Origin of the sequence: Microbacterium jejuense, from assembly GCF_039544225.1 — a bacterium.
Lineage (GTDB): Bacteria > Actinomycetota > Actinomycetes > Actinomycetales > Microbacteriaceae > Microbacterium > Microbacterium jejuense.
Genome location: NZ_BAABLG010000005.1, coordinates 457,489 through 513,042 on the forward strand (window position 1 = coordinate 457,489; position 55,554 = coordinate 513,042).

Sequence of the window (55,554 nt, forward strand, 5' to 3'; positions counted from 1 at the left end):
CGACGGCGGCGGGATCATCGACTACTGCCGCCTGCACGACATCGCTGTGCAGGCCTGGTCGCCGTTCCAGGCCGGGTTCTTCACCGGCGTCTTCCTCGGCTCACCGGACTACCCCGAGCTCAACGCCGTGATCGACCGGCTCGCCGCCGCGTACGACGTGCCGCCGATCGCGATCGCGGTCGCGTGGATCACCCGCCATCCCGCGCACATGCAGGTGGTGCTCGGCACGACCACGCCCGAGCGCGTGGCCGACGCAGCCCTGGGCTCCGACATCCCGCTCACGCGTGCCGAGTGGTACGAGCTGTTCCGGGCTGCCGGGTACCGGGTGCCCTGAGCGCGCGATCGGACGAGTGGATGCCGCGACCGGTCGGTCGCGGCATCCACTCGATGTCAGCGCCAGATCGAGGCAGGCAGCAGGTCGAGCTTCTGAAGCTCCTCGGCGACGATGCCGGCGTAGACGCCGGCGCCGTACTCGGACGTGTGGGTCCGGTCGCCGTTGATGCGGATCAGGTAGATCGGCTCTGACTCGACGGGGCCGAGCGACTCGACGAGTTCGCGGCTGCGCTGGGTGAGGTCGATGAGCGGCACGTCGAGCTGCGCGGCGACGTCGCGCATCTCGGCGGGGAGGTCTGCCAGGTCGGTGACGATGAGCCCGACCGGGTTGATGACGCCGTTCGTGAAGCGCAGGCGCACGATCGGCGTGACCAGCACGGGGGTGGCGCCGCGGGCGCGGATGCGATCGACCATCTCGGTGAGGTTCGCGCGGTACTGTTCGGCGGTCGTCGTCTTGTCGTTGTGGGCGAGCTGGATGAGCGCGACGTCGCCGGTCCCCAGCTGCGGTTCGAGCGCGTCGAACATGGAAGCCTTCGCCAGCACCGACACGGTGCTCTCGCCGGAGCCGGAGTGGTTGACGACCGTGGCGCCCAGCCCGACATGCGCGGGGAGGCGCTGGCCCCACCCGGTGTACGGCCAGGCCTCCTGGTCGGTCACGGTCGAGTCGCCGATCAGCGCGATCTTCTTGGTGCGCGGCAGCGCCGGCGCGATGCCGATTCCGGCGATCGCCGGTGCGTCGCCCGAGAACGTGAGGGAGAGACCGGGCGTTCCGGTGCCGATCGGCTGGTTCTGCTGGCCCTCGGGGTCGCGGACATCGACAGTGAACGCGCGCCGGACGTGTTCCCCCGCCGCGGTGTCGGTTGCGGTGAGCATCTGACGACGGCTCTCGGCGAACACCGCCGTGCTGGCGGCGGCGTCGTCAGAGCCCAGCACGACAGTGACGTCGTAGTCGCCCGGTGCGAGGTCGTCGAACGTGCAGACGACGGGGTCCTCACCGGTGCACGAGTCGAGCAGCGCCGGATCGACCTTCGGCCCGGCGAGATCGAGTCCCGGCGGTGAGGCCTCGGCGGTGGCGGGGATGGTGAGCCCCGCGGCGATGAGCACTGCCGACAGCGCCAGCGTCGTCCTGCGGCGGGAGGGGGTCGTGACCTTCATGACTTCGTCGTCCCTTCGGATCTGCTTCGCACCCATCAGTGGGTGCGAAATACAGTCTGGTCAGGGAATTTAAGCTGTCATGAGAACTGGACAAAACCGATCTCACGCGATGCGGGCGAGGTCGGGCGAGGTCACTTCGTCGGCCAGCTCTCCGGTGGTGACGAAGCGTTCGACCTCGTCGACGACGTGTCTGCCGAGTCGCTGCAGCTCATTGCCGATCGAGCCTGCGATATGGGGTGTGAGGGTCGCGCCCGTGAGGGAGAACAGCGGGTGCCCCGGCGGGAGAGGTTCGGGATCGGTGACGTCGAGCACCGCACGCAGCCGATCCGTGCGCAGCTCGTCGACGAGCGCGTCGGTGTCGACGAGAGCGCCGCGGGCCGTGTTGATGAGGGTCGCCCCATCGGCCATCAGGGCGAGCTCGGCGCGGCCGATCATGCGATAGGTCTCGGGGAGCGCGGGAGCGTGGATGGTGACGACCCGCGACCGGGTCAGCAGGGCGGGCAGTGTGACGAGCTCCGCGCCCAGCCCGGCGGCGTCGACGGCCGACAGCGAGGGGTCGTACACGAGGCACCGGATGTCGAAGGGGCGCAGCAGGTCGAGCACCCGTCGCCCGATGCGCGAGGCGCCGATCACGCCCACCGTGATCCCGAACGCCCCGACGTCGCCGGTCGGACGCGCCGCGATCATGTCCTGGTCGCGGTCGAACACGTGGGCCGAACGGAGCGCGTCGCGGGCGCTGAGCAGGATCGTCGCGAGGGTGTACTCGGCGACGGGCACCGCGTTCGCGGCGGCGGCGCTGGAGATGCGGATGCCGCGTTCCCAGACGTCCGGGGTGACCTGTCGCTTGACCGACCCGGCGGCGTGCACCACGACTCTCAGGTTCGGCCAGTGGTCGAGCATCGGCCCGTCGAGCCGAGGAGCGCCCCACCCCGTGATCAGGATCTCGGTGTCGGCGGTCGACGCGGGCACGGCGTGCGCGTCCGGAGTGAGTACCGTGTCGTGCAGCGCGACGAGACTGTCGAGCCGGGCGCGGGAATCGGCGGCGAAGAGGTCGCCGACCAGCCGGACGGACTCCATGGCGAGCAGCGCCGGTACCCGCGTCACGCGGTCACCTCGCCCGACGTCGGGACGGAGTCGACGGTGCCGTCGGGCCAGCGCACGACGACGGCATCCGCCCCCACTTCGAGGAGCGGGACGATGGCGGGATCCAGGCCGGCGTCGGCGCTGCCGAGGGCGACCACGGCAGCGACGACCTGACCCGCGGGCACGGCGACCGATGAGGCCGCCCACGGGGTGACGGTGCCGGGGGCGAACGGGTCGCCACCGGATCGTTCGGCCAGCCCCGCATCGTCGAGCCCGCGCACGCCGATGACGGCGGTGGTGAGACCGTCGGCACGGACGGCCGAGAGCGGTGTGGAGGTCCACTCGCCGGTATGCACCGGCAGCGCCCAGCCCCCGATCCGGATGCGCCACGGGCCCTCCGCCTGCGGCCACACGGCGTCCGCATCGGCGGCCGCCGACGGCCTCGCCCCGGCCTCCGGCGCGGGGGTCCACCATGCGAGGCGCAGCTCGTGCACCCCGTTCACGACGGAGGCGACGGTGACCTGCGGGCCGCGGCGCAGCCCCGCCCAACCGGCCACGTCGAGGGGCGCCGGTCCGGCCGGGGTGTCGAGCCAGTGCACGCGGGAGCGCGACACCGCGACGCGCTCGCCCACGTGCACCGGCTCGATCGCGTCGCGATGCGACGGCGCCCCGTCCGCGTCGAGCAGCGCGACGTGGGATTCCAGGGGCTGCGCCACCCCCGCACGGGTGAGCGACGGCGAGGTCGAGGTCGAGTATCCGAGCCGGTGGTAGAAGGGATTGTCGGCGCGCGGGGCGCCGGCGGGGCCGCGGAAGCCGTCCGATCCGTGGTTCAGGACGCGCACGACGCCGTCGCGCTCCGAGCGCACCACGAGCCAGGCCGGGGCGGAGAGCGTCCGCACCGACACGGCGGGTCGCGCCGGCGTCGTCGCCGTGGCCGTCCACTCGGGGTGGCCCGCCGGAAGCAGCAGGCCCAGCATCCCCTTGCTCGCCCAGTACGGCGAGGACGAACCGGTGTACGCCTGCCGGATCGCGGGGAACGCGCCGTGCCAGCCGATCGACAGCAGGCCCCCGTCGTCGACCGCCCCCGCGGCCAGGAACCGGTCGAGCACCGTGCCGGCGATTTCGCGCGCCTCACCCGAGGGGGATACGCCGGCAATGGCTCCGGCCCACAACGGCGCCAGCATCGCGAATCGGTATGCGAGCGAGCGGCCCTGGAACAGCGGGTCGCCGTGCGAGCCGACGAGGTCGCGCGCCTGATCGACGAACAGGCGCAGTCGCTCGCGGTGCTCGGACTCCAGTTCGGCGCCGCGGATGCGCGCGTGCAGCAGCGGGTACACGTGCCACGCCCAGCCGGCGTAGTAGTCGAAGCTGCGGCGCGCGCCGGCGGGTCCGCGCCCGTCGGAGTACCAGCCGTCGCGGACGTAGAGGCTCTCCTGAAGATCGTGGTTGCGATCCAGATCGTCCTGACGCCAAGGTCCGCCGACCGACGCGAGGAACGCCTCGATCACGTTCTGGAACCAGATCCAGTTGTTCGAGTAGCCGCTGGTGCCCACGACTCCCGCCAGCCACGCGACGACCCGCTCGCGCACGGTGTCGTCGAGCCGGTCCCAGAGCCAGGGTCGCGTCTCGGACAGGGCGATGGAGATGGATGCGGCCTCCACGACGGCCTGGCGGCGCTCGGCGATCGTCGGCCAGCGCTCGGGGTTCGCGGGATCCGTCCCCGCCGCCAGCCCGCGACCGTACCGCTCGAGCAGCCCGGCAGGGTCGGCGCCGTCTGCGCCGTGCACGCGGAACGCGGCCAGCAGGAAGGTGCGGGCGAACCCTTCGAGTCCGTCGCTCCAGCGGCCGGACGCGCTCGCCGGCCCGGGGAGGGTGATCAGCGCGCCGCTCGGCGACGCGTGCTCCGACACCGCCGCGAGCAGTCGGTCGGCGACGTGCTGCCACGTGTCGCGCATGGTGGTCTGCGCCGTCTCGGCGGGGCGGTACGTCGTCGTCACCCGTCGATCGTGCAGTACGCTCCTGTACCCATCCGCCCTTTCGGACAAAATCGATCACCGAACGGTCAGGCGGACACGCGCGACGAATGGACTTCGCACATGACCGGTCAGCACTCCCTGCCGAGGACCCGACACGAACACCTGCTGCGGCAGCTCGAGCTGCACGGCAGCGTGAGCGCCGCCGACATCGCCGTGCAGCTGGGCGTGTCGCAGGTCACCGTCCGGCGCGACATCGTCGAGCTCGAGAACGCCGGCCGGCTGGCGCGCGTCCACGGCGGCGCGATCGCCCTCGGCGCCCCGAGCGTGGCCCAGCCGGCACGAGCGAACATCGGCGTCGTCGTGCCGTCGTCGGTGAGCCATTTCCCACAGATCGTGAGGGGAATGGATGCCGCCTCCCGCGGAGGCCGCACGCGCGTCGTGCTCGCCACATCGCAGTATCGCGAGGAGCTCGAGCAGCGCCAGGTGGAGCGTCTGGTCGACGTCGGCGTCGCCGGCATCATCCTCGCCCCCACGATGCGCAGCCGCACCGAGGCCGAGCTGGCCGAATGGGTGAGCTCGGTGCCGGTGCCCGTCGTGTTCCTGGAGCGCCGGCTCGAATCAACGGCGCTCGCCGTGTACGACAGCGCCCGCACCGACCACTCCCGCGGCGCACAGCTCGCGGTCGAGCATCTGGCCTCGCTCGGGCACCGTGCGGTCGGGCTCGCGCTGTTCGACCGCACCCCGACGGCACCGCTGGTGCGCGACGGCCACGGCGCGGCGGTCGCCCGGCTCGGGCTCGCCGACGCGCCGTACGCCGGGCTGCCCAAGGGCGAGGAGGGCGAGAGCGATTCCCTCGACGACGCGCTCGTCGCGTTCCTCGAGGCGTGCCTGGGCGGGGGTGTGACCGCCGCCGTCGTGCACACCGACGTGCACGCGGCCCGACTGGTCGAACTGGCCACGGACCGCGGCATCCACGTCCCCGACGATCTCGCGATCGTCGCCTACGACGACGACACCGCGAGCCTGGCGATGGTGCCGCTCACGAGCGTGACCGCGCCAGGACGAGACCTCGGGCAGGAGGTGCTGCGGATCATGACCGAGCGGATCGCCTCGCCCGACCGCACCGCGACGGCCGCACGGCACATCACGATGCTGCCGCGCCTCACGGTGCGCGAGTCCTGCGGAGCGATCGTCTGATCGTTTTTGTCCGCTTGTCCGAACCGTGTGACCTCCCTGCATAGATTGACTGCCGCCGACGGTGTGACGCCCGCACCCGGGTCGGCGCGATCGATGATCAGAGAGGATCACAGCAATGAAGCACACTGCACGGATCGTCGGCGCGGCCCTTGCCGCGACGCTGACGATCGGCACCCTGGCCGCCTGCTCGAGCGGTGACACCGGCAACGCCGGCGACGAGGCATCCGATGAGCCGGTCACGCTCGACCTGGTGTGGTGGGGCAACGACAGCCGCGCCGAGATGTACCAGAAGGCGATCGACGTCTTCGAGGACAAGCACCCGAACATCACCGTCAACGGCAACTTCGCCGACTTCCCGTCGTACTGGAACGCCCGCTCGACCGAGGTCGCCGCGAAGTCGCTCCCCGACGTGATGCAGTTCGACCAGGCCAACCTGATCCAGTACGGCTCGAAGGGCGCGCTGCTCGACCTCGGTCCGTACCTCGACGACCAGCTCGACCTGTCGACGATGGACGACATCATCGTCGACGCCGGCAAGATCGGCGGCACCCAGGTCGGCACGCCCGTCGGCACCGGAACGCTCGCGCTGTTCGTCAACCCCGCGCTCGCCGAGGCGGCCGGCGTCGACCCGCTCGACGCGGACTACACGTGGGACGACCTCAACGAGTGGATCCAGAAGCTGACGGATGCCGGCACGGCCAACGCCGCCGGCAGCCCCGTCTACGGCGGCTACGACCAGGGCATCACGTCGTGGTTCTTCCTGCAGTGGCTGCTGCAGAAGGGCGTCGAGCCGTTCGATGAGGACGGCAAGCCCAACTTCACCCAGGACGACATCGTCGACTGGATGGACCTGATGACGCCGTTCCGCGAGGCCGGTGCGTACTTCCCGCCGGACCGCGCGACGCAGATCGCGCCGGCGGACGGGTTCGCGCAGCAGGAGACGGCGAGTTCGCTGACGTGGGACAGCTTCTTCGCCCGGTACACAGACATCGCCGACCTGCAGACGCTGCCCGTGCCCACCGGCCCGAAGGGCGACAAGGACGTGTTCTACACGGTCCTGCACCTCGCCGGCGCGGCCAACACGAAGCACCCGGCCGAGGTCGCCGAACTGCTCGACTTCTTCGCCAACGACCCCGAGGTCTCGAAGATCTTCGGCACCTCGCGCGGCGTGCCCGCGTCGTCGACGCAGCTGGACGCCCTCGACTTCGCCGAGGGCTCGCTCGAGGCGAAGTCGCTGGAGTACCGCGACTCGCTGGCCGACTACGAGAGCGTGGCGGCGCCGACGCTGCCCGAGTCGTTCGCGACGCTCGAGGCCTCGTGGGTGCGTCTGAACGGCGATCTCATGTACGGCAAGATCACGGTCGACCAGTTCGCCGAGCAGTGGTGGGCAGAGGCCGAGCAGGCCGGGCTCTGACCCGACGGTCGCGGAGATGACGATGACCATCGATACCTCCGTGGCCGGCGCGACAGACGTCGCGCCGGCCACGGCCGGCCCGCCCGCCCCGAAGCCGCCACACCGTCGGCGCGGTGGCGTCGCGGGGCACGAGAACCGTGCCGGCTACACGTTCCTGCTGCCGTGGCTGCTCGGCTTCTTCCTGCTCACCGCCGGACCCATGGTCGCGTCGCTGTACCTCTCGTTCACGACGTACAACCTGTTCGAGCCGCCCGAGTGGGTGGGCCTGCAGAACTACCAGCAGCTGTTCACCGATCCGCGGTTCCTGCAGTCCGCGCAGGTCACGCTGGTCTACGTGATCGTCGGCACGCCGATCAAACTGGCCGCCGCACTGGGGGTCGCGCTGCTGCTCAACAACAGCCGTCGCGGGCAGGGCTTCTACCGCTCCGCGTTCTACGCGCCCTCGCTCATCGGCGCCTCGGTGTCGATCGCGATCGTGTGGCGCGCGATGTTCATCGACGACGGCATCGTCGACCGGATCGGGCAGGCGCTCGGCCTGGACTGGGGCGGCTGGGTCGGCAACCCCGACTACACGATGCCCATGTTCATCCTGCTCGCGACCTGGCAGTTCGGGGCGCCGATGGTGATCTTCCTCGCCGGACTCAAAGACATCCCGCAGGAGCTCTACGAAGCAGCCGACGTCGACGGCGCCGGCCGCTGGCGGCGCTTCTGGAACATCACGCTGCCGATGCTGTCGCCCGTGCTGTTCTTCAACCTGCTGCTGGAGACCATCAACGCGTTCCAGGTGTTTGCGTCGGCGTACATCATCTCGGACGGCACGGGCGGCCCGGCCGGCTCGTCGCTGTTCTACACGCTGTACATGTACACGAAGGGGTTCGTCGACCTGCGCATGGGGTACGCCAGCGCGATGGCGTGGATCCTGCTGATCGTGGTGGGCATCATCACGCTGATCTTCTTCCGGAGCTCGAAGCTCTGGGTGCACTACGGAGGGGATGCGCGATGACCGTCGCCGAGGATCTCACCACGACCCGTGCCCTCACGACCGGATCGGCTAAGCGGATGCCTCGCCGCCGGCGCACCCGGCACGACATCATCCGCTCCGCCGTGTTCCACGTGCTCTCGCTCGCCCTCGTGGTGGTCGTGCTGTACCCCGCCGCGTGGATGCTGTTGTCGTCGTTCAAGCCGAGCGACCAGATCGTGGGCGATGTCGGGCTGCTGCCCAAGGAGTTCACGCTCGACAACTTCCTGACCGCGCTGGACGGCATCGCCGGCATCTCGTTCTGGACCTTCTTCGGCAACTCGATGGCGCTCGCCGTGCTGTCGGTGATCGGGATCGTGGCGTCGTCGTCGGTCACGGCGTACGCATTCGCACGGATCTCGTTCGCGGGTCGCGGCATGTGGTTCGCGCTCATGATCGGGACGCTGCTGCTCCCGTTCCACGTCGTGATCATCCCGCAGTACATCGTGTTCAGTCAGGCCGGACTCGTGAACACCTATCTGCCGCTGCTGCTGGGCAAGTACCTCGCGACCGAGGCGTTCTTCGTCTTCCTCATCGTCCAGTTCATGCGTGGGGTGCCTCGCGACCTCGATGAGGCGGCGCGCCTGGACGGCGCGGGGCACGGACGCATCTTCTTCTCGATCATGCTGCCGCTCATGCGCCCGGCGCTGGTGACCAGTGCGATCTTCGCGTTCATCTGGACCTGGAACGACTTCTTCGGCCCGCTGCTGTACCTCAAGAAGCCCGACCTCTACACGATGCCGATCGCGCTGCGGCTCTACGTCGACGCGACGTCGACGTCGGACTTCGGCGCGCAGATGGCCATGGCGGTGCTCGCCCTGGTGCCCGTCCTGGTCTTCTTCCTGGTGTTCCAGCGGTACATCATCGGCGGCATGGCCTCGTCGGGGCTGAAGGGGTGACGGGCTGAGATGGCGCGCGCACTCTCCGACAAGCCGCGGCTGCTGCACTCGGCCGGGTTCGGGCTGCTCGGCGAGATGCTCCTCGTGGGCATCCTCGTCGCGGTCTGCCTGCTGCCGGCGGTCACGGCCCTGGCGGGACTCGCCGCGGGCACCCGTCATCTCAGACGTCACATCGCGGGCGAGGGCGACGGCATCCGGCTCCTGCTCGACGATCTGCGCATCGCGATGAAGGGGCTGCTGCTCCCGGGCGTCGTGCTCGTCGCCGCCCTGCTGGCCGTCGCGTTCGACGTCTGGCTGCTGTCGTTCGTCGAGGCGCCCGGCGAGGCGGCGGTGCGACTCGTGCTGCTGGCGGCCGGGCTCGCCGCCGTCCTGATCGCGGTGCGTCTGGCGGCACGCTGGGCACCGGGAATGCCGCTGCGCCCGCAGCTGCGTGCGGCGGCCGCCGTCACGTGGCGCGACCCGGTGGGCACGCTGCTGCTGGCCGCCGCCGTAGGCGCCCCCGCGCTGTTCGTCTGGATGTACCCGCCGCTGCTCGTCGTGTCGGGCGGGCTCGTCGCGCTGGCCGGTGTCGGTGTCGAGATGCGTCGCGCCTCGCGCGCGGAGCCGCCTGCCGGAGGGTGAGGGATGCCGCACCACGAGTCCTGCGCGTGGCCCGCACCCGCCCGGACGACGGCGGGATCGGGCCGTGGCTGAGGCGCGACTGAGCGACGTCGCCCGCGCGGCGGGGGTGTCGCAGTCGACAGCGTCGCGCGTGCTGAACGGCTCGACCCGGAGCGTGCGTGCCGAGAACGCCGCGCGGGTGCGGGCTGCTGCGGCGAACCTCGGTTATTCGGTGGACCTGCGTGCGCAGGCGACGGCGCGCGGGCTGTCGAGCACCGTCGCCATCGTCGTCGACGCCCTCACCGATCCCGACGCGATGCGCGTGGCGGCGTGCGTGCAGCGCGCCGTCGACGACATCGGCCTGCTGGCCCAGGTGACGGTCTGTCCGCCGGCGTCCGACCGCGCCGCCGAGATCGTGCGCATCCTGCGCGGGCAGCGCCCGCGGGCGATCGTCCTCGTGCCGTCGTCCGGGCGTCCCCGCGGGCCGGTCGCCGACGAGCTGGCCCAGTTCGCGGCACACGGCGGACTGCCCGTCGTGCTCGATCGCGGATCCGCAGCGGACAGCCGTGATGCCGTTCTGAGCGATTTTGTCCGATTGATCAGCGCGGCCGAGACCGCGGCCTAGTTTCGGTGGCGGTCGGAGCCAGCGACGGCTCCACAGGATTCATCGAGGAGTCATCGCCATGCACATCAGTCGTCGAACCCTGCTGCAGTCGTCGGTCGCCGCCGGCGTCGCTGCGGCGTTCGCCTCGGCCTCGCCGACGGCGGCGAATGCGGTTCCGGGCACGCTCGGCGCGTTCGGCCAGGTGGTGCCGCAGGCGCTCACCGGGCACGGTCCGGTCCCGCTCCGCTGGCTCGAAGGCGGCACTCCTACGCAGCTCGTGGCGGGCACGACGTGGGGAGTGCCGTGGCCGCGCGGGGCGCTGAGCCCCGATCAGAGCTTCGCGCTGGTCGCCGAGTCGGGCGAGTCCGTTCCGGTGCAGAGCTGGCCGACCGGCTGGTGGCCCGACGGGTCGGTGAAGTGGACGGCTCACGCCGTCAGCTCCGCGTCGAACCGCTCGGCGGGTTACACGTTGCAGCCGGGCACACCGGCGGTGGCGGCATCCACCATCACGGTCTCCGACAATCCCGGCCGGGTCGCGGTCGACACCGGCGTCATCAGCGTCGAGTTCCCCAAGAACGGCGCGAACCTCGTCTCGGCGATCCGCCGCGGCGGCACGGTGATCGCCGAAGCGGGGCGGCTGGTGGCGTCGCGGCAGGACAGCCCCGACACGGACGGCGCCGCGAAGGTCGCGCGCGAGCAGTTCCAGAGCCAGGTCTCGGGCGTCACGGTCGAGCAGAACGGGCCGGTGCGCGCCGTCGTCCGCGTGACCGGCAACCACAAGAAGGGCAACCGCACCTGGCTGCCGTTCGACGTCAGGTTCTACCTCTACGCAGGGTCCGACGGAGTGCGGGTCGTGCACAGCTTCGTGTTCGACGGCGACGAGGACAAGGACTTCATCAACGGCCTCGGATTCACCTTCTCGGTGCCGCTGTCCGCACAGCTGCACGACCGCCACATCCGGTTCGCGGGCGAGGGCGCCGGCGTGCTCGGCGAAGCCGTCCGCGGCATCACCGGCCTGCGGCGCGACCCGGGCGCGGCGGTGCGGGCCGCGCAGATCGCCGGCGTCGCCACACCCGACCCCGCGACGTGGGACCAGCGCGTCACGTCGCGGCTGCAGTGGATCCCGGCGTGGGGCGACTACAGCCTGAGCCAGCTCACCGCCCACGGTTTCGAGATCCGCAAGCGCACATCGTCGGGGCACTCGTGGATCCGGGTGGATGCCGGCACACGCGCACGCGGCCTCGCCTACGTCGGCAGCCCCACGGGCGGTCTCGCGTTCGGCATGCGCAACTTCTGGCAGCTGCATCCCACCGAGCTGGAGATCTCGGGCGCCGCCACCGACAAGGCGACGGCCACGGCGTGGATGTGGTCGCCGAAGGCGGGCGCGATGGACCTGCGCTTCTACCACGACGGCATGGGACAGGACACCTACCCGGAGCAGCTCGACGCGCTCGAGATCACGTACGAGGACTTCGAGCCCGGCTTCGGATCGCCCTACGGCACGGCACGCACCACCGAGCTCAGCTTCTGGGCACTGGGCGCGACCCCGACCGCGCAGGACTTCAGCGCGCTCGCCGATGCGAACACGCTGCCGCCGCTGCTGATCAGCGCGCCCGATCACAACCACTCCGCCGGCGTGTTCGGGTCGTGGGCGCCGGTGGACCGCTCCAACCTCGCGAAGATCGCGGTCGAGGACAAGCTCGCGTTCATGCACCAGCACTACGTCGCGCAGGTCGACCAGCGCTCGTGGTACGGGTTCTGGGACTACGGCGACGTGATGCACGAGTTCGATCGCGACCGGCACGTGTGGCGGTACGACATCGGCGGCTACGCGTGGGACAACTCAGAACTGTCGACCGACATGTGGCTCTGGTACCACTACCTTCGGACCGGGGATGCCGCGGCCTTCCGCTTCGCGGAGGCCATGACCCGGCACACCGGCGAGGTGGACGTCTACCACCTCGGCAAGTACCGCGACCTCGGCACCCGCCACGGCATCATGCACTGGGGCGACAGCGCGAAGCAGCAGCGCATCAGCAACGCCGGCTACCGGCGCTTCTACTACTTCCTCACCGCCGACGAACGGGTCGGCGACCTCATGCATGACCTCGTCGACGCCGACAAGACGTTCCTCGAGCTCGACCCTTACCGCAAGCTCCGAACGGACGAGTACGACCCGCAGCCCGCGGCCCTGGCGGTGTCGAACACGACCGACTGGGGTGCGCTGGCGCTGGCGTGGCTCGCGGAGTGGGAGCGCAACGGCGACCCGATCGCGCAGACCAAGCTCGTCAACGGCGCCAAGACGATCGCGGCGATGCCCAACGGCTGGTCGCAGGGCGGCACGCTGCGCTACGACATGGCCGACGGCTCATTCGGCGAAGAGACCGAGCGCTCGGTCGAGGTCGGATCGCTCGACTCGGTGTTCGGGCTCATCGAGCTGATGACCGAGCTCATCGACCTCATCGACGATCCGAAGGTGACCGAGCAGTGGGTCAACTACTGCAAGCTCTACAACGGCACATCGGCCGAGCAGGTCGCGATCACGGGCACGTCGTGGGGGAGCCAGAACCTGCGCCAGGCCTACTCCCGGGCCACCGCGTACGCCGCGCACCAGCTCGGCGACACCACCCTCGCGAAGCGGGCGTGGAAGGAGTTCCGCACCGGGCACGCCGGCTACCCCGAAGGGCTTGCCTTCACCGCGACCCACATCGACGGTCCGGCCGTGCTCAACCCGATCGATGAGGCGCCGTTCAGCACCAACGCCAGCGCCCAGTACGGTCTCGCCGCGATCCAGTGCCTCGCCCTGGTGGGCGACCAGATCTGAGCAGCCGGCATGCTCGCGAATCTCAGCGGCTGGCACCTGATCCTGCTGCTCGCCGTCGTGATCCTCCTGTTCGGCGCCGCCCGGCTCCCCGCCCTCGCCAAGGGCGTCGGCCAATCGGTGCGCATCCTCAAGCGCGAGACGAAGGACGCATCCCCGGCCGACGAGGCCGCGTCCGAATGACCTGGATGAGTGGATGCCGGGCGCGCGGCATCCACTCATCCGGCCCGGTGAGCGAGCCTGCGTCGCCGGGCGCGCGTCAGATCGGGAACGCCTTGATCCGCTGCAGCAGGCCAGGGCCGGAATGGTCGAGGATGCGGCCGCCGACGATCACCCCGGCCACGATGGCGCCGGCGCCGACGACGATCCCGACGGCGAGGGCGACCGCGCCGAGGGCAGCCGACGCCGTCGTCATCGAGACGATCGCGAGGATGACGGCCGGTGCGCCGAGCAGCAGGCAGGCACCCATCACCAGGAACACCAGCATCCCGCTCGCGAAGGTCTGCCCGGGCACCGTCTTGAACGGGCTGTCGCCGGCGCGGGGGACCGGGACGACGAGGAGCGCCGACGAGACCGCCGACACGCCGTAGCCGACGAGGAGCAGCCCGAGCGATCCGCCGAGGACGGCGGCGAGCCGGTCCCAGGTCCCGGTGATCGCGGCGACGACCACGGCGATGGCGATGACGGCGGGGACGCCAACGGTGCCTGCGCCGAGGGTGCGTCCCCAGCGATCCGCGCGACCGGCGACTCCGGACGACAGCACCGAGGCGAACGCGGTGCCGTCATAGGAGATGTCGGCGTAGGTCGAGATCGCCAGGATGAGGGCGACCACGACAGCGGAGGCGCCGAACATCGCGCCGTCGACGCCGCCCGTGAAGGCGAACAGCGCGGGGAACAACGGGATGAAGATCAGCTGACGCAGGTAGCGCGGATCGCGCAGCCAGCTGTTGAGCGAGCGTGCCCACGTGGCACCCACGCCGCCCGTGGGCATCACTCCGAAGAGCCCGAGCGCGCCGGACTTGACGGTCCGGGTCGTCGGGCGGGGGCGCGTGCCGGCTGCGGAATGCAGCGCTCGCGCCCACACGAACCACAGGGCCGCCAGCGTGCCGACGGCGATCGCGAGCTTGCACAGCGCGGCGAACCCGTCGCCCGCGGCGACGTCGCCCGGGACCGCCCACGCGGCGCCGATCGGCGTCCAGCCGAGGATCGTGCCGGCCACGCCGAGCCGTGCCGTGAGGTCGCCGGCCGCGTCGACCAGGCCCAGCACGCCCGTCAGGATCGGCCCGGTCATGATGAGCAGGCCGATCACGATCGTGCCGATGACCTCCTGCCCGCGGCGGCGGCCCGAGAAGCCCGTGGTCACTGTCGTGACGAGCCGGCTGAAGAGCACGCAGGTGAGCACGGCGACGATCGCCATGGGCAGGGCGACGACCGCCGCCAGCGGCCAGCGCACCCAGAGGACGACGGACGCGAGCGCGGCGAGAGCGGTGGCGATGCCGGGGATGCCCGTCAGTCCGGTGCCCGTCAGCGCGAGCATGAGCTGGCGCTGCGAGAACGGGAACGGAGCCAGGCGGTCGGCATCCACGGTCCCGTCAGCCCCCGACACGATCAGCGGTCCGAGCGTCCAGCCGAGGAGCAGGGCGGAGCCCGCGACCACGGCGATCGCGCGGGTGGCGTCGAGATCCTGGAAGATGCTGACGGCCACGAGCCCCGCCACGACGAGGCCGACGAGCCACACCGCGGCCAGCATCCCGAAGACGAACCCGACCAGCTGCCAGGGGCTGCGGGAGAGGCTGTTACCGAGAAGGCGGTACCGCAGCCTCAGGACTGTCGCAACCACTCCGGCCCCTCCGAGGTGTGGCGGCCGCCGACGAGTGTCAGGAACCGGGACTGCAGGGTCTCGCCCGCGCGGACGTCTTCGACGGTTCCGGCAGCGCGCACCCCGCCGTCGACGATGATCGCCACGTGGTCGCACATGCGCTGAACGAGGTCCATCGAGTGGCTCGACACGATGACGGTGCCGCCGGTCGACGTATAGCTGCGCAGGACGTCCTCGATGTTCGCGGCCGATACCGGGTCGACGGACTCGAAGGGCTCGTCGAGCACCAGCAGGCGCGGCGCGTTCACCAGCGCGCACGCGAGCGCGACCTTCTTCGTCATGCCCGCCGAGTAGTCGGCGACCATCGTGCCTGCGGCCTGACGCAGGTCCATCAGGTCGAGCAGGTCGGCGACGCGAGGGGCGATCTCGGGGCGCGGGATGCCGAACATCATCGCCGTGTAGGTGATGAGCTGCTCACCGGTGAGCCGGTCGAACAGGCGCACGCCGTCGGCGAGGTTGCCGATCATCCGCTTCGCCTCGACGGGATGCTGCCACACGTCCACGCCGTGGATCTCGGCCGTGCCCGCATCGGGGCGCAGGAGCCCGGTCGCCATCGAGAGCGTCGTCGTCTTGCCGGCGCCGTTCGGGCCCACGAGTCCGAAGAACGAGCCCGTCGGCACCTGCAGGTCGAGCCCGGCGACGGCGAGCTTGTCGCCGAACCGCTTCACGAGCCCCGACAGTCTCAGGGCGGGGGCAGTCGGTGTCTCATCCACCCTCATGACCCTAACGAGTCCGGGCGCGGCCCTCCCGTCGGTCCTCACCCCGCCCCGTTGAGCTTCACCGCCTCCGTCACGAGGGCCTCGATACCCGGCGCGTCGACGCGGCCGTCGGCGGAGAAGTCGATCGCCCGGACGACCTTGCTGTCGAGTCGCGTGTTGAACAGGTCGCTGCCTGCCATGCGCGCCCCCTTCGAGAAGGTGATCCGCACCGTGTTCTTGAGCACATCGATGAAGCAGACATCGCCGTCGTGGGCCCAGAACGCGACGCCTTCCGGCTTGGAGGGCTTCTTGTACTTGACGACCTCGACAGCGTCAGGGTCGGCTGCCCGGATCGCCGCTCGCAACGCTGCGAAGGTGTCGTGCTTCCACCCGGTCAGTCCCTCGAGGATGTCGTCGATCTGCTCGGAGTCGGTCTTGTCGCTCATGCGCGAATCCTCGCGAACCCGCTCGCCGAAATCAACGGCAGCGCGGCGGGTCACCGGCCGGCGGGAGCCACTGTCAGGCGCACCACCGTCTTGTTCTTGCCGATGCGCCGCTCGAACGTGAAGCCGGCCTTCTCGAACATGGCCCGCGTGCCGTTGTGCAGGAACGACGACGACGTCTTCGTGCCGGGTTCTACCACGTTCGGGAACGACACCACTTCGCCGCCCCCGGCCTGCGCGATCAGGTCGAGCGCGCCGTCCAGGGCCTCTCGGGCGACGCCGGAGCGCCGGTGGTCGCGGTCGACGAAGAAGCACGTGATCCGCCACGGCGCCGGGTTCTGCTCGCCGGCGTCGTACTCCTTGCGGTGGTAGATGCCCGGCAGCTCGTCGGGGCTGCCGTACTCGCACCACGCGATCGCGGCGTCGCCCTCGAACACGAGCGCGGCATGCGCGACCCCCTCCTCGACCAGCCGCTGCTTGAAGGTCGCCCGGTCGTAGTCGTCCTTGACGGTGTGCTCCGTGTCGCCGTGGAAGTACGAGCAGTAGCATCCACCCCACACGCCGTTGTGCTTCTGCGCGAGCGCAAGCCAGGCGGGGAAAGTCTCGGGGGTGAGGGGTCTGACCACGTGCGCCGTCGTCGGCGCCACCTCTTCCGTCATCGCCGGCTCCTCGCGTCGGTCGTGCAGGGGCGGATCCTCGAGGTGATTGTTCATCCGACGCCGCGCGTGTGCAAGGCCTCCCGCGTCAGGCTCAGTGCGGCCAGCCGAGGAACTCGCCGGGCTGACCGGCCTCGACCTCGGTATGGTCGATGCTGCGGTGGCGGCATCCCTCTTCCGGAAGGAATCTGACGTGGCCTCGACGTTCATCTATGACGCGGTGCGCACCCCGTTCGGCCGGGCTGGCGGAGCGCTGGCCGGTGTACGGCCCGACGACCTCGCTGCCGTGGTGATGCGGGCGGCCGTCGAACGCGCGGGCGTGGACCCGGCGCGCATCGACGACGTGATCTTTGGCGACGCGAACCAGGCCGGCGAAGACAACCGCAACGTCGCGCGCATGGGGGCGCTGCTCGCAGGGTTCCCGACGAGCGTTCCCGGTGTGACGGTCAACCGGCTGTGCGGGTCGTCGGTCGAAGCCGTGATCCAGGGATCGCGGGCCATCGAGGCGGGCGACGCATCCCTGGTGCTGACGGGCGGGGTCGAGTCGATGAGCCGCGCCCCGTACGTCGTCGAGAAGTCGGCCAGGCCCTTCCCGGCGGTCGGCGACCAGACCATGTGGAACACCGCGATCGGCTGGCGCATGACCAACCGCGCACTGCCGGCGGAGTGGACGATCTCGAACGGACAGTCCGCCGAGAAGCTCGCCGGCATCTACGGCATCTCGCGCGAGGAACAGGACGCGTTCGCCCTGCGCAGCCATCGCCTCGCCGCCGCAGCGTGGGCGGCCGGCGTCTACGACGAAGAGACCGCCCAGGTGCCCGGAGCGCTGCTGGCCCGTGACGAGGGCATCCGCGACGACACGACCCCCGAAGCGCTCGCCGGCCTGCGGGCCCTGTTCGCGGCGGAGGGCACCGTGACCGCCGGCAACTCGTCGCCGATCAACGACGGCGCGTCGGCCGTGCTGCTGGGCGGGGAGGGCGCGGTGGATGCCGAACCCCTGGCCCGCATCGCCGGCCGGGGGGTGTTCGGCAACGACCCCGACGTGTTCGGCGTCGCGCCGGTCGAGGCGGCGAACCGCGCGCTCGCCCGCGCCGGGCGGACGTGGGCCGACGTCGACGTGGTCGAGCTGAACGAGGCGTTCGCGTCGCAGTCGCTCGCGTGCCTGCAGGGCTGGGCCGATCTCGATCCCGAGCGGGTCAACATCCACGGCGGGGCGATCGCGATCGGGCATCCGCTCGGCGCCTCGGGCGGCCGCATCATCGGCCACGCCGCGCACGAGCTGAAGCGCCGCGGCGGCGGAGTGGCGGTCGCCGCACTGTGCATCGGCGTGGGGCAGGGGCTCGCGGTGGTGCTGGAGCGCTGAGCCCCGGCATCCACCATCCGAGGATCAGCCGCAGCTGGGGCGGCAGCCGCGCTGCGTGACGGCGTCGATGAGGACCGTGCCGATGTCGGTCGGCTGCAGTGCCTGATAGGCGGCGCCGTCGGTGGCCGCGGCGATCTGCTCCAGAGCGGACTGGTCCGTGTCGGGTCCGTAGCCGATCGCGATGACGGCGACGGGGTTCGCCGGGTCGCGCAGCTTCTCCAGCTCTGCGAGCAGTCCGGGCAGGTCGAGGCCGTCGTCATCCTCGTTGACGCCGTCGGTGTTGAGCAGCACGAGGTTGATCTGACCGGGGACGTACGTCTCGCGCATGTACTTCACGGCCGCGAGCACGCTGTCGTAGAGGCCGGTGCCGCCGCCGACGAGGCTGTCGAGACCGTTGGCCGTGTCGATCGTGAGCTGCTTGTGGGCGGGATCGCCGAGCGAGCCGAACGGGACGATCTCTTGCCAGTCCTGCCCGCCGATCCGCCGGCTGGAGAAGACCCACGTGGCCAGCGACGAGTCCGCCGACAGGGAGTTGACCGCGCGGACGGCTGCCTGCTCGAACAGGTCGATGCGCCGCATGTCGGGGGTCGCCTGCTGCAGCATGGAGCCCGAGACGTCGTTGAGCGACAGCATCCGCGACGGCGCCGTGAGCACCTGCCACGTGCGCAGCGCCTCGGCCTGATTGGTGCTGTCGGCCGGCGCGGGTGCGGCGATGGTGGTCTCGCCGTCGCCGGTCGCCGTCGCCGGAGGGCTGCCCTCGGCGTTGCGCAGGCCGTGCTCGGCGAGCACGTCGTCGGCGTCGGCCATGGCCGTGCGCAGCGTCGCGACAGCCTGCGCGGTGTCGCCGGAGGCCCCGGCGAGCGTCACGAGCGGGATGCTCACGGCGGGCTTCACGTCGGCGGGGTAGACCGGCACGAGCTTCGTCGTCGCGCCCTCGTCGTACTGGTGGACCGCCTGTTCGGTGGCTACGGCGACCGTCGGGGTCGTCGCCGAGGCGGCCGCGGTGAGCGCATCGGCCGCGGTGGGGACGACGCCCGGGTCGAGGCTGAGCGCCAGCGCGGTGAACGTCCGCGCGTCGCCGGCGACCGCGGTCTGCAGAGCGAGCAGGGCGGCCGAGCTCGCGGCGACAGCCGACGGGTCGGGCAGCACGACGGCGACCGTACGCTGCGTCAGGCTCGAGAATCCGGCGTTCGCGCTGCTGATCGCCGTGGCGGTGGGCTCGGTGGCAGCGAACACGACCGGCGTGCTGGCGACGGCGTCGCCGACGACCAGCTCGGCCGCGTCCACGCCGGTGCGCTCGGCCTGGCCCGTCGCCCGCGCGGGCCACATCGCGGAGTCGGGCACCCACACGTCGAAGTCCGGCTCCCCACCGGCGGCGAGCGCGTCGGCGGTGACAGCGCTCTGTTCGGTCGTGACCGCCACGGCGGGGCAGTCGGCCCCGATGCCTGCGATGACCGCCTGGACCGCATCGGCGACCGCGGGATCTGCGGTGATGCGAAGGTCCTCGGGCAGGCAGGCGCCGGCTGCGGCCGGCTTCTGGTCGGGTTCGTCCGCGGCGCCGCGGGCGAAGACCACACCGATCACCACGACGAGCGCGACGACGAGGAGGATGACGAGGCCCAGCAGGATCAGCGAGCGCCGCCGCCGCTGCGCGGCACGCGCGGCCGCCCGGGTCGGCGTCTCGCCGGTGGCTGGGTTCGGCTGCAGTCGGGACACTGGCACTCCGATGGACGGCGGGTGGGGCCCGCTGTGTGGTGCACGTCGTCGTATCTGGGGGCATACGGCGTCGTACGTGGGGGATACTCCGGTGGAGTCTAGGCGACAGGGGCGCAGAGCCGAAACAGGCGTCTTGCGCTGCGACCTCGGAAAACGTGGATGCCTGCGGCCGCGGCATCCACTCGTCCGAGGTCGGTGGGGGATGCCGTCGCTACGCTGTGAGCAACGCCGAACGAAGGAGCCGAGGTGTCACGTTCCGACGAGCACGCCGTCCACGATCACGTCCCGGCCGAGGGAGAGCCGAGCATCCCCGAGCTGGAGGAGGACGAGAACATCGCGCCCCGCCCAGAGGAGGAGATCGCCGACGTCCTGCGCGCGAAGCCCGACGTCGCGGATCACACGCACCACGACTGACAACGCGTCGGCCCGCGAGTACCGTGGGGTCCGCCATCCATCGGAAGGGTGCATGTGGGCGAGTCGGAAGAACCAGCGCAGTGGCTCTCGGCAGCCGGATTCCATCGGGCGCCGGGAGTGACCGACTGGCGTGTGACCGGGGCGGGCCCGCACGCGGTCTTCACGGCGGACTCCCTGGCGCAGGCGGCGGGCCTGGTCACGCCGGTCGTCGTGGCCGCTGAGCGCTTCGGTGTGCTGCCTGACATCGACGTGCGTCCGGAGGCCGTGGTCGTCCGCATCCCGAACCGCGGTTCCGAGGGCATCCCCGCCGCCGCGGCGGAGTTCGCAGCGGCCGTGTCGCTGGCGGCGGCGGAACAGGGACTCGTCGCGGAGCCCGCGCTCGTCCAGTCGATCGGCGTCTACGTCGCGCAGCACTCGCAGGTCGACGCGCGGCCGTTCTTCCGCGCGGCCCTCGGCTACGACGATCTCGGCGACACCGACGCCGTCGACCCGCTGCGCTGCGGGCCGCAGCTCGCCTTCAACCCGATCTCGGGCGACGTCCCCGCGCGGGGCCGGACGCACTTCGACGTCTTCGTCCCGGCCGAGCGGGCGCAGGAGCGAGTGGATGCCGCACTCGCCGCCGGCGGAAGACTGGCCGATGATTCGCATGCTCCCGCGTGGTGGTCGCTCGCATCGCCCGACAACCACGGCGTCGACATCGCCTCCTGGACAGACACCTACGACTGAGCGTCGATCCTGGCCGGTGTCAGCCGTGCAGGAGGCTCACGACCACTCCGCCGGGCTGCCTGCGCGGGTGTCGAGCGGGTCGGAGAGGAACAGCTCCTGGGCCGCGGCGAGTGCTCCGAGGACCGCGGTGTCGTCGTCGAAGCGGCCCCGTGCCGTCGGCACGGGGAGCATGCCGCCGACCGCCTCCGGCAGCAGCCAGGGGGCCAGGGGCGCGCCCGGTCCGCTCAGGACGACGATCTCGGGGTTGAGCAGCGAGACGACGATCGCTCCGAGATGGGCGAGCGTGGCCTGCGCCTCGGCCAGCACGTCCAGCACACGCGGCTCACCGTCGCCGGCGCGCTCGGCGAGCCGGCGGGCGTACTCGGCGGGCTGGGAACCGTCGAGATCGTCGGTCTCTTCGAGCTTCGCGGCGAACTGCGTGAGCGACACGGTCAGCTCGGCGCATCCGCGTTGACCGCAGGCGCAGAGGGCGCCGTCCGGGTCCAGCGAAGTGTGGCCGAAGCCAGGGGCGGTGGCCGCTCCCCGCAGCAGTGCGTCGTCGATGACGGCACTGCCGCCGAGTCCCCGGCCGAGGAAGAGCACGACGGCGTTGGAGAAATCGGCCGCGGCGCCCTCGCGGCCCTCGACGAAGGTGGCGAGGCTGCCGTCGTTGCCGACGAGGGGCTCGGGAAGGCCGCGATCGATGAGTGCACGCGAGAGCGGAGAGAAGTCGACGTGCTGCCAGTCCAGCTCGATGCCGCCGAAACCGGTCGAGGCCCACGCTCCCGGTACCGCGACGACGATGCGCGGCCCGCGGGACCCCCGGCCGGCATCTCCCACCGCCGCCGCGATCAGGCGGGCGGCGGCATCCATCGCCTCGTCGGGCGTCGGGGGAGCTGAGAAGGACTGCGACGCCGCGCCGATCGGCGCACCCGACAGGGCTGATGCCCGCGCGGTGATCAGCGTGCGGGTGATGCTCACGCCGACGACGTCGGCCCAGCGGCCCGACAGCCGCACCGCGCGCTTCGGGCGTCCCCGGCCTTGCGGGGCGCTGCTCTCGGCCTCTTCGAGCACCTCCGCATCGAGCAGTTCGTTCACCAGCGAGCTGACGGCGGCCACTCCGAGGCCGGTGCGCGCGGAGATGTCGTTCTGGCTGCTCCCGGGCTCGGTGCGCACGACTTCGAGGACGCGGTGGAGGTTCTCGCGCCGCACGTCGGCGAGGTCGGTGCCGCGGGTTCTGTCGAAGGTCGTGCGCATCGGTGCTTGACTTTATTTCTGGCTCTGAAAATAATACATCTGGACTCGGTGCCCGACCGAGCCGCGACAAGGAGGTCGTCGATGTCCGACACTACCCAGCCCGCAGGCGTCCGTACGGACGCCGCCCCCGACAGCACCGGCTCGCCGTCGGCGGGGTCGCCGAAGATCATCGGCGGCGCCCGATTCGTCGTCGGGTTCCTGCTCGCCAACGCGGGCATGTACGCGATCTTCCAGGGCATGCAGCAGATCGTGCTGCCCTCGCAGATCGCGATGCTGGACCCCGACGGAAAGGTCGCCACCTACGGCGTGCTCGCCTCGATCGGGGCCGCGGCCGCGGCCATCGGCAACCCGGTCTTCGGATCGCTGTCGGACCGCACACGGAGCAGGTTCGGCCGTCGCGCGCCGTGGCTGATCGTCTCGTCGGTGGCGGCACTCCTGCTCCTCGCGCTGCTGGGCGGGATGACGAGCCTGTTCTGGCTCGGAGCGGCGTACCTGCTCGTCATGGTCACGATGAGCGCGTTCCAGGCGGTCATCACCGCGGTCATGCCCGACCGCGTGCCCGAGCACCGCCGCGGATTCGTATCGGGCATCGCAAGCTTCGCGATCGCGATCGGCGTGATCTACGGGCTCAACATCGCGCCCTACTTCGTCGAGACCCCGGTCGTCGCCTACCTGCTGATCGGCGCGCTGCTCATCGTCGGCACGCTGTTCCTCGTGATCTTCTGTCCCGACCCGACGGCGAACCAGCAGGTGACCGCCGGGACCGGCGAGCGGCAGTCGATCCGGCACTTCTTCTCGGGGCTGCGCGACCACGACTTCTCGTGGGCGTTCTGGTCGCGCGCCACGATCATGGTCGGCTACTGGACGATCGCGACCTACCAGCTCTACACGCTCACCGACTACATCGGCGTCGAGAACCTGCCTGGCGGCAACGCGGCCACGGCGGTCGCCCTGCTCGGCACGATCAACCTCGGTGTCTCGGTCATCGCCGCGCTCATCTCCGGCCCGCTCTCCGACAAGCTGAACCGTCGCAAGGTCTTCGTGATCGTCGCCTCGATCGGCATCGGCGCCGGCGCGGCGATCCCGGCGATCTGGCCCACCTGGACCGGCATGCTCGTCTACTCCGTCGTCGTGGGGCTGTTCTTCGGCGTGTACTCCGCGGTCGACCAGGCGATCATGACACTCGTGCTGCCCGACCCCGAGAACACCGCTCGCGATCTCGGCCTGCTCAACGTCGCGACCACCGGTCCGCAGATCGCCGGCCCGTTCCTGGCAGCGATGATCATCACCCTCACCGGTGGGTACGCCCCGCTGTTCATCTTCACCGCGGTGGTCGCCCTGCTCTCGGCGTTCTTCATCGCCCCGATCCGAAAGGTCCGCTGAGATGGCGTACACGATCATCGAGACGGATGCCGGCCTGCTGCGCGGCATCGACAGCGCCGGAGTGCGCAGCTACCTCGGGGTGCCCTATGGCGCCGACACCGGCGGCGCGAACCGGTTCCGGCCGCCACAGCCAGTGGAGCGATGGGAGGGCGTGCGCGACGCGCTCGCGTTCGGCCCCTCCGCCCCGCAGGCGGACACCCGGCTCGCGTCGAACCGACGCGGCGCGCACCTGCTGACCCTGCTGTACCCGCGCACCGGATACCCGGTCGAAGGCGCGACGATGAGCGAGGACTGCCTTCGGCTGAACGTCTGGACCCCGTCGGATGCCGGCGACGAACCCCTTCCCGTGCTCGTGTGGCTGCACGGCGGCGGGTTCACCCACGGCTCGGGGAACGAGATGGCGTTCAACGGCGACGTGCTCGCCCAAGCCGAGGGGCTCGTGGTCGTGACGGTCACGCATCGGCTCGGCATCCTCGGGTTCCTCGATCTGCGCGGACTCGGCGAGCCGGGCTCGGCGAACGCCGGCATGCTCGACATCGTCGCCGCGCTGGAGTGGGTGCAGCGCAACATCGCCGCGTTCGGCGGCGATCCCGGCAACGTCACGATCTGCGGGCAGTCCGGCGGCAGCGCGAAGGTCGCGACGCTGGGCGCGATGCCCGCTGCGCGGGACCTGTTCGCCCGCTCCATCATGATGAGCGGGCCCATCGCGCGCGCCAACACCGCCGAGGCGGCGGAGTGCCTGCGTGCGGACGTGACCGCCATCGTGGATGCCGCGACCCCGGAGGAGCTGCGAGCCCTGCCGTTGTCCGCGCTCATCGAGGCCCAGGCCGAGGTGCTGCGGCGGCAGCCGCTGGAGCCCGCCGGTCGCGGCGAGACCAGGATCGCCCTCGATGCGATCCCCGGCTTCGCGCCGTCCCTGGACGCGAAGGATCTGCCGCGGCATCCGTTCTTCGAGGATGCGCCCGAAGCGCTCGCCGACAAGGCTCTGCTCATCGGCTGGACGACCCACGAGGCCGGCATGTTCCTCGCCGAGGACGACTCGTACGGCGGTGGGCTCACGGCTGCCGACGTCGCGAGGCGCATCGACGCGCTCGCGGCCGTCGACGGCGTGGACTACGACGCGCTGGCGGAGCGGTTCCCGCATGAGCCCCCGCATCTGCTGCTCGCACGGCGGTTGAGCGCGCTCATGTTCCAGGAACCCGCGCGGCAGATCGCCGCACTGGCGGCCCAGCGCACCGACCGGGTGTGGGCCTACGAGTTCCAGCAGCCGACCGAGGTGCTCGGCGGGGTGCTGGGTGCGTGCCACAGTCTCGAGCTGGCCTACGTGTTCGGCACCGTCGATCGGGTGCCGCTCACCGGGCGGAGCCTGGACCGGCTCGACGTGTCACGCCGGATGATGCGGGCCTGGGGGGCCTTCGCCCGTGAAGGCGACCCCGGCTGGGCGACGTGGAGCGACGGCGACGTTCACGCGTTCGGCACCGAGTACGGCCCCGATCTGGAGCTGCCGGCCGACATCGACCTCACGCAGCGACAGCCTGCCGCGCAGCCGGCGGGGCTCGCCCGCTAGGGGGAACAGCGCACCCCTGGGTCGCGGCTCCGTGCCACGCCCCAGGGGTGCGTCTGATCCGTCAGGAGTTGATCTGCTCCACGACGTCGTCGGCCGACTCGGCGAGCGCCTTCTGCAGCTTCTCGTAGTCGTCGGCTTCGATGGCCTTGTTGATGCGCTTGTTGGCGCGGGTCAGGGCCTTTTCGACCTTGTCCGCCCACTTGTCGTCGACGACGGCGACGACCGCCGAGGTTCCGGGCGCGAGGTACTCGTCGACGTCGACGCCGAACTTCTTCTCGTCGTGGCCCTTCTTGATCTTGCCGAGCACCGCGCCGATGCCCGCGCCGATCGCCGTCGCGGCCAGCAGCGGCGGAGCGAACAGCCCGACGACCACGCCCGCACCGGCGCCCCATGCGGCACCGTGGCCGACGGACTTGTCGCCGTGCTCGTGCACCTGCACCTTGCCGTCCTTGCCGCGCACCAGCACCACCGCGCCGATCACTTCGTAGCCGCCCGCGTCCTGACCGCTGCGCAGCGCGTCGTAGTCCTCGGAGGCGGCGGCGGTGTCGTCGTACGACCCGACCACCAGTGCGAGGTTCTTCGTGCTCATCGATGACTCCTTCAGCTCACGTCCGAAGCGCTCGGCCCAACGCCCCCACTACCGCTTCCAGACGGTGCTGTGATCGTAGCGCCGAAGGCGCGACGGGTGAGAGGGAATTCACCGGACATTTCCGCGTGTGTTCGCGCGGAGCCCCCGCGGGCGCTGCGGAACTGCTCCGACCGGCGTCAGCGCCCGTCGAACAGGGCGAGCACAGCGCGCTTGTCGACCTTCCCGGTGGCGTTGATCGGAATCGCATCGACGAGGACGACGAGCTCCGGCGTCTTCTGCTTCGCGACCCCTCTGGCCGTCATGAACGCGGCGAGCGCTGCCGGGCTCACACCGGAGTCGCCCACGATGACTGCGCCGATGCGCTCGCCGAGGCGCCCACCCGGGACGGCGAGGACGGCCACGGCCTCGATGCCGGGATGGGCGCGCAGGTGGTCCTCGATCTCGCGCACGCTGAACTTCTCGCCTCCGCGATTGATGATGTCCTTGGTGCGACCGCTGATCCGCACATAGCCGTCGACACCGAGGCAGCCGACGTCGCCGGTGGCGAACCAGCCGTCCTCAGTGATGGCGGGCGGTGCGGCATCCGCGCGCACGTAGCCGAGCATCATCTCCGGTCCGCGAAGGAGGAGATTTCCCTCGCGGCCTGCGTCCAGGTCGCGACCGTCGTCGTCGACGACGCGCAGCTCCACACCGGGGGCCAGGCGTCCGTCCGTCTCGGCTCGCGCCCACAGCGGGTCCAGTTCGTTGGCGAGAGTCGAGGTGGGAAGCTCCGTCATCCCCCACGCCCGGTAGGCGGCGATGCCCAGCCGGTCCGCCGCGCGGATGAGTTCGGGCGGCACCGCCGCGCCGCCGCAGCAGTACTGGCGAAGGCTTGACGTCGTGCGGCCCGCGGCGGCGTAGGCGGCGAGGAGCTCCCGCAGGAACGGGGTCGCGCCCGCCATATAGGTTCCGCCATGGCGCTCGATGAGATCCATCGCCTCCGCGGCGTTCCAGCGATCCATCAGGATCGCCGCGCCGCCGACCCGCGTCGGGATGAGGAACCCCTGCAGCAGACCCGTGATGTGGGTCATCGGCGATGCCATGAACATACGGTCGCGGTAGGTGATGCCCCACTCGGTCACGCAGGAGCGGAGCTCGTGCATGAGGCCGGCGGTCGAGTGCACCGCCCCCTTCGGCGCCGCCTCCGTCCCCGACGTGTACAGGATGAGGGAGGGCGCCTCGGCCGGCGCGGGGAGCACTGACTCAGGCAACGCCCCGGGTCCTTCGTCCTCGGCATCGAGCCATCCCGCGTGCTCCCCGTCCGCGAGCAGCCGCACGCGCGGCTCGTGCCCGACCGACCGCAGCACCTCGTCGAACTCCTCGGGCAGGCGCCGGCCGCGCACCACCGCGTTCGTGATGACCGCCACAGGCCGGGACTGCTCGACCACGGCCGTGATCTCCCTGGCCCCATAGATCGGCACGATCGGGCTGCTGATCGCGCCGATCCGCCAGATCGCCGATGCCACGCACACCGCTTCTGCATCGGTCGGCAGCATCCAGCAGACCGTGTCTCCACTGCGGACGCCGCGGGCGACCAGGGTGCGTGCGATCGCCGAGGCGCGCACCTGCAGCTCGCGATAGGTGAACCGCGCCGAGGGCGTGATCACCGCGGTCCGGTCGGGCATCGTGCGGGCGCGGTCCTCGAGCATCCAGCCGAGCTGCTCGTCGGTGTGGAATCCGTGCGCGCGCCAGCTCTCTTCGATCGCTCGCCGCGACCCTGCGGCAGGCCGCTCGACGTGGGGGGTATCGGTCGTCATTGTCCGTCCTCAACGGTGGAAAGGGGTGAGGTTGCAAATCCTCTAATCTTTATATAGTTTAAAACCGCTTCCCGTCATCGTCGACTCCGAGGTGGAACCCGAACACATGGACCAATTCATCCAGTCGATTCTGCTGCCCGGGCTGTCGCAGGGGGCGATATACGGTCTGATCGCCGTCGCGTTCGCCGTGCTGCATCTCACGACCGGCGTCATCAACTTCGGCCACGGCCAGCTGGTCGTCCTCGCCCCCATCGTCATCCTGCTGAGCGCAGCCGCGGGTGTGCCGGTGTGGCTCGCGTTCCTCTTCGGATTCGCGGCCCTGCTCATCGCCGCGCTGGTCACAGAGGTCGTCGCCATCCGGCCGTTCGTGCAGTCCGGGTCGGCGGTCTCGTGGATCCTCTCCACCTTCGGCGTCAGCATCGTGCTGACCGAGATCCTCGCCATCCCCGCGGGCGGAGAGGCGACGTACTTCCCGTTCGGCATCCCCTCCACGCCCTTCACGTTCCTCGGGTTCCGGGTGTCGTGGGCCGAACTCGCGACTCTTCCCGTGCTGCTGCTGGTGGCGGCGGCCCTGTTGATCTTCTACCGCCGCACGCGTGTCGGTCGTGAGCTCCGGGCGGTCGGGCAGGACGTGCGCGGGGCGGAAGCGCTGGGGATCTCTCGGGCGCGGGCCTCGCAGATCACCGTGCTTCTCTCGGCCGTCATCGCGGCGATCACCGGATACCTCGTCGCGTCCTCGCAGATCCTCATGCCCAACCTCGGCATCTTCTTCCTGTTCTACGGATTCGTCGCGGTCTCGATGGGCGGGATGAGCAGCGTTCCGGGCGCGGTCATCGGTGGCGTGGTCGTCGGGCTGGTGAGCCAGGCCGCCGCCGTCTACATCGGGCCGCTCTTCGGCAACCTCGCAGTCTTCGTGCTGCTCGTCCTCGTCTATGTCGTCAGGCCGCACGGGATCTTCGGCTCGCGGCCCGTTCGGGAGGTCTGAAAATGGCACGTCTCCAGGAGAACCTCCGGACAGGCAGCTATGCGGTGCAGGATGCCGTGAACCGGGGCCTCGACCGCGTACTGGATCGGCTGCCGGCGCCGCTTCGCCGCGTCGCGGTGATGCCGTCCATCCAGGGGCTGGTGATGGTCGTGGTCGCACTCGCGATCCTGCTCATCACCGGGCCGATGTCGTACCCCGCCTACGTCGTCCTCCTCATCTGCGTCTACCTCGTCTCGGTGTACGGCGTGAACGTGACGATCGGCTTCTCGGGCGTGCTCTCGCTCGGCCAGGGCGCCGCTTTCGCGGTCGGCGCATATGTCGCCGGCATCCTCGCGGGCACCTACATGTGGCCCATCTGGCTGACCCTGCCCCTCTCGCTCCTGAGCGGCGTCGCCGTCGGAGCGCTGGTCGGTCTGCCCGCGGGGCGGCTCGCGGCCCTCGGGCTCGCGATGCTCTCGCTCGGCACGGTGCTGGTCGTCTCCGACATGCTGGTCGCGCTGGACGACCTCACGCGGGGCCACGGCGGCATCTCGGGCATCACCCCGTTCCTGTCGTTCGACCCCGACAGCTATGTGCTGTGGGAGTGGTTCGTGCCCCTCGTGATCATCGGCATCGCCTTCCTCGCATTCTGGTTCCACGCCCGCTACCGCACGAGCCGTGTCGGTCGCGCGACCGCGGCAGTCCGCGACGAGTCGATCGGGGCATCCGCCCTGGGTATCGGCGGCTACTTCACGAAGGTCGCGGCGTTCGCCGTGGGATCGGGCATGGGCGGGCTGGCGGGCGCGCTGTTCGCCTACCTGTCGGTCTACATCTCACCCGACGCGTTCCTGCCGTCGCTGTCGATCCTCTTCCTGGTGATGGCGGTGCTGGGCGGTCTGGGGTCCCAGCTCGGTCCCCTCGTCGGCGTGGTCATCCTGGTGATCGTGCCGCTCATGCTGGCGCCGTACCCGCACGTGAACATCATCGTCTACGGCGTCCTGCTCGTCCTGCTCATGCGGCTGCGCCCCCGCGGGCTCTTCAGCCGCACCGCCGCAGCCGCTGATCCGGTCAGGACCTCCCTGCGTCTGGATGCCGCCACGGAGCCTGGGGCGGCGGCATCCCTCTCCGACGAGTCTGAGACGGCGCCTGCGGCCGCACCCGGGGCGGAGAGGGGCGTCGTGCTCAAGGTCGACGAGGTCAAGCGCAGCTTCGGTGGTCTGAAGGCGGTCGACGGCGTCACGCTCGAACTGCGCGAAGGCGAGATCCTCGGGCTGATCGGACCGAACGGCTCGGGCAAGACCACGATGCTCAACATCATCGGCGGCTACTACCGCCCTTCGTCGGGCAGCGTCGCCCTCGACGGCGCGGACATCAGCCGCTCCCGTCCGCAGGAGAGCGCACGCCGGGGCATCGCCCGCACGTTCCAGACGCCGAAGACCTTCGCCGGCATGAGCATCGACGAACACATCGAGATCGCCGTGCAGCGGCAGCTCGAGGCGTCGCCCGAGCGGGTCGCCGCGTGCCGGACCGCTGCGCTCGCCCTTCTGGAAGCCGGTGGTCTGAAGCCGGAGGACCTGAAGATGGGACGCCGCGAGAGCCGGTTCCTCGGCCATGGGCAGCTGCGGTTCCTCGAAGCGGCGATGGCCGTTGCGCGGTGCCCCAAGGTGCTGCTGCTCGATGAGCCCGCTGCCGGTCTGTCCGCGTCCGAGATCGACGCGCTCGAAGCCATCGTCAAGGACGTCGCGCGCGCCGGGGTCGCGGTGATCATCGTCGAGCACCATCTGGAGATGGTCAGCCGTCTGGTCGACCGGATCGTCGTGCTCGACCTCGGCCGGGTGCTGTGGGAAGGGCACCCCGACGACCTGCACGATGCCGAGGCGGTCCGCGCCGCATACATGGGAACGGTGTGATGGGAAGCGAACTGGTCGTCCAGAACCTGACGGTGCGATATGGCGCCGTCATCGCAGCGGAGAGCGTGAGCTTCACCGTGAGGCCCGGCGAATGCGTGGTGCTGCTCGGCGCGAACGGCGCGGGCAAGACGTCGACGCTGCACGGCATCGGAGGGCTGACCCCGGCAATCGGCACCGTGCGCCTCGGTGACGTCGAGCTGGGTCACCTTCCTGCGAGCAGACGGGCACGGGCGGGACTGGGCCACGTCCTCGAGGGGCGCCACGTGTTCCCCGAGATGACGGTCGCCGAGAACCTCGATGTCGCTCGACCCCGATCCGGCGCGAAGCCGCCCGTCGAGCCGCTGGAGCTGCTGCCCGAGCTCAAGGAGCACCTCAACCGGGCGGCCGGCCGGCTCAGCGGCGGGCAGCAGCAGATGCTTGCCATCGCCCGTGCCGTCGCCGGCGCGCCCCAGGCGATCATGCTCGACGAGCCCACCAACGGGCTCGCGCCGAAGCTCGTCGCACGAACGACCGAGATCATCGCGACGCTGCGCGACCTCGGCTACGCCGTCCTCGTGGTGGAACAGCGCCTCGAGGTCGCGCAGACCCTCGCGGCCGACGTGCTGGTCCTGCGGCACGGTCACATCGTCCACGAGGTGAACGGCACGGATCCGGAGCTGCCGGATCTGCTGCACGCCGCCTACCTGTCCTAGACGGCACCCGACAAATCAAAGGAGAAACATGTTCCGCACCAAGAGCAGGCTGCTGGGAGTGGCGGCCGTCGCGGGAGCACTGGCGCTCTCGCTCGCCGCGTGCTCGAGTGACACGGGAGGTGCGGCGGGGTCCCCGAGCGAGAGCTCGAGTGCGCCCGCGCTCCCCGACAAGCTCACGATCGGGTTCGTCGGCTCGCTGACCGGCCCGCTCGCGGCATCCGGGATCAACTCCCTCGCGGGGTTGAAGGCCGGTGCCGAGTACGCCGAGACGCTGCATCCCGGTATGACCATCGAGGTCGTCGAGCGCGACACCGCGGGCGAGGCGACCGCCGCCGTCGCGCAGACGCGCGAGCTGGCGCAGGCCGGCGCGACCGCGATCTTCTTCACGACCGAGGCGTTCCCCGCTGTGCAGGACGTGCTCAACCAGGTCAAGATCCCGGGCGGCACCTCCGGCGGCATCGCCGCCGTGCTTCCCGAGGTGGGGGACTCGCACCGCTACAAGTACGCGTTCTCGACGGGAGCGGGCAACGCGGGTGACACGGCGATCACGCCGCTGCTGGACTACGCGTCGCAGTTCGGCGACAAGATCGGCCTCGTCGAGGACGCCTCCGCGTTCGCCGTCGCGCAGGCCGACCTCACCGAAGACATCGCCAAGGCCGACTACCCCGACCTCGAGCTCGTGCGGGTCAGCTTCCCCGCCTCGGCGAGCGACGCGACGGCACAGCTCAGCACGCTGCAGCAGGCCGACGTCGACGCCGTCGTCATGTGGCCGTATGGGACCCCCGCCGTCACGGTGATGAGCTCGTTCGACAAGCTGGGCTGGTACCCCCCGACCGCGGGCACGCTCGGTCTGGGCACGCCGGCCATCGTCGAGGCGACTCCCGCCGAGCTGGCCGAGGATCTCGCCGCCGGCCCCATGGCCAAGACGTTCCTCGACCCCGCCCTCGACACCACGGGGGTCGTCTCGGAGTTCGTCACCCGCTACATGGACGCGCTCGACAAGACGGAGTTCACCCCGCTCGACACGGTCGGTGCGAACAGCTTCGACTGGTCCGTGCTGATCGCCCAGGCGGTGGCGGACACCGGCAAGACCGACGGCGACTCGATCAAGACGTACCTGACCTCCGGTGAGGAGTTCACGGGCGCCAACGGCGTGTATGTCTTCGGGCCCGACAAGCGCATCGGCATCGACGCGAGCGAGCTGCAGCTCTACCGGTCGACCGAGCCCTGCTCGCCCGAGGGGATCTGCGTCCCCGTCGAGTAAGGCATGGCCACGAAGAAGGGGTCCCGCCTTCGGGCGGGACCCCTTCTTCGTTCGTCAGTGCGCCGACCGGGGATGCCGGTAGGGCGGACCAGCCAGAAGCCCGCCGTCGACGGGATAGGACGCCCCCGTGCAGAAGGCGGCCTCGTCACTGGAGAGGAAGCCGACGACGGCCGCGATCTCGGCGGGATCCGCCACACGGTACAGCTGCGGAAGCCCGACACCCGTGGAATCCGATTCCTCCCGTTTCGACGGCGCGGCCGAGGTCCACACCGCCGTGTCCGTCGGCCCCGGGTGGACGGCGTTCACGCGGATTCCGAAGGGGCCTCCTTCGATCGCCGCCGCCTTCATGAGGCCGACCACGGCGTGCTTGCTCGTGATGTACGCCCCCATCCCGCCGCTGCCGCGCAGGCCGCCCGTCGAGGACGTGATCGTGATCACGCCGCCCGTGGACTGCGCGCGCATCGCGCGCATCGCACGGGTGGTGCCGAGCCACACCCCGCGGACGTTGACGCCCATGACCGCGTCGAACGCGGCGAGCGGGTAGTCGTCCATGGGTGCGGAGGGGCCCAAGATGCCGGCATTGAGGAAGGCGACGTCGATACGGCCGTGACGGGCCACGCACGCGGACACATAGTCGTGCTCCGGTGCGTCGTCGGCGACATCGGCCGGGAAGGATTCGAAGGCGGGCCCGAGCTCGGCGCGCACGGCGCCCAGGGCGGCTTCATCCGTATCGACGCCGACGACGGTGGCGCCCTCGGTGACGAACATCCGGGCCGTCGCCCTTCCGATGCCGTTGCCGGCGCCGGTGATGATCGCGACCCGGTGGTCGAACCTGGTCACTGCGCGGCCTCCTCGACGAGCGCGGCGGCGAGGTCCTCGGCCCGCCAGCCCGTCGACGACGTCGCCACCGTTCGGAGCGATGAGCCGTAGGTGCCGAGGGCCGTTCCGTCGAACCGCAGCACGGCGCCCGTGAGGGGTGCGCTGGAGTCCGACAGCAGCGCGGTCACGAGCGGCGCGACGCGCGACGGATCCGGCATCGGAGGCCGGTCGGAGCGATGATCGGCCTGCGACATGCGGGTGAGTCCGAGCGGTGAGATGGCATTCACTCGGATCCCGTGCGCCCGGCCGGCCAGTGCCCAGTTCGCGGTCATCGCGGCGACAGCGCCCTTCGAGGCTCCGTACGCGCTCATTCCCGCGATCCCGTCCCGGGCGCCGGAGACCACGGTGACGACCGAACCGCCGCGTCCGGACTCCACCATGGCGCGCATCGCATGTCGGGCGGTGAACTGCACACCGAGCACGTTGACCTCTGCGACAGCCCTCAGGTCCTCCTCCGTGTCGTCCCACGGGTCCGCGTTGCGCATGATCGCGGCGTTCGCCACCAGGCCGTCGACACCGCCGTACTCGTCCACGCAGCGGGCGGTGAGCTGCTGCGCGACGGCCCACTCGGCGACCGACCCCGTCACCGCGACGGCGCGGCCGCCCGACGCGCGGATCGCCTCGACGGTCTGCTCGGCGGCCTCCGCGTCGATGTCGCCGACGACGACCGCCGCTCCCGCCAGGGCCGCGGCGACGGCGTATGCGCGGCCGAGGCCCTGGCCGGCTCCGGTGATGATGACGCGCTTGGCCTCGAGCACGGTCAGTCCGTCTCCGCCCATCGCGGCGTGCGCTTCTCGAGGAACGCACGGGGACCCTCGTGGGCGTCGGGATGGGCCCAGTGGTCCTGCACGGCCTTCCAGCCGGCGTCCATGTGGCGGCGCATCACGTCGGCTTCGAAGTCGCGGATCACGGCACGGGTTGCACGGACCGCCTCCGGGGAGCCTTCCGCGATGCGCTCGCCGAGGGCGGCCACGTGTGCCGGCAGGGCGTCAAGGGGCACGACCTCCGACACCAGCCCGACCTCCTTCGCGCGATCGGCGTCGAGCATCTCAGAGCGGCCGAGCAGCGCCATCCTCACGACGACGTCGCGACGCGCCTTGAGCATGAGCTCCACCGGCTCCATGCCGCTGACCTGCCCGACGGTGACATGCGGGTCGACGAAACGGGCGGTGTCGGCCGCGATGCACAGGTCCGCGTCGGCGACGAAGTGGAGGCCTCCGCCGGCGCAGACACCATTGACGGCGACGATGACAGGCACGTCGAGGTGCGGGCCGGGCACGAAGGACAGCTCCTCTGCGGCGTCGCGCCCGATGCGGGTCCGCGGCTGCGCAAGCATGCCCGCGTCGGCGCCCGCGCAGAACGCGGTGCCCGCCCCGGTGATGATCACCGATCGCACCCAGCGCGCTGCGGCGACCTCGCGCCACAGCGAACGCAGATCGTCCATCATCGACTCCGTCAACGCGTTCGCACGCGATGGCCGGTTGAGCGTGACGATCAGCGATGACCCGGAGCGGCCGAGCAGGAGGTCTTCGCTCCGAGGGAGTGCGTCGAGGCGATCGTCGGTCACAGGGGAGTCCTTTCGGGCGAGGCGAGCTCCTGGGCGGTTCGCCGATGGTCGGGGGTGTCGCACGCGTCGAGATACTCCATCGCCAGCCGTCGGGCGAGCTCGGCGAAGGGCGGCGTGTCGTGGATGAGTTCGATCCCTTGCCCGGCCGACCACAGGTCGCGCCACGGGCGCACACCGGCGGGGAGATGCTCGTGCCCGCGATGGGTGGGGTCGGGGAGTGCGTCGATGTCGATGGCGTGGTGCTCCAGCGAGTCCAGCATCCAGTTCGCGGGCACGCCGTTCACTTTCGCGGTGTAGCGGAGGCGCCGCGAGTCGCCGCTGACCATCCACTCCTTCTGGAGGGGGCTCGCCCGCGATTCCATGGTGGCGGCGAAGCGCGTGCCCACGAACGCCAGATCTGCGCCGAGCACCTCCGCGGCGCGGACGGCCGCGCCGCCGGCGACCGCGCCGGCAAGCGAGATCGTGCCGTCGAAGATCGACCGCAGCCGCGGGATGAGCGCGAGGTGGCTCACCGTGCCGGAGTGGCCGCCGCCACCCGCCCCGATGCAGTTGAGCCCGTCCACTCCTGCAGCGATCGCCTTCTCAGCGAAGACGACCGAGGTCGCGTCATGGTGCACCAGCAGGCCCCTCTCGTGGGCCAGCCGGGTGACGACGTCGGGCTTGCCCACCGAGGTGATGACGATGTCGACCCCGTATCGCGCGCAGACGTCGAGATCTGCGGCCATCTCGTCGGGGGGAAGCGTCGTCGGGATGTTCACGGCCAGGGGCCCCGGGGCGCGCCCGCGAAGCTCGCTCGTCGCCTGACCCGCGTCGCGGATGCGGCTCAGCCAGTCGGCGAACTGCTGGGCGGTGCGGGTGTTCTGGCGGGGGAACGCCCCGAGGAACCCGCAGTCACGCGCGGCGGCGACGAGCTCAGGCCCGGAGATGAGGAACATGGGCGCACACACGATCGGAAGCGTCATACGTCTCGCGATGTGATCGGGGAGTGTCATCGTCGATTGCCTCCGATAATTACTTCAATCATTATAGAGATGAACGAGAGAGGCTGCCATGTCCGATCAGATCCGATTCCACGCTCGCATCGCCGACGGCGTGATGGTGCTGACCTTCGACCATCCTCCGACGCGCAACGCGCTCGACCGAGCCACGCGCGCACGCCTGGTCGAGGTGCTGCAGGAAGCGGACGCCGCGCCAGATGTCCGCGCCGTCATCCTGACGGGAACCGACCCGGCATTCACCAGCGGTGTCGATGCGAGGCAGCTGCTCGATGAGTCCGGCTACAGCCGCCTGCCCGTCGATCCGGCCACAGCTCTGCGAGCGATGTCGACGCCGACGATCGCCGCGGTGAACGGATCTTGTGTGTCGGGGGGACTGGAGATCGCGCTCGCGTGCTCGATGGTCATCGCGTCCGCCGACGCGCGATTCGCCGACACCCACGCCAAGCTCGGCCTCACGCCGGGATGGGGGCTGAGCACCGAACTGCCCGCCGCGATCGGGGTCTGGCGGGCGCGCCAGCTGACACTCACGGGACAGCCCGTCGACGCGCGAACGGCATACGACTGGGGTCTCGTGAACGAGGTCGTCGAGCATGGATCGCTGCAGCGTCGCGCCCTTGAGCTCGCCGGGGCGATCGCCGCGCTCGATCCCGCGAGCATCGGGAACGCGGTGCGTCTGTACGCGGATGGTCAGCAGGCGTCGTGGGGTGCTGCTCGCGCGGTCGAGCGTGCCGCCCTGGACGGCTGGACGGTGGACCGCTCATCGGCTCGAGCGGCCTTCGATCAGAGGGTCTCGCCGCCGTCGACGTAGATGACCTGCCCGGTGATGAACGAAGCCAGATCGCCCGAGAGGAACGCGGCAAGCGCGCCCAACTCCCTGACGTCGCCGGCGTGACGCATCGGGATCCGCTCCCGGAGCCACGCCTGCCCCTCCTCGCTGTCGTGCAGAGCCTTCGACATGTCGGTGCGGAAGTGGCCCGGCGCGATCGCGTTGACCGTGACACCGTACTCCGCCCATTCCTTCGCAAGGGCGCGCGTGAAGTGCATCATCGCACCCTTGGCCACCTTGTAGGGGCCCGACAGGTTCGGCGTGCGGCCGACGGCGCTGGAGCCGACATTGATCACCCGCCCCCAACGGCGCTCCAGCATGCCCGGGCCGACCAGCCGGACGAGCAGCAGCGACGCGCGCACGTGGGTGTCGAAGATCGCGTCCCACTCATCGTCGGCCATGCCGACGCTCGCGGGGCCCGAGCCCGGCTGCCCGACGGCGACACCGTCGTCGACCGGCAAGGGGATGAACGGGCGCTTCAGGTTGACGCCGGCGTTGTTCACGAGGATGTCGATGCCGCCGAGCTCGGCGAGCACCGGATCCACGGCAGCGGCCACGGACTCCGCGTCCGTGAGGTCGGCAGGCGCCGCCACGGCGTGACCGCCCGCGGCCGTGATGAGAGCGACAGTCTCGGCGACCTGTTCCGCGTTGCGGGCCAGGATGACCGTGGTCGCACCGGCCTCGGCGAGCGACAGGGCGATGGCGCGGCCGATGCCGCGGCCGGATCCTGAGACCAGGGCTGCGCGCCCTGCCAGAGGACCGGAGGCGTCGGGCAGATCGGTCATGGTCATGCTCCCTTCGGCAGGCCGAGCACGCGCTCGGCGATGATGTTGCGCTGCACCTCGGAGGTACCGCCGTAGATCGTCGCCGCCATCGACTCGAGGTATTCGTCGAAGCGGGCGAGGGGGGCCTCGTCCTCACCTGCGCCGAGCTCCAGGGCGAGTGCGGCGGCGCGCTGCACCGACTCCGACCCGAAGAGCTTCAGGATGCCTGAGATCGGAGAGTCGATGCCCGCGGTACGGGCGCCGACACTGCGCATGCCCGTGAGGCGGATGGCCTCGGTGTCGGCGAGGAGCCGCCCGAGCCGCTCGTGCGCGTACGACGGCGCGGCCGGGTCATCCAGGACCGGGGCGAGGGCGCGCTGCATCTCCAGCCAGTTGTGGACCCAGATCATGTCGCGTTCATGCTCGAGCGCCGACAGCGCGACGCGCCAACCGCCGTTCAGTTCTCCCAGCAGCCGGTCTGCCGGCACTTCGACATCGTCGAAGAACACCTCGCAGAAGGACTCGATCGACGGTCCGGCGGTGCGGATCCGGCGGACGGTGATGCCGGGGGCATCCATGTCGACGATCAGGCAGCTGATGCCGCGGTGCTTCGGCGCGGTCGCATCGGTACGGGCGTACAGGGTGCACCACCGCGCCCCGTCGGCCTGCGTCGTCCAGACCTTCTGGCCGTTGACGACGAACGAGTCGCCACTGCGGACGGCCGTCGTGCGCAGCGAGGCGAGGTCGGAGCCTGCTCCCGGCTCCGACATCCCCAGTGCCCACCACGCCTCACCCCGCAGCGTCGGGCGGAGATACCGCTCCTGCTGCTCGGCGGTGCCGAACGCCCGCAGCGCGGGAGCGACCACGCCTGCGGCCTGGATGTTCATCTCGCGCGGGATGCGCAGGCGGGCGCCCTCGATCCGGATCGTGAGCGCCTCGGTGAGCGGGAGGTCGCGCCCGCCGAGGCCGTACGGCCAGTCCGGGATGAGCCATCCCTCGTCGAACATCGCAGCCTGGAACTCCCGGCGAAGCCCTTCGTCCTCGCGGTAGGCCGTGTACGCGATCGCGTAGTCGTCGGGCAGGACGGCATCGAGGAAGGAGCGGAACTGCGTCAGCGAGTCGGTCATCGGGTCACTCCCAGTGCTTCGGCCGCGACGGCGGCATACAGTTGGCCGGCATCGCCCAGCAGAGGGATGGTGTGACGCGCGCGGCGGACCGCGAGCGGGCCGTCCGACTCGAAGGTCAGTCCCATCGCGCCGAGCAGCTGGGTCTGCAGCGCGACGCTCCGGGCTGCGGCGTCCGCGGCGGCGGCCTTCGCGAGACGGGAGAGGCGGGATGCCTCGTCGGAGTCACGCGAGACGCCGAGGGCCACGGCGCTGCCCAGTGTCAGGCTTCGCGCACGCTCGAGAAGGACGTAGGCGTCGGCGAGCTGGTGCTTGACGGCCTGGAAGCTCGCGATCGGCCGCCCGAACTGCTCGCGACCGAGCGCATGGGTGATCGCACCGTCGAGAGCGCGGGCGGCGACGCCGACGAGATCCGCGGCCGCGCACGTGCGTGGCGCGGCCAGTACGACATCCAGTGCGGGCGCCCCGGTGCTCTCCTGCGATGAGACGGTGTCGAGTGCAAGGCGCGCGAACGGGCGCGACGGGTCGACCGCGGGGACGATGTCGCGGTCCGACGCGGTGAGCGCGAACACGTGGATCGTGCTGGCCGCGCCCGCCGCATCGACTGCGACGCCGATCTCGGCGTCCTCGCCGTCGAAGACCTGGAGCACCTCGCCGTGGATGCGCGCGAACGCGAGCCGCGACGACGATGTGGTGTCCTCCAGCAGCCCCGCCGTCAGGAGAATCTGCGCGGCCATCGCGTGGGTCAGAAGCGGCGCGGGCAGCAGGGCGCGTCCGGCTTCTTCGAGGAGCGCCGTGAGATCCAGGATCGTGCCCAGTCCGTCGAGCTCCTCGGGCAGCCCGATGAGGGTGTAGCCGTGATCGACGAGCGGTCCCCATAGATCAGGACGGCCCCCGCCGTCGAGGATGCGCCGGAGATCGTCGGGGGAGAACAGCGACGCGAAGTGCTCGCGCGCGGCTTCGACGATCGCCTGCGTCTCTTCGCGGGGGACGTATGCGTCCCAGTCGATGGTGGCGTCCGTCACCGTTGACGTTGCTTCGTTCACGAGCGTTACTCTATCAATCCTTTAGAAGATTAGCGGTCGGTGTTGCTATGATCGCCACGATTACTCTGTAATCTTTATAAAGTTAAATGACAGATCACAAGGTGGTGATACGTGCTCGACTACCGTGAACCCGAGTCCGTCTCGCGGTTGCGGTCCGACCTGCGTGCTCTCATCGCGGAGCACCTTCCGGCCGACTTTCTCGGCGCGTTCACGCCGGACCCCGCAGACTTCGCCCTCACCGAGGCGTTCTCGCGCGAACTGGGGAGGCGCCAGCTGCTCGCCGCGGCGTGGCCCCGTGAGTTCGGCGGCGCTGCGACCGACGTGTGGGAGCAGACAGCCGTCCGCGAGGAGATGTGGGCGGCGCATGAACCGCGCGGCGCCCAGTACATGGGTGTCAACTGGGTCGGCCCGGCGATCATGCGCCACGGGACTCCCGCGCAGCGGGCACAGCACCTCCCCGCGATCGCGGCGGGTGAGGCGGTCTGGTGCCAGGGGTTCAGCGAGCCCGGCGCCGGCTCGGACCTGCCTGCGCTGCGCACGAAGGCCGACAAGGTCGATGGCGGATGGTCCATCTCCGGGCAGAAGGTCTGGACATCGTATGCGCGCATGGCCGGATGGTGCTTCCTGCTCGCCCGCACCGGCCCGGCCGGCGGACGCAAGAGCGGCATCACCGTCTTCCTCATGCAGATGGACCAGCCGGGCGTCGAGGTCAGGCCGATCGGAGCGATGCTCGGCGAGCACCACTTGAACGAGGTGTACCTCGATGGGGCATGGGTCCCCGATGACCAGGTGCTCGGTGAGATCGGCGCGGGCTGGGACATCGTCGCCGAAGTGCTCGGGTTCGAGCGCATCGGCATCGCCCGCTACGCCCGCTCCGAGCGCTTGCTGCGGGAAGCACCGGCAGCGCTCGCCGACCGCTGGGGCGACGTGCCGGACTCGCTGCGCGAGCGGTGGGCCGCAGCCCTGGTGCGAGCACGACAGGCGCGCCTGCTGGCGTATCGGCTCGTCGGCTCTCAGGAGTCCGACCTCTCTCCGCTCTCGGCAGCCGCCTACCGCATCGTCGTGACGACGCTGGACCAGGAGTCCGCAGAGATCCTCATGGAGATGCTCGGACGGGACGCCGTCGGCGCGACCGCCGCGTCGACCTACTTCGAGCGCGAGGTCGAGGACCACTGGCGCTACTCGCAGGCCGCCACCGTGGCATCCGGAACGGTCGAGATGAACAAGCAGACCATCGCCAAATCCCTGGAGCAAACATGAACTCGTCCCTGGCCGAAGAAGCCGTCGAAGTCGGCGATGTCCTCAGGGAGAGCATCGCGGGCGCCGGCGGTGTCGACCTCCTGCGCCGGGCGGTGGATGACCCGGGTGTCCGCAGGGTCGCGGGCGACCTCGTCGACGCCGTCGGGCTGTGGGACCTCGAGCCGCTCGCGGATCCGCTCCAGCTGGAGGTGGCCGCGGCAGCGAGCCAGGCTGCCGGCTTCTACGCGCTCCCGTACCCGGTCGCCGAGCGGTTCGCCAGGTGCGGCGAGGCGGATGCGACAGCCGTCGTCGGCGAAGAGGCATCGGCGCTGGTCGCGCACGGCGATCTGCCGCTGGCCTGGGCGGGCGTCGACCCCAGTGGCCGGACCCACCGGCTCGCGCCGGCGTCGGATGCGCTCGGGACGAAGATCGCTCCGTTCGCCGTCGAGATGACGCTCCATCCGACCGGCGAGCGCTCCCCGCAGACCGCGGCGCTCGGGATCACCCTGCAGTCATGGTGGCTGCTGGGGCTGCTGGAGCACGCTGCGGCCGACACCGTGCAGTACACGCGTGAGCGCGAGCAGTTCGGCCGCCGCCTGATCTCGTTCCAGGGCGTCGGATTCCAGCTCGCCGACATGGCCGTCGCCGTCGAAGCGCTCGGCGAACTCGGCAAGTACACGCTCTGGCGCATCGCGACCGCGGGCGACGGCGCGCTCGTCGATGCGGTCGCGCTGCGATCGGCGGCGCAGGCGGCGGCGTCTACGGTGCTCCGGGGTGCTCACCAGCTCCACGGTGCGATGGGCTTCACGGATGAGGTCGACGTCTCGTGGCTGTCGCGCGCTTCGCAGCTCGTGCGCCGTCTCCCCGAAGGCGCCCACAGCACCGCCGGGCGTCTGGTGACGCTGATCGATGCTGGCGGCTGGGCCGATTTCGGTTCCGCCGACGCGCCTCGCACGGATCGGACCGAGGAGAGTGTTCGCTACGCGTAGCGTGTTTCCCAGAGCTCGAAATGCATAACCGTATAAGGTTTGCGATGAATCAGAGTTCCACGAGGTGAGGCGCAAGCGTGAGTGAATCCGGCACGGGCCAGGGCGCGCGATTGGGCTTCTCGCCCCGCGTCGCCGAGTCGATCGCAGCCGACCTGCGCAAGCGCATCCTGCGCAGCGAGTCCGACAACATGCCGCTCCCGCGGCAGGACGACCTCACGGCGCAGTATGGCGTGAGTGGCCCCTCGCTGCGCGAGGCACTGCGCATCCTCGAGGCCGAGGGGCTGATCACCGTGCGACGGGGCAAGTTCGGCGGCGCCTACGTGCACAAGCCCAACTGGTCGTCCGCAGCGTACGCCTTCGGGCTGTCGCTGCAGGGGCAGGGCGTGACCGTCGCAGACCTCGCGGGCACGATCCTCACGCTCGAACCGATGTGCGCCGCGGCGTGCGCCGCCCGGGAGGACCGGGCCGAGACGATCCTTCCCGCTCTCGAGGCCAGCCTGACCGAGACGGAGGCCCACATCGGCGACGGCGCGCGCTACTCCGCCGCGGCGCGGGTGTTCCACGACGTCCTCGTGGCCGGGCTGGACAACCAGACCATGCAGCTCCTGGTGCGCAGCATGGTCGCGATCTGGTCCATCCAGGAGCAGATCTGGGCGGAGTCCGCCAACGCCGCCTCGCAGTACCCGGGCGTCGAGCCCCAGAAGGAGTCGTTCCGCACGCACGCGGCGCTGGTCCGGCTCATCACGGCGGGCGATGTGGAAGGCGTCACCAAGCTCGCGACGGCCCACCTGCGCGCGACCCAGGCCATCGTCCTGGAGCGGTACGGCAACGAGATCGTCGATGCCTCGTCGCTCGCCGCGGTTCAGGCGTTCAAGAGCCTCTGACTCAGTCCAGGAAGAAATCGCCGTCCAGGTCCTCGTCCCGGCCGGAGTAGGCATACGGCGAGAAGTCCGTCACGCCGACCTCACGCAGCACGTCGTCGTCGATGAGGAGCTGCCCGGTGCGCTCCCGCGACGGCGTCGTCAGGATCGCGTAGGCAGCATCGGCCATGATCTCCGGCCGCCGAGCGCGCGTGAGCGCATCGTCGCCCCCGAGCAGGTTGCGCACGGCATCTGTTCCGATCGTGGTCCGCGGCCACAGCGAGTTCGCCGCAACGCCTGATCCGGCGAACTCGGCGGCGATCGTGAGCGTGACCAGGCTCATCCCGTACTTCGACAGGAGGTAGCCCGGGAATTCGGCCAGCCACCGCTGCGAGGTGACGTTCAGCGGCGGGCTGAGCGTGAGCACGTGGGGGTTCTCGCTCTCGCGCAGGTGCGGAAGGCAGGCGCGCGTGAGCATGAAGGCGCCGCGCGTGTTGATGTCCTGCATGAGGTCGTACTGCGAGGGGGTGAGATCCAGCGTCCCGCTCATCCGGAGCGCGCTGGCGTTGTTGACGCAGATGTCGATGCCGCCGAACGCATCGACGGCCCGGGCCGCGGCGTCGGCCACCGCATCATCCGATCGCACGTCTCCGACGACGGCGAGAGCCCGCCCTCCCGCCGCCTCGATCTGCGCGGCCGCATCGTGGATCGTGCCGTTCAGGCGGGGATCGGGGAGGTCGGTCTTGGCGAGCAGTACGACGTTGGCGCCGTCGCGCGCTGCGCGCAGGGCGATCGCCAGGCCGATGCCACGGCTGCCGCCGGACATCACGATGGTCTTGCCTTCGAGCGTGCCCTGGGTCTGGAGCGCGGGCAGGGTCATGACTGCTTCTCTCTCTGACGATGTGCGAAGCCGCGGATGAGCGACAGTGCGGCGGGGGATGCCGCGGCCCGGACGAGAGCCGCGCGTTCGGCGTCGAGGGCGGCCGAGTATCGGTCCTCGGCGTCGTCGCGCAGCAGACGGCGGGTCGCGGACATGTGCGCCTGCGAGCGGCCGGCGGCTGACGCGGCGAGTTCCGCGGCCCGCGCGGCGGGGTCGGCCTCGACGACCTCGGCGACCATGCCGGAGCGGGCGGCTGTCGCGGCATCCACCGTGCGGCTGAGCGTGCTCATCTCGGTGGCGAGCCCGAGGCCGGCGATTCGCGGCAAGAGGTACGACACGCCGCTGTCGGGGGTGAGCCCGACGGTCTCGTACGCCGTGAGGAACCGGGCGCGTGTCGAGGCGATCCGCACGTCGGCGTTGAGTGCGAGGCCCAGCCCGCCGCCCGCCGCCGCCCCGTCGATCGCGGCGATGATGAGTGCGTCCAGCGCGGACAGCAGGAGCAGCCCCTCGTGGAACGTCCCCGCCAGCAGGTCGAGGTAGGTGGGAAGATGGGGCGCCTCGCTCATCTCGCGCACGTCACCGCCTCCGCAGAACGCGCGACCGCGGGCTGTGATCACCACCGCCGCGGGCCGCTGTCGCGCCAGCGTCACCATGTGGTCTCGGAATCGCCGCGCGACGGCGAGGTCGATCGTGTTGGCGGCTTCGGGACGATTCAGGGTCAGGTGCGCGACGCCGTCGGCGAGCACCAGTTCGACGGGATCGGGCATCGCTCAGCTCGGTGCCATGCGCAGCGCGCCGTCCATACGGACGGTCTCGGCGTTCAGATAGTCGTGTTCGGCGATCATCTGGGCGAGCTGAGCGAACTCGTCCGGGCGGGCCAGGCGCTGGGGGAACGGGATCGTGGCGGCCAGCGACGCCCCGACCTCCGGTCCGAGGCCCGCCAGCATGGGCGTGTCGACGATGCCCGGCGCGATGGTGTTGACGCGGATGCCGACGGACGCGAGGTCGCGCGCGGCGGGCAGCATCATGCCGACCACGCCGCCCTTCGAGGCGGAGTACGCGACCTGACCGATCTGGCCCTCGAAGGCCGCGACCGAGGCGGTGTTGATGATCACTCCCCGCTGCCCGTGCTCGTCGGGCTCGGTTCGCGCGATGACGGCGGCCGCGAGGCGGAGCACGTTGAAGGTGCCGATGAGGTTGACCTCGACGGCGCGGCGGAAGAGGTCCAGATCGTGCGGGCCTCTCGAGCCGAGCACCTTGCGCGCCGGAGCAATGCCCGCGCAGTTGACGACGATGCGAAGAGGCGGTTGATCTGCGGTGATCGAATCCAGTGCGGCCTGCACGTCGTCGGGGCTGGTCACGTCGGCGGCGACGTAGCGGATGCCCGATGCCGGTACGGCGTGGTCGACAGCGGCGGGCAGGTCGAGAGCGATGACGCGCGCTCCGGCGTCGCTCAGGCGGCGGGCTGTCGCGGCGCCCAGCCCCGACGCCCCGCCGGTGACGAGGGCCGATGTGTTGTCGATTCTCATGCTTCTCCTGCTTCTTCGGAGGGGTGAAGGCTGCGGACGATGAGCTCCGCGAGTGCGCGGTAGGCCGCCGAGTCGTCCAGGCCGGCGGCGGTCTCGATCTCGCCGCGGTGGATGGCTTCCATCACCTGCGCCGCGACGGCTCCCACAAAGGCGGCGTTCGGGTCGCCTGGCGCGGCAGCGTGCACCAGCGATCGCACCATGTCGGCGGCTGCGCTGGTGTTGGTCCGGTAGATCTCGCGTGTCGCCGGCCAAGCGTCGAGGTCGGCGAAGAAGCTGGCCGACGCGGGCGCGAGCTGTTCGGAGATCGCCACCAGGTAGCCGCGGATCTGCTCGATCGGGTCCTCGCTCGTCCGCAGGAGCCGGATCTCGACGCGGTCCGAGGCCCGCCGGAAGAAGTGCCTGACGCCGGCGACGACGATCGCCTCCTTCGAGGGGGCGATGGCGTACAGCGTCGTCTTGGAGCACTGGAGCTCTCGTGCGAGGTCTTCGACGCTCGCCTCGGCGAAGCCGTCGCGGAGGATGACGTCCACCAGGCGCTCGAGCAGGGCGTCTCGCCGCTGAGTCTGCTTCGACGCAGTCGCCTGCTCACGAGGACGTGTCATACTCAGAACAGTACCAGATCATCGTACTCAGTACTCCAATGAGTACTGAAATGAAAAGATTGAGAGGATTAAACGATGAGTTCCATCGTCGAGACGTCGTCCGAGATCGCCGACGAGCTCCTCTCACTGACCGCCGACATCTGTGCGCGATCCCTTGCGCCACATGCCTCGGCGGCCGAACAGGCCGAGCGTTTCCCACGGGAGCAGTTCCGCACACTCGGCGAAGCCGGGCTGCTGAGCCTGCCGTACCCGGAGGAGTACGGCGGCGCGGAGCTTCCCGCCGAGCTGTATCTCCAGGTGTTCGAGATGCTGGGGCGCACCTGGGCATCGGTCGCCGTCGGCGTCAGCGTCCACGCGCTGGCGTGCCTTCCCATGGCGAGCTTCGGAACCGACGCGCAGAAGCGGCGCTGGCTGCCGTGGATGCTCTCGGGCGATACCCTCGGCGCGTACTGCCTGTCCGAGGCCCACGCGGGATCCGACCCCGCCGCGATGCGCACCCGGGCGACCCGCGTGGACGGCGGCTACGTCCTCGAGGGAGCCAAGGCGTGGACCACCCACGGCGGCGAGGCGGACTTCTACACCGTGATGGCGCGCACATCGCCCGATCCGCGAAGCGGGATCTCGTGCTTCTTCGTGCCGGCGGACGCAGCCGGCCTCTTGGCGTCGTCTCCTGAGCGCAAGCTCGGCCTGACCGCCTCCACGACCGCCACGGTCAACTTCGACGGGGTCTTCGTCCCTGACGAGCGGGTCATCGGCGGCATCGGCGACGGATTGCGCATCGCATTGGCGGCGCTGGACTCCGGCCGGCTGGGGATCGCGGCGATCGCGACAGGGCTCGCACAGGCGGCGCTGGACGAGTCGGTCCGGTACGCACGCGGCAGGGAGGCGTTCGGCCAGCCGATCATCCGTCACGAGGGCGTCGGATTCATGCTCGCCGACATGGCCGCGACAGTCGAGACGGGTCGCGCCATGTACCTCGTCGCCGCGCGTCGACGCGATCGCCGGCAGTCGTTCACCCGGGAGGCATCCATCGCCAAGCTCGTGGCGACGGACGGCGCCATGGCGGTGACGATGAACGCCGTGCAGGTGCTGGGCGGAGCCGGATACACGAAGGACTTCCCGGTGGAGCGCTACATGCGCGAGGCGAAGGTGATGCAGATCTTCGAGGGCACCAACCAGATTCAGCGCCTCATCATCGCGCGCGACCTCGAGCGCGCAGCGAGCTGAGAGAGAAGGAACGAATGATGCAGACCGCCGTGATCGTCGATGTCGTCCGCACGCCGTCGGGCCGGGGCAAGCCCGGGGGCGCGCTCGCCGGCATCCATCCCGTGGATCTCGCGGCGGGAGTCCTCGCCGCGGTGCTCGATCGCAGCGGGCTCGAGTCCGTGCAGATCGACGACGTCCTCATGGGCTGTGTCAGTCAGGTCGGCGAACAGGGCGCGAACATCGGCCGACAGGCGGTGCTCGCAGCGGGATTCGATGAGACCGTGCCGGCCGCGACGATCGACCGGCAGTGCGGGTCGAGCCAGCAGGCCGTCCACTTCGCGGCGCAGGGAGTCATGGCAGGCGCGTACGACATCGTCATCGCCGCGGGTGTCGAATCGATGAGTCGCGTGCCCCTCGGATCGTCCGCCGCGGGCGCACCGCCGGCACCCGGCGTCACGCGGCGGTATCCCGCAGGGCTGGTCAACCAGGGCGTCTCGGCGGAGCTGATCGCCCACCGCTGGGGGCTCGGGCGCGACGATCTCGACGCCTACTCGGCGCGATCGCACCGTCGCGCGGCGGCCGCGCAGACCGACGGACTGTTCGACTCCCAGCTCGTGCCGGTCGAGGTCGCGGACGGCCGGCACGTCGTGGACGAGACTGTGCGGCCCTCGACCACCGTTGCCGCGCTGTCGACGCTGCCGCCGGCCTTTCGCACACCCGAGGCGGAGGCCCGCTTCGCCCAGCTGACGTGGAACGTCACCGCGGGCAACTCCTCACCGCTGACCGATGCCGCCTCCGCGGCGCTCATCATGAGCGAGAGCACGGCTCTCCGACTCGGGCTCCGGCCGCGCGCGCGGTTCCATGCGTTCACGGTGGTCGGCGACGATCCCGTCATGATGCTCACCGGGCCGATCCCGGCGACGCGGCGCATCCTTGACCGGGCCGGTCTGAGCATTGACGACCTCGACGCGTACGAGGTGAACGAGGCGTTCGCCTCGGTGCCGCTCGCGTGGCAGCACGAGTTCGCCGCCGACCCCGAGCGGCTCAATCCGTGGGGCGGTGCGATCGCCCTCGGCCACGCGGTGGGCGCGTCGGGCACGCGGCTGCTCGGCACCCTGCTTGCGCACCTCGAGCACACGGGCGGCAGGTATGGCCTGCAGACCATGTGCGAAGGCGGCGGCATGGCGAACGCGACCATCATCGAAAGGCTCTGACATGACCCGATACGACACGATCCGCACGAGGGTCAGCGATGCTGTGGGGTGGATCGAGCTGCACCGCCCGCAGAAGCTCAATGCCCTCAACACGGCGTTGATGCACGACGTCGTCGACGCGGCAGAGCGGTTCGACGCCGACGAGTCGGTCGGGGCGATCGTGCTCACCGGGTCGGAGCGCGTGTTCGCCGCGGGGGCCGACATCACCGAGCTGGAGCACAAGAGCGGACCCGACATATTGATGGAGGGATTCTTCGCCGACTGGAGCCGGTTCGCGGCGGTGCGCACTCCGGTGATCGCGGCGGTCTCGGGTTTCGCGCTGGGCGGCGGCTGCGAGGTGGCGATGATGTGCGACATCATCCTCGCCGGTGACGACGCCCGCTTCGGGCAGCCCGAGATCAACCTGGCGGTGATCCCCGGCATGGGAGGGACCCAGCGTCTCGTTCGAGCGGTGGGGTACTACAAGGCGTCCGAGCTGGTGCTCACGGGCCGGACCATCGACGCTGTCGAGGCGGAGCGCATCGGCCTGGTCTCGCGGGTCGTCCCGGCGGGCGAGCTGCGGCAGCACGCGCAGGAACTCGCCGAGACCATCGCTGCGAGATCGCGGCCGGCGGTGTATGCGGCGAAGGCCTCGCTCGACGCCGCCCTCGAGTCGTCGCTGGCCGAGGGGCTGCGCTTCGAACGGAGCGCGTTCGCGGGGCTCTTCAGCACGTTGGACCAGAAAGAGGGGATGGCCGCATTCCGTGAGAAGCGTCCTCCCCGGTTCCGTCACCGGTGATCCGCGCCATGGCCCCGTTCCCACCGCACGGGACAGTCCTTCGTTTCGACGACGGCTGCAGATCCCACGGCGGATGTCCGTTCCACGGCTCGGTGGAGTTCCTCACGTGCGCCGAGGCCGCTGCTGCCCGGCGTTCTGACTACACGATCGCGCGCATGCCGGCCGGCGAGCCCGTTCCCCGCGATCCCCGCACGCTTCAGGGCGGGACGAGAGCCTTGCGATTCGAGGCCGTCACACCGGGTGAGCGGTCGGACGAGGTTCCGCGCGTTCGTCACGCATCGCCGGCCTGGAGGCACGGCACGACCACAGGCTATCTCCGGGGGTGTCGGCGAGCGGGCGACTGCCCCGGCGGCGCAGACGGTCTGACCTGCGTCGATGCGCGGAACGCGTCGCGACGGCGGTCGGCGCGGGCGAAGGGGATCCCTCCTCGTGAGCCGTCGGTCGACGTGTCCGGCGTCGCAGGGCGGATTCGTCGACTGGCTTCCGAGGGTCGCAGCCTGCGCGAGATCGCCCGATCCTGCGGTGTCGGTCGCACGACGATCACCGGCATCGCCGGCGGTACGGTGCTCCGTGTGAATCCGGCGACGTTCGGCAGGATTCTCGAGTCGCTCGACGTCGGGTGAACGTGCCGCGGGCGTGCCCGCGCAGGTCTCCTGCGTCAGTCCGGGTCGGAGGGATCGATCGGCGCGTGGTGGTCGAAGCCGGCGGTGCCGCTCTTCCAGTAGCCGCTGACGGCGAACTGCTCGGCCGGAAGCGCGAGCGTGACCTTGAGGTGCCGGCGCACCGGGATGAGAGTGGATGCCTCACCCGCCGCGAACACGAAGGTCGCGGCATCCACGTCCACAGCGCCGAGGGCGCCGGCGACCGCGTCGGGGTCGCCGGCGGGGAGCACGTTCACTCCGACATCGTCGCGGCCGGACGTGGACGACACGTAGTCGGCGATCCACGAGCCTTCGTCTGCGGCGACCGCGATGAGCTCGACGGCCGTCGTGGCGGGCACCTCGGCCGCCCAGCGGGTCGCCGACGGCAGCGCGGTCTCATCGCACACGAGCACGAGTCGCGCGGCGCCCTGCGGTGCGCCACGGGATCCGCGCGGACCGACGATCACGAGCTCGTCGCCGACCTCCGCGCGGCCTGCCCAGGCCGAGGCCGGTCCGGGGGACGGGTGCAGGTAGAAGTCGAGGTCGACCGCGACGCCGTCCGCCATGCGGGTCACGCGCAGGGGCGTGAAATCGCGGGCGAATGTGGCGCCTTCGGGGCGCACGATGCCGTCCTCGCCCGGACCGACCGGGCTCGGGGCGACCAGCTCGCCGGTGGCGGGATCGGGGAAGAACACCTTCACGTGGTCGGCGGGGCCACCGCTCGTGAAGTCCGCGAACTCGGGACCCGTGACGCGCACGCGCCGCATCGCCGGTGACACCTGCTCGACCGCGACCACGCGACCGCGACGCGCGGTGAAGCGGTTTCGGCCCCCGGCGCGGAGGAACGGCGAGGGGATCGCGGGACTGTTCGGGACCTCGGTCATGTCATTCTCCTTCGGGCCGCGCACGGCGGCTTCGTCCAGCAAACCACTGGCGGCTATGGGTTGGCGAAGAAGGCCGCCTCGTTCCCGTTCCGCCGCCGGAGCGCCTCCGCCTGCCCGGCGTGCACGTCGGCGACCCATTCCCACCCCTCGCGCGCGGCAGGGCCGATGCGGGGATCGATGGGTTCTCGGCCGTCGCGCAGCGCCTCGACGTAGGCGCGGTCCTGTGCGATCCGTGCGGCGACGGCGCCGGGTCCGCCGACCGAACCGTGCCCGGGGACCACGACCACGGCATCGGATGCCGCCTCCTCGAGCAGTGCGAGTGCGGCGAGGTAGTCGCCGAGCGGGTCGGCGGTGCCGTCGAGGTCGAGCATCGGGATCAGCACGTCCGACAGCATGTCGCCGGCGACGAGCACGCGGAGGTCGTCGATCCAGAGCGCCGCGTGGCCTGGTGCGTGCGCCGAGTGCTCCAGGATCCTGATCCTCGGTCCGTCCCATGGGACCTCGCCCGCGCCTGCCGGCAGACCGGTGACGAGGCCGATCAGCTCCATCGGCACGTCATCCTCGATGCCGGTGCCTTCCAGATGGGCGACGATCTCGTCGGTCGCGCCGGGCCTCGACAGCTGCTCGTGCGCCGTCGCGGCGCCGCGCGCCGTGGCGTACCGCGGTGGGTCGCCGAACCGGGCGTCCCACAGCAGGTGGTCCCAGTCGGGATGCGTCGAGAAGCCCGCGACGACCCGCGCGCCGAGGGCGTCGAGGTCCGACGCGAGGCACGTGAGCTCATCCCTCGTGATGCCCGGGTCGATGAGCAGCACGCCGCCCTCGCCCTGCACGACCACCGCGTTGCTCTGCACGAACTCAGCCTCGTGGACGAGCACGCCGTCGGACACTCGCGTCAGCATCGGTCAGCCCTCCGCCAGCAGCGCGTCCAGCTTGCGGTAGCCGGACTCCATGCCGCCGGTCATGCCGTCCTCGAACATCGCCTGCAAGCTCTCGAGCGACGCGAACACACCGCGGCCGATGATGCGCGACCGGCCGCCGGGCAGGTCCTCGAAGCGCAGGATGTCGAGGCTCACGTCGTCGGGGGATCCTTCCCATTCGAACGTCTGGATGATCAGTTCGCCCGGCCGCGCGGTGTGGATCGCCCCGCGGAACAGGTACTGCGCCGACCCGTCCGTGTGCGCGAACCGGTACGAGCCGCCCGACCGGTGATCCCACTCGTCGATGCGCGTCTCGTACGCGCCGGGTGCGCTCCACCGGGCATACCGGTCGGGGTCGGCGTGCGCGGCGTAGACCGCCGCGGCGGGGGCGTCGAACTCACGCACGAAGTCGACCACCGGCTGACCCGGTTGCGTCTGGACGCTGAGACCCGTATTCATGATTCCTTCTCCTTCTCAGAAGCGGATGCCGCCAGCGCGGCATCGAGCCGGCGATATGCCGCCTCGGCCTGCAGCCGGTATCGATCGATCCAGGCGGTGAGGCGTTCGAGCGCGGCGGGGTCGAGGTGGACCGGGCGACGCTGCGCATCGCGCGAGCGCGTGACCAGCCCGGCGCTCTCGAGCACGGCGATGTGCCTCGACACCGCCTGCTTGGTGATCGCGAACGGCTCGGCCAGCTCGTTGACGGTGGCCGAGCCCCGGCTCAGGCGGGCGATGATCGCGCGCCGAACGGGGTCCGCCAGAGCCAGGAACGCCTGGTCGAGGGGGTCGTCCGACATATCCAACCTTTGTGTTGATCAATGAATGTATTGATCACCATACGACTCTCCGCGCATGCCGTCAACGTCCTGCCCTCGACGCGCGGTACGCGCTCGGGCTCACGCCGTGCAGCTTCGAGAAGCGTCGAGAGAAGTAGAGCGGGTCGTCCCAGCCGACATCGCGGGCGATCTCGCCCACGGCGCGGTCGGTCGAGGCGAGCAGCTGCGCCGCGCGGGTGAGGCGTTCGCGTTCGACGTACTGCTGCGGCGGCATCCCGAAGCTCTCCGTGAACAGGTGGGTGAGCCGCGACGGCGAGAGCGTCGCGATGCGGGCCAGAGCGGGTGCGCTGAGGTCGGCGGCGAGGTCGGCGCCGATGTGCTCGACGACGCGGAGCAGCCGTTCGTCCATGCGCCCGCGCAGCGGGTTCTGCGTGTCGAGCCACAGCAGCGCCCACTCGAGGGCGTTCATCGCGAACAGCTCGGACTGGGGGAGTGCGCCGGCCGACGACCGCGCGCACGCGCGCAGACCCGCGACCACGCGAGGACGGATCCCGCCGGGTGCGTGCACGAGCCCGACGCCGCCCGCATGCTGCGGCCAGTCCAGCAAGGGCGTCCACTCGGCGCGCGGGTGGAAGTGCGCGAACGCGAGCGACCACGAGTCGGCGCCGGACAGGGTCGCAGTGGCGTAGTCGTGGCGCGCGCTCGGACGCAGCAGGATGCTGTCGCCGGCGCGCGTGACGACGTCTCCCGCCGGGCCGCCGACGCGCCCGGAGCCGGCGATCGTGTGGATGAGCAGCCAGTCGGCCGTGCCGTGCGTGCGCCACGTGGAGTAGTCACGAGCCCCGGTGAACTCGCCCGCCACGACCCGCACGACGTGGGGATGCGGCGTCTCGCGCGCCGCGGCCGTCGAAGGGATCACAGCAGGATCCTCCATGTCATCGGCCGATCATCCCATGGTGCAGACGGCGACGACAGAGCAGAGTCGGCGTCATGTCCATCACCACCACTTCCGCCCCCGGCATCGCGACCGACTACGAGCAGCACGGCGTCGTGCAGCTGCGAGGCCTCCTGAGCCCCGCCGATGTCGCCGAGATCCGCGATGTCTTCATGGAGCAGGTCGGGCGCGACCGCACCATCGGGCACGACGACAGCATCCCCGACGACGACATCCTCGCCCGCTACCCGAGGTTCATCCATCCGCACCGGCGCACCGACCTCGCGATCGGCGAGCTCGCCCGCCGCTGGATGCTCGACCCGCGCATCGTCGGTCCCGTCACCGACATGGTCGGACCGGTCCACGCGGCGCAGTCGATGTTCTACTTCAAGCCGCCGACCGCGCGCGGGCAGGCCTTGCACCAGGACAACATCTTCTTGCAGGCGCACCCCGAGACCTGCATCGCCGCGTGGGTCGCGATCGATGACTGCGACGCCGAGAACGGCGGCCTGAAGGTCGTGCCGGGGTCGCACCGCTACGAGATCGTGTGCCCTGACGAGGCCGATCCCGAGGAATCGTTCACGAGCACCGAGATCACGCTGCCGGACGGCTTCTCGACGCAGCAGACCGAGCTCGCCGCGGGCGACGTGCTGTTCTTCCACGGCAGCATGGTCCACGGTTCGGGGCCCAACCGGTCTGCCGACCGGTTCCGCCGGTCGCTGATCTTCCACTACGTCCCGGTCGACAGCACCGAGATCTCGAAGTTCTACAACCCGCTGCTGCGCCTGGACGGCACCGAGGTCACGATCGCCGAGACTGCCGACGGCGGCGCATGCGGCGACGGATGGATGCCGGCGGCCCCGCACTGACCACGGCCCCGAACGGTCAGCGCGCCGCGAGCACGCGGTCGAGCTTCGCGAACGTGCGCCGCCAGCCGTCCGCATAGTCGTGCGCGGAGGTGCCGCGCAGTTCGCCGTGCACGAATCGCATCTCGGTGTCGGCACCGTCCGCCGTCAGGCCCACGCTCACGCGTGACGTGTTGCCCGGCTCGCTCACCCACGACCACGTGAAGCCGAGGGCGGCCGGCGGCTCGACCTGGAGGTAGGCGCCCTCGGAGGTGTGCGCGTCACCCTTGGTGTCCTGGAACGAGACGGCGAAGCGGCCGCCGACCGTGACGTCGAGGGTCGCGGCGGTCACGGTGCCGTCGGGATCCGATCCCCACCAGCGGGCGACGACGTCCGGGTCGGTCCAGGCCCGCCAGACGGCTTCGCGCGGGGCGCGGAACCGGTGCAGGATCTCGATCGTCTCGACGCGCTGCTCGGCCATGCGCCACACAGTACCGCTCGCCGACGGCGGCGTCTCCCCGGCGTCAGGCGATCTCGCCCGCCGCGACGGTCTCGGCCAGCGCGTGCACACGTGAGAGGTGGTGTGCGCCGTAGAAGTCCGCCGACGTCAGGCGGGCGGCATCCATCGGTCCTTCCGACGCGTGCGCGAGCACCGCGACGACCGCGAGGCCGTGCATCCAGCCGCCCGCGAGCGTGCCGAGCAGCAGCAGGAACGGCACGCTGACGGCGTACGCGTCGCGGGGCGAAGCGGCGAAGCCGAGCAGGTCGGCGGTGGCGCGACGGGATGCCGCGACCGCCCGCTCGAGCCGGTCCGCGGTGCGGGCGGCGACAGGCTCCGAGGCCGCACGCAGCTGAGCGATGGTCGCATCGATCTGCGTGAACAGCTGCTCGGCGGTCGCGCCGGCGTCGCGGATCAGCTTGCGCCCGACGAGGTCGTTGGACTGGATCGCGGTCGTGCCCTCGTAGATGGGCGTGATGCGGATGTCGCGGTAGTGCTGGGCGGCGCCGGTCTCTTCGATGAAGCCCATGCCGCCGTAGACCTGGATGCCTTCGCTCGTGGTCTGCACGGCGTCCTCGGTGGTCCAGCCCTTGAGGATCGGCACGAAGAACTCCGCGAGGGCGGCCAGCGACTCGTCCTCTTCTGCACGGTCGAGCAGATCGGCGGTGTAGACGCCGAGGGCGCGCATCGCGAAGATCTTGCTCGACATCGACAGCAGCAGGCGGCGCACGTCGGGGTGCTCGGCGATCGGCGCGCGGTCGTCGCGGCCGAGCACGGGGCCCTGCACGCGGTCGGCGGCGTAGGCGGCGGCCTCCTGGTAGGCGCGATCGGCGATGCCGGTCGCCTGGAATCCCATGCCCGCGCGTGCCGAGTTCATCATGACGAACATGCCGGCCAGGCCCCCGCCGAGCTCGCCGACGAGGTAGCCGGTGGCGTCCTCGTACGCGAGGACGCAGGTCGGGCTGCCGTGGATGCCGAGCTTGTGCTCGATCGAGACCGTGGCGACGGCGTTGCGCTCGCCGAGGCTGCCGTCGTCGTTCACGAGGAACTTCGGTGCGACGAACAGCGACAGGCCGCGGGCGCCCTCGGGAGCGCCGGGCGTGCGCGCGAGCACGAGGTGCACGATGTTCTCGGCGACGTCGTGGTCGCCCCACGTGATGA

Annotated in this window: 55 protein-coding genes (2 of these 55 cut by a window edge); 26 read left to right on the forward strand and 29 right to left on the reverse strand. The window is 70.7% G+C overall.

Annotated features, from left to right (window positions below):
* Positions 1-334, forward strand: partial view of an aldo/keto reductase gene (locus ABEA46_RS11725; RefSeq protein WP_345544721.1) — the 3' portion only. The gene continues 602 nt to the left of window position 1, outside the view; the window shows 334 of its 936 coding nt (coding positions 603-936); its start codon lies off the left edge, out of view; its stop codon occupies positions 332-334.
* Between the two features lie 56 nt (positions 335-390).
* Here the strand turns inward: ABEA46_RS11725 and ABEA46_RS11730 are convergent, their stop codons facing one another.
* The 3 genes from ABEA46_RS11730 to ABEA46_RS11740 all read right to left on the reverse strand — a co-directional run bounded on the left by ABEA46_RS11730 (position 391) and on the right by ABEA46_RS11740 (position 4,568).
* Positions 391-1,488 carry a rhamnogalacturonan acetylesterase gene (locus ABEA46_RS11730; RefSeq protein ID WP_345544722.1) on the reverse strand — a complete coding sequence of 366 codons (1,098 nt, stop codon included), beginning with the start codon at positions 1,486-1,488 and terminating at the stop codon, positions 391-393.
* Positions 1,489-1,590: 102 nt separating this feature from the next.
* Positions 1,591-2,592 carry a hydroxyacid dehydrogenase gene (locus ABEA46_RS11735; protein ID WP_345544723.1) on the reverse strand — a complete coding sequence of 334 codons (1,002 nt, stop codon included), beginning with the start codon at positions 2,590-2,592 and terminating at the stop codon, positions 1,591-1,593.
* Complete coding sequence (locus tag ABEA46_RS11740) at positions 2,589-4,568, reverse strand: DUF2264 domain-containing protein (RefSeq protein ID WP_345544724.1); 1,980 nt, start codon at positions 4,566-4,568, stop codon at positions 2,589-2,591. Before ABEA46_RS11740 ends, ABEA46_RS11735 begins: the two co-directional genes overlap by 4 nt.
* A 99-nt stretch (positions 4,569-4,667) precedes the next feature.
* Here ABEA46_RS11740 and ABEA46_RS11745 point away from each other — a divergent pair, with 99 nt between their 5' ends.
* From ABEA46_RS11745 to tatA, 8 genes are all read left to right on the forward strand, one after another.
* Complete coding sequence (locus ABEA46_RS11745) at positions 4,668-5,744, forward strand: substrate-binding domain-containing protein (protein WP_345544725.1); 1,077 nt, start codon at positions 4,668-4,670, stop codon at positions 5,742-5,744.
* Between the two features lie 115 nt (positions 5,745-5,859).
* Positions 5,860-7,158 (forward strand): ABC transporter substrate-binding protein, encoded by a 1,299-nt coding sequence (locus ABEA46_RS11750; protein ID WP_345544726.1) that lies wholly within the window; start codon positions 5,860-5,862, stop codon positions 7,156-7,158.
* A 16-nt stretch (positions 7,159-7,174) separates the two neighbouring features.
* Positions 7,175-8,161 carry a carbohydrate ABC transporter permease gene (locus ABEA46_RS11755; RefSeq protein WP_425563184.1) on the forward strand — a complete coding sequence of 329 codons (987 nt, stop codon included), beginning with the start codon at positions 7,175-7,177 and terminating at the stop codon, positions 8,159-8,161.
* 56 nt (positions 8,162-8,217) lie between these two features.
* Complete coding sequence (locus ABEA46_RS11760; protein ID WP_345544834.1) at positions 8,218-9,075, forward strand: carbohydrate ABC transporter permease; 858 nt, start codon at positions 8,218-8,220, stop codon at positions 9,073-9,075.
* Between the two features lie 9 nt (positions 9,076-9,084).
* Complete coding sequence (locus ABEA46_RS11765; RefSeq protein WP_345544728.1) at positions 9,085-9,696, forward strand: hypothetical protein; 612 nt, start codon at positions 9,085-9,087, stop codon at positions 9,694-9,696.
* Positions 9,697-9,760: 64 nt separating this feature from the next.
* Positions 9,761-10,300 carry a LacI family DNA-binding transcriptional regulator gene (locus ABEA46_RS11770; protein ID WP_345544729.1) on the forward strand — a complete coding sequence of 180 codons (540 nt, stop codon included), beginning with the start codon at positions 9,761-9,763 and terminating at the stop codon, positions 10,298-10,300.
* Positions 10,301-10,358: 58 nt separating this feature from the next.
* Complete coding sequence (locus tag ABEA46_RS11775) at positions 10,359-13,103, forward strand: exo-rhamnogalacturonan lyase family protein (RefSeq protein WP_345544730.1); 2,745 nt, start codon at positions 10,359-10,361, stop codon at positions 13,101-13,103.
* 9 nt (positions 13,104-13,112) lie between these two features.
* Positions 13,113-13,283, forward strand: a complete 171-nt coding sequence (gene tatA, locus ABEA46_RS11780; RefSeq protein ID WP_345544731.1) for a twin-arginine translocase TatA/TatE family subunit — start codon at positions 13,113-13,115, stop codon at positions 13,281-13,283.
* Positions 13,284-13,359: 76 nt separating this feature from the next.
* On the opposite strand, the gene ABEA46_RS11785 is transcribed toward tatA, so the two are convergent.
* Genes ABEA46_RS11785 through ABEA46_RS11800 form a run of 4 tightly spaced genes read right to left on the reverse strand, consistent with a single transcriptional unit; the run spans position 13,360 to position 16,779 of the window.
* A complete protein-coding gene (locus ABEA46_RS11785; RefSeq protein WP_345544732.1) occupies positions 13,360-14,940 on the reverse strand; it encodes a hypothetical protein in 1,581 nt (526 codons plus the stop codon).
* A complete protein-coding gene (locus tag ABEA46_RS11790) occupies positions 14,922-15,698 on the reverse strand; it encodes an ABC transporter ATP-binding protein (RefSeq protein WP_425563185.1) in 777 nt (258 codons plus the stop codon). The genes ABEA46_RS11785 and ABEA46_RS11790 overlap by 19 nt, the downstream gene beginning before the upstream one ends.
* Before the next feature lie 38 nt (positions 15,699-15,736).
* Complete coding sequence (locus tag ABEA46_RS11795; RefSeq protein ID WP_345544734.1) at positions 15,737-16,123, reverse strand: DUF1801 domain-containing protein; 387 nt, start codon at positions 16,121-16,123, stop codon at positions 15,737-15,739.
* A 50-nt stretch (positions 16,124-16,173) separates the two neighbouring features.
* On the reverse strand, positions 16,174-16,779 hold the full coding sequence (locus tag ABEA46_RS11800) for a GNAT family N-acetyltransferase (RefSeq protein ID WP_345544735.1): 606 nt from the start codon (positions 16,777-16,779) through the stop codon (positions 16,174-16,176).
* A gap of 190 nt (positions 16,780-16,969) precedes the next feature.
* Here ABEA46_RS11800 and ABEA46_RS11805 point away from each other — a divergent pair, with 190 nt between their 5' ends.
* A complete protein-coding gene (locus ABEA46_RS11805) occupies positions 16,970-18,139 on the forward strand; it encodes a thiolase family protein (protein ID WP_345544736.1) in 1,170 nt (389 codons plus the stop codon).
* 24 nt (positions 18,140-18,163) lie between these two features.
* On the opposite strand, the gene ABEA46_RS11810 is transcribed toward ABEA46_RS11805, so the two are convergent.
* Positions 18,164-19,855 (reverse strand): vWA domain-containing protein, encoded by a 1,692-nt coding sequence (locus tag ABEA46_RS11810; protein WP_345544737.1) that lies wholly within the window; start codon positions 19,853-19,855, stop codon positions 18,164-18,166.
* Positions 19,856-20,101: 246 nt separating this feature from the next.
* On the opposite strand from ABEA46_RS11810, the gene ABEA46_RS11815 reads away from it, so the two are divergent.
* Together ABEA46_RS11815 and ABEA46_RS11820 are read left to right on the forward strand one after the other, a co-directional pair.
* The gene (locus ABEA46_RS11815) at positions 20,102-20,269 is read left to right on the forward strand and encodes a hypothetical protein (protein ID WP_345544738.1); all 168 of its coding nucleotides are present in this window, start codon (positions 20,102-20,104) and stop codon (positions 20,267-20,269) included.
* A gap of 117 nt (positions 20,270-20,386) precedes the next feature.
* Positions 20,387-20,995 (forward strand): VOC family protein, encoded by a 609-nt coding sequence (locus tag ABEA46_RS11820; RefSeq protein WP_345544739.1) that lies wholly within the window; start codon positions 20,387-20,389, stop codon positions 20,993-20,995.
* A 36-nt stretch (positions 20,996-21,031) separates the two neighbouring features.
* Here the strand turns inward: ABEA46_RS11820 and ABEA46_RS11825 are convergent, their stop codons facing one another.
* On the reverse strand, positions 21,032-22,231 hold the full coding sequence (locus ABEA46_RS11825) for an ROK family transcriptional regulator (protein ID WP_345544740.1): 1,200 nt from the start codon (positions 22,229-22,231) through the stop codon (positions 21,032-21,034).
* An 81-nt stretch (positions 22,232-22,312) separates the two neighbouring features.
* Here ABEA46_RS11825 and ABEA46_RS11830 point away from each other — a divergent pair, with 81 nt between their 5' ends.
* The gene (locus ABEA46_RS11830) at positions 22,313-23,614 is read left to right on the forward strand and encodes an MFS transporter (protein ID WP_345544741.1); all 1,302 of its coding nucleotides are present in this window, start codon (positions 22,313-22,315) and stop codon (positions 23,612-23,614) included.
* A 1-nt stretch (position 23,615) separates the two neighbouring features.
* Positions 23,616-25,181 carry a carboxylesterase/lipase family protein gene (locus ABEA46_RS11835; RefSeq protein WP_345544742.1) on the forward strand — a complete coding sequence of 522 codons (1,566 nt, stop codon included), beginning with the start codon at positions 23,616-23,618 and terminating at the stop codon, positions 25,179-25,181.
* A gap of 61 nt (positions 25,182-25,242) precedes the next feature.
* Here the strand turns inward: ABEA46_RS11835 and ABEA46_RS11840 are convergent, their stop codons facing one another.
* Positions 25,243-25,770, reverse strand: coding sequence for a DUF1269 domain-containing protein (locus tag ABEA46_RS11840; RefSeq protein WP_345544743.1), 528 nt, complete (start codon positions 25,768-25,770; stop codon positions 25,243-25,245).
* A 176-nt stretch (positions 25,771-25,946) separates the two neighbouring features.
* Complete coding sequence (locus tag ABEA46_RS11845) at positions 25,947-27,566, reverse strand: class I adenylate-forming enzyme family protein (RefSeq protein ID WP_345544744.1); 1,620 nt, start codon at positions 27,564-27,566, stop codon at positions 25,947-25,949.
* A gap of 106 nt (positions 27,567-27,672) precedes the next feature.
* Here ABEA46_RS11845 and ABEA46_RS11850 point away from each other — a divergent pair, with 106 nt between their 5' ends.
* The 4 genes from ABEA46_RS11850 to ABEA46_RS11865 are packed head-to-tail and all read left to right on the forward strand — an operon-like array spanning position 27,673 to position 32,396.
* A complete protein-coding gene (locus ABEA46_RS11850; protein ID WP_345544745.1) occupies positions 27,673-28,551 on the forward strand; it encodes a branched-chain amino acid ABC transporter permease in 879 nt (292 codons plus the stop codon).
* Between the two features lie 2 nt (positions 28,552-28,553).
* Complete coding sequence (locus ABEA46_RS11855) at positions 28,554-30,440, forward strand: branched-chain amino acid ABC transporter ATP-binding protein/permease (protein WP_345544746.1); 1,887 nt, start codon at positions 28,554-28,556, stop codon at positions 30,438-30,440.
* A complete protein-coding gene (locus tag ABEA46_RS11860; protein WP_345544747.1) occupies positions 30,440-31,132 on the forward strand; it encodes an ABC transporter ATP-binding protein in 693 nt (230 codons plus the stop codon). Before ABEA46_RS11855 ends, ABEA46_RS11860 begins: the two co-directional genes overlap by 1 nt.
* 28 nt (positions 31,133-31,160) lie before the next feature.
* Entirely contained in the window at positions 31,161-32,396 is a 1,236-nt protein-coding gene (locus ABEA46_RS11865) for an ABC transporter substrate-binding protein (RefSeq protein WP_345544748.1), read from the forward strand.
* A 54-nt stretch (positions 32,397-32,450) separates the two neighbouring features.
* Here the strand turns inward: ABEA46_RS11865 and ABEA46_RS11870 are convergent, their stop codons facing one another.
* From ABEA46_RS11870 to ABEA46_RS11885, 4 genes are read right to left on the reverse strand one after another with little or no spacing between them, the layout of a single operon-like run.
* The gene (locus ABEA46_RS11870; RefSeq protein ID WP_345544749.1) at positions 32,451-33,236 is read right to left on the reverse strand and encodes an SDR family NAD(P)-dependent oxidoreductase; all 786 of its coding nucleotides are present in this window, start codon (positions 33,234-33,236) and stop codon (positions 32,451-32,453) included.
* The gene (locus tag ABEA46_RS11875) at positions 33,233-34,054 is read right to left on the reverse strand and encodes an SDR family NAD(P)-dependent oxidoreductase (protein ID WP_345544750.1); all 822 of its coding nucleotides are present in this window, start codon (positions 34,052-34,054) and stop codon (positions 33,233-33,235) included. The genes ABEA46_RS11870 and ABEA46_RS11875 overlap by 4 nt, the downstream gene beginning before the upstream one ends.
* On the reverse strand, positions 34,036-34,842 hold the full coding sequence (locus ABEA46_RS11880) for an enoyl-CoA hydratase/isomerase family protein (RefSeq protein ID WP_345544751.1): 807 nt from the start codon (positions 34,840-34,842) through the stop codon (positions 34,036-34,038). The genes ABEA46_RS11875 and ABEA46_RS11880 overlap by 19 nt, the downstream gene beginning before the upstream one ends.
* Positions 34,839-35,834, reverse strand: coding sequence for an NAD(P)H-dependent flavin oxidoreductase (locus ABEA46_RS11885; RefSeq protein WP_345544752.1), 996 nt, complete (start codon positions 35,832-35,834; stop codon positions 34,839-34,841). The genes ABEA46_RS11880 and ABEA46_RS11885 overlap by 4 nt, the downstream gene beginning before the upstream one ends.
* A 58-nt stretch (positions 35,835-35,892) precedes the next feature.
* On the opposite strand from ABEA46_RS11885, the gene ABEA46_RS11890 reads away from it, so the two are divergent.
* Entirely contained in the window at positions 35,893-36,648 is a 756-nt protein-coding gene (locus tag ABEA46_RS11890) for an enoyl-CoA hydratase-related protein (RefSeq protein ID WP_345544753.1), read from the forward strand.
* Here ABEA46_RS11890 and ABEA46_RS11895 read toward each other — a convergent pair.
* From ABEA46_RS11895 to ABEA46_RS11905, 3 genes are read right to left on the reverse strand one after another with little or no spacing between them, the layout of a single operon-like run.
* The gene (locus ABEA46_RS11895; protein ID WP_345544754.1) at positions 36,621-37,451 is read right to left on the reverse strand and encodes an SDR family NAD(P)-dependent oxidoreductase; all 831 of its coding nucleotides are present in this window, start codon (positions 37,449-37,451) and stop codon (positions 36,621-36,623) included. The genes ABEA46_RS11890 and ABEA46_RS11895 overlap by 28 nt on opposite strands.
* Positions 37,452-37,453: 2 nt before the next feature.
* A complete protein-coding gene (locus tag ABEA46_RS11900) occupies positions 37,454-38,557 on the reverse strand; it encodes an acyl-CoA dehydrogenase family protein (RefSeq protein ID WP_345544755.1) in 1,104 nt (367 codons plus the stop codon).
* Positions 38,554-39,600, reverse strand: a complete 1,047-nt coding sequence (locus ABEA46_RS11905; RefSeq protein ID WP_345544756.1) for an acyl-CoA dehydrogenase family protein — start codon at positions 39,598-39,600, stop codon at positions 38,554-38,556. The genes ABEA46_RS11900 and ABEA46_RS11905 overlap by 4 nt, the downstream gene beginning before the upstream one ends.
* Positions 39,601-39,711: 111 nt before the next feature.
* Here ABEA46_RS11905 and ABEA46_RS11910 point away from each other — a divergent pair, with 111 nt between their 5' ends.
* The 3 genes from ABEA46_RS11910 to ABEA46_RS11920 all read left to right on the forward strand — a co-directional run bounded on the left by ABEA46_RS11910 (position 39,712) and on the right by ABEA46_RS11920 (position 42,712).
* Complete coding sequence (locus tag ABEA46_RS11910; protein ID WP_345544757.1) at positions 39,712-40,860, forward strand: acyl-CoA dehydrogenase family protein; 1,149 nt, start codon at positions 39,712-39,714, stop codon at positions 40,858-40,860.
* Complete coding sequence (locus tag ABEA46_RS11915) at positions 40,857-41,828, forward strand: acyl-CoA dehydrogenase family protein (protein ID WP_345544758.1); 972 nt, start codon at positions 40,857-40,859, stop codon at positions 41,826-41,828. Before ABEA46_RS11910 ends, ABEA46_RS11915 begins: the two co-directional genes overlap by 4 nt.
* Before the next feature lie 77 nt (positions 41,829-41,905).
* Positions 41,906-42,712 (forward strand): FadR/GntR family transcriptional regulator, encoded by an 807-nt coding sequence (locus ABEA46_RS11920; RefSeq protein ID WP_345544759.1) that lies wholly within the window; start codon positions 41,906-41,908, stop codon positions 42,710-42,712.
* 1 nt (position 42,713) lies between these two features.
* Here ABEA46_RS11920 and ABEA46_RS11925 read toward each other — a convergent pair whose 3' ends face one another.
* The 4 genes from ABEA46_RS11925 to ABEA46_RS11940 are packed head-to-tail and all read right to left on the reverse strand — an operon-like array spanning position 42,714 to position 45,699.
* Positions 42,714-43,568: an SDR family oxidoreductase gene (locus ABEA46_RS11925; protein ID WP_345544760.1), complete on the reverse strand. Its 855-nt coding sequence runs from the start codon at positions 43,566-43,568 to the stop codon at positions 42,714-42,716.
* Positions 43,565-44,335: an enoyl-CoA hydratase/isomerase family protein gene (locus ABEA46_RS11930; protein WP_345544761.1), complete on the reverse strand. Its 771-nt coding sequence runs from the start codon at positions 44,333-44,335 to the stop codon at positions 43,565-43,567. The genes ABEA46_RS11925 and ABEA46_RS11930 overlap by 4 nt, the downstream gene beginning before the upstream one ends.
* Before the next feature lie 3 nt (positions 44,336-44,338).
* Positions 44,339-45,097, reverse strand: a complete 759-nt coding sequence (locus ABEA46_RS11935; protein WP_345544762.1) for an SDR family NAD(P)-dependent oxidoreductase — start codon at positions 45,095-45,097, stop codon at positions 44,339-44,341.
* Complete coding sequence (locus ABEA46_RS11940) at positions 45,094-45,699, reverse strand: TetR/AcrR family transcriptional regulator (protein ID WP_345544763.1); 606 nt, start codon at positions 45,697-45,699, stop codon at positions 45,094-45,096. The genes ABEA46_RS11935 and ABEA46_RS11940 overlap by 4 nt, the downstream gene beginning before the upstream one ends.
* Positions 45,700-45,774: 75 nt before the next feature.
* Between ABEA46_RS11940 and ABEA46_RS11945 the strand changes: the two genes are divergently transcribed.
* From ABEA46_RS11945 to ABEA46_RS11955, 3 genes are read left to right on the forward strand one after another with little or no spacing between them, the layout of a single operon-like run.
* Positions 45,775-46,926, forward strand: a complete 1,152-nt coding sequence (locus ABEA46_RS11945; protein WP_345544764.1) for an acyl-CoA dehydrogenase family protein — start codon at positions 45,775-45,777, stop codon at positions 46,924-46,926.
* Between the two features lie 17 nt (positions 46,927-46,943).
* Positions 46,944-48,119, forward strand: a complete 1,176-nt coding sequence (locus tag ABEA46_RS11950; protein ID WP_345544835.1) for a thiolase family protein — start codon at positions 46,944-46,946, stop codon at positions 48,117-48,119.
* Between the two features lies 1 nt (position 48,120).
* On the forward strand, positions 48,121-48,897 hold the full coding sequence (locus tag ABEA46_RS11955) for an enoyl-CoA hydratase-related protein (protein ID WP_345544765.1): 777 nt from the start codon (positions 48,121-48,123) through the stop codon (positions 48,895-48,897).
* A 658-nt stretch (positions 48,898-49,555) separates the two neighbouring features.
* On the opposite strand, the gene ABEA46_RS11960 is transcribed toward ABEA46_RS11955, so the two are convergent.
* The 5 genes from ABEA46_RS11960 to ABEA46_RS11980 all read right to left on the reverse strand — a co-directional run bounded on the left by ABEA46_RS11960 (position 49,556) and on the right by ABEA46_RS11980 (position 53,034).
* Positions 49,556-50,422 (reverse strand): siderophore-interacting protein, encoded by an 867-nt coding sequence (locus tag ABEA46_RS11960; RefSeq protein WP_345544766.1) that lies wholly within the window; start codon positions 50,420-50,422, stop codon positions 49,556-49,558.
* A 53-nt stretch (positions 50,423-50,475) separates the two neighbouring features.
* Entirely contained in the window at positions 50,476-51,321 is an 846-nt protein-coding gene (locus tag ABEA46_RS11965) for an MBL fold metallo-hydrolase (RefSeq protein WP_345544767.1), read from the reverse strand.
* 3 nt (positions 51,322-51,324) lie between these two features.
* The gene (locus ABEA46_RS11970; protein ID WP_345544768.1) at positions 51,325-51,798 is read right to left on the reverse strand and encodes an SRPBCC domain-containing protein; all 474 of its coding nucleotides are present in this window, start codon (positions 51,796-51,798) and stop codon (positions 51,325-51,327) included.
* Positions 51,795-52,136, reverse strand: coding sequence for an ArsR/SmtB family transcription factor (locus tag ABEA46_RS11975; protein WP_345544769.1), 342 nt, complete (start codon positions 52,134-52,136; stop codon positions 51,795-51,797). The genes ABEA46_RS11970 and ABEA46_RS11975 overlap by 4 nt, the downstream gene beginning before the upstream one ends.
* A 61-nt stretch (positions 52,137-52,197) precedes the next feature.
* Positions 52,198-53,034, reverse strand: coding sequence for a helix-turn-helix domain-containing protein (locus ABEA46_RS11980; protein WP_345544770.1), 837 nt, complete (start codon positions 53,032-53,034; stop codon positions 52,198-52,200).
* Between the two features lie 71 nt (positions 53,035-53,105).
* Here ABEA46_RS11980 and ABEA46_RS11985 point away from each other — a divergent pair, with 71 nt between their 5' ends.
* Complete coding sequence (locus tag ABEA46_RS11985; protein ID WP_345544771.1) at positions 53,106-53,918, forward strand: phytanoyl-CoA dioxygenase family protein; 813 nt, start codon at positions 53,106-53,108, stop codon at positions 53,916-53,918.
* A 16-nt stretch (positions 53,919-53,934) separates the two neighbouring features.
* On the opposite strand, the gene ABEA46_RS11990 is transcribed toward ABEA46_RS11985, so the two are convergent.
* Together ABEA46_RS11990 and ABEA46_RS11995 are read right to left on the reverse strand one after the other, a co-directional pair.
* Entirely contained in the window at positions 53,935-54,375 is a 441-nt protein-coding gene (locus ABEA46_RS11990) for an SRPBCC family protein (protein ID WP_345544772.1), read from the reverse strand.
* Positions 54,376-54,418: 43 nt separating this feature from the next.
* Positions 54,419-55,554, reverse strand: partial view of an acyl-CoA dehydrogenase family protein gene (locus tag ABEA46_RS11995; RefSeq protein WP_345544773.1) — the 3' portion only. 592 nt of this gene lie beyond the right edge of the window; only the last 1,136 of its 1,728 coding nucleotides appear in the window; its start codon lies off the right edge, out of view; it ends in the stop codon at positions 54,419-54,421.

Bases quoted from the DNA above. Each gene is read 5' to 3' on its own strand.
- ABEA46_RS11730 (WP_345544722.1), bottom strand. From the start codon at position 1,488: ATGAAGGTCACGACCCCCTCCCGCCGCAGGACGACGCTGGCGCTGTCG.
- ABEA46_RS11745 (WP_345544725.1), top strand. From the start codon at position 4,668: ATGACCGGTCAGCACTCCCTGCCGAGGACCCGACACGAACACCTGCTG.
- ABEA46_RS11750 (WP_345544726.1), top strand. From the start codon at position 5,860: ATGAAGCACACTGCACGGATCGTCGGCGCGGCCCTTGCCGCGACGCTG.
- ABEA46_RS11755 (WP_425563184.1), top strand. From the start codon at position 7,175: ATGACGATGACCATCGATACCTCCGTGGCCGGCGCGACAGACGTCGCG.
- ABEA46_RS11760 (WP_345544834.1), top strand. From the start codon at position 8,218: ATGCCTCGCCGCCGGCGCACCCGGCACGACATCATCCGCTCCGCCGTG.
- ABEA46_RS11765 (WP_345544728.1), top strand. From the start codon at position 9,085: ATGGCGCGCGCACTCTCCGACAAGCCGCGGCTGCTGCACTCGGCCGGG.
- ABEA46_RS11775 (WP_345544730.1), top strand. From the start codon at position 10,359: ATGCACATCAGTCGTCGAACCCTGCTGCAGTCGTCGGTCGCCGCCGGC.
- tatA (WP_345544731.1), top strand. From the start codon at position 13,113: ATGCTCGCGAATCTCAGCGGCTGGCACCTGATCCTGCTGCTCGCCGTC.
- ABEA46_RS11790 (WP_425563185.1), bottom strand. From the start codon at position 15,698: ATGAGGGTGGATGAGACACCGACTGCCCCCGCCCTGAGACTGTCGGGG.
- ABEA46_RS11795 (WP_345544734.1), bottom strand. From the start codon at position 16,123: ATGAGCGACAAGACCGACTCCGAGCAGATCGACGACATCCTCGAGGGA.
- ABEA46_RS11800 (WP_345544735.1), bottom strand. From the start codon at position 16,779: ATGACGGAAGAGGTGGCGCCGACGACGGCGCACGTGGTCAGACCCCTC.
- ABEA46_RS11825 (WP_345544740.1), bottom strand. From the start codon at position 22,231: ATGCGCACGACCTTCGACAGAACCCGCGGCACCGACCTCGCCGACGTG.
- ABEA46_RS11830 (WP_345544741.1), top strand. From the start codon at position 22,313: ATGTCCGACACTACCCAGCCCGCAGGCGTCCGTACGGACGCCGCCCCC.
- ABEA46_RS11835 (WP_345544742.1), top strand. From the start codon at position 23,616: ATGGCGTACACGATCATCGAGACGGATGCCGGCCTGCTGCGCGGCATC.
- ABEA46_RS11840 (WP_345544743.1), bottom strand. From the start codon at position 25,770: ATGAGCACGAAGAACCTCGCACTGGTGGTCGGGTCGTACGACGACACC.
- ABEA46_RS11845 (WP_345544744.1), bottom strand. From the start codon at position 27,566: ATGACGACCGATACCCCCCACGTCGAGCGGCCTGCCGCAGGGTCGCGG.
- ABEA46_RS11850 (WP_345544745.1), top strand. From the start codon at position 27,673: ATGGACCAATTCATCCAGTCGATTCTGCTGCCCGGGCTGTCGCAGGGG.
- ABEA46_RS11855 (WP_345544746.1), top strand. From the start codon at position 28,554: ATGGCACGTCTCCAGGAGAACCTCCGGACAGGCAGCTATGCGGTGCAG.
- ABEA46_RS11860 (WP_345544747.1), top strand. From the start codon at position 30,440: ATGGGAAGCGAACTGGTCGTCCAGAACCTGACGGTGCGATATGGCGCC.
- ABEA46_RS11865 (WP_345544748.1), top strand. From the start codon at position 31,161: ATGTTCCGCACCAAGAGCAGGCTGCTGGGAGTGGCGGCCGTCGCGGGA.
- ABEA46_RS11875 (WP_345544750.1), bottom strand. From the start codon at position 34,054: ATGGGCGGAGACGGACTGACCGTGCTCGAGGCCAAGCGCGTCATCATC.
- ABEA46_RS11885 (WP_345544752.1), bottom strand. From the start codon at position 35,834: ATGACACTCCCCGATCACATCGCGAGACGTATGACGCTTCCGATCGTG.
- ABEA46_RS11890 (WP_345544753.1), top strand. From the start codon at position 35,893: ATGTCCGATCAGATCCGATTCCACGCTCGCATCGCCGACGGCGTGATG.
- ABEA46_RS11895 (WP_345544754.1), bottom strand. From the start codon at position 37,451: ATGACCGATCTGCCCGACGCCTCCGGTCCTCTGGCAGGGCGCGCAGCC.
- ABEA46_RS11900 (WP_345544755.1), bottom strand. From the start codon at position 38,557: ATGACCGACTCGCTGACGCAGTTCCGCTCCTTCCTCGATGCCGTCCTG.
- ABEA46_RS11915 (WP_345544758.1), top strand. From the start codon at position 40,857: ATGAACTCGTCCCTGGCCGAAGAAGCCGTCGAAGTCGGCGATGTCCTC.
- ABEA46_RS11925 (WP_345544760.1), bottom strand. From the start codon at position 43,568: ATGACCCTGCCCGCGCTCCAGACCCAGGGCACGCTCGAAGGCAAGACC.
- ABEA46_RS11930 (WP_345544761.1), bottom strand. From the start codon at position 44,335: ATGCCCGATCCCGTCGAACTGGTGCTCGCCGACGGCGTCGCGCACCTG.
- ABEA46_RS11935 (WP_345544762.1), bottom strand. From the start codon at position 45,097: ATGAGAATCGACAACACATCGGCCCTCGTCACCGGCGGGGCGTCGGGG.
- ABEA46_RS11940 (WP_345544763.1), bottom strand. From the start codon at position 45,699: ATGACACGTCCTCGTGAGCAGGCGACTGCGTCGAAGCAGACTCAGCGG.
- ABEA46_RS11945 (WP_345544764.1), top strand. From the start codon at position 45,775: ATGAGTTCCATCGTCGAGACGTCGTCCGAGATCGCCGACGAGCTCCTC.
- ABEA46_RS11950 (WP_345544835.1), top strand. From the start codon at position 46,944: ATGCAGACCGCCGTGATCGTCGATGTCGTCCGCACGCCGTCGGGCCGG.
- ABEA46_RS11955 (WP_345544765.1), top strand. From the start codon at position 48,121: ATGACCCGATACGACACGATCCGCACGAGGGTCAGCGATGCTGTGGGG.
- ABEA46_RS11960 (WP_345544766.1), bottom strand. From the start codon at position 50,422: ATGACCGAGGTCCCGAACAGTCCCGCGATCCCCTCGCCGTTCCTCCGC.
- ABEA46_RS11965 (WP_345544767.1), bottom strand. From the start codon at position 51,321: ATGCTGACGCGAGTGTCCGACGGCGTGCTCGTCCACGAGGCTGAGTTC.
- ABEA46_RS11970 (WP_345544768.1), bottom strand. From the start codon at position 51,798: ATGAATACGGGTCTCAGCGTCCAGACGCAACCGGGTCAGCCGGTGGTC.
- ABEA46_RS11975 (WP_345544769.1), bottom strand. From the start codon at position 52,136: ATGTCGGACGACCCCCTCGACCAGGCGTTCCTGGCTCTGGCGGACCCC.
- ABEA46_RS11985 (WP_345544771.1), top strand. From the start codon at position 53,106: ATGTCCATCACCACCACTTCCGCCCCCGGCATCGCGACCGACTACGAG.
- ABEA46_RS11990 (WP_345544772.1), bottom strand. From the start codon at position 54,375: ATGGCCGAGCAGCGCGTCGAGACGATCGAGATCCTGCACCGGTTCCGC.